Below are 43,400 nucleotides of genomic sequence, written 5' to 3'. Positions count from 1 at the left end.
CGGGGAATCGAGGGAGTCGGCGGGTTCGGGCCGTTCCGGGGGGTCTGCAGCTGACATGGGGTCAACCAGCCTCAGCTGCGCGGTGGGTGGGCCTGGCTCGGGGTAAGGCACGGTGGTCGCAACGTCCACGTCCTTCCCTTCCGGCGCGGAAGCCTGGGGGATGCGGCGGGCGGGGGTACGGAAAGTTGTGGGTACCTGCCCAGTGTGCGCCCGAACCATGGCTTCGCAGGAGCCCCCTGCGCCCATTTTCTGGGCGCGCCCGGCGCGAAGGTTCCCCGAAGCGGCCCCGGTGCCGTGTCCGGACAGGTCCACCGGGTTGCGGCGCCCGGCACGACACCCCCAGCCTTCGGCCGGGAGTGCCCCACGCCGCGTTGTCGGGCGCGCCCGAGCACATCCGGCACGAGGGCGACCCTCCGCCTTGCGATCCTCCCCCAGCCTTCGGCCGGGGATGCCCCACCACCGGACACCGCAACCCGGTGGACCCGTCCGGGCACGGCACTACAGAGCGGCCGCCCCGCGGGCGCGGAGGTTCTGGCCGTACTGCTGCAGGGTCCACAGCTCCTGCTGGACGGCCGTGGCGTCGGCGCGCGGGCCCAGGCGCTGGAGCTGGGCGCGGCACTCGGCGATGCGGCGGTCGACGGCCTGGAGGCGCAGCTTGACCAGGAACTCCCCCGCGTAGGCGGCGTCCGGCTCACGCCGGGTGCGCACGGGTTCCGCGGCCAGCTGGGCGACGAGTCCGCGCACGGTGTCGTCGGGGCAGACCTCGCGCAGGGCGTCGACCCAGACGTCCGGTGCGGTGGCGCCGAGACTGACGCCGCCCGCGGCGACGATGGCGGCGCGGACCGCCCGGTAGGGCGGGGTGGGGAACTCGTGCTCCAGGAAGGCGTCGAAGACCGGGGCCACCAGGGCGGGGAACTGGACGGCGAGCTTGAGCAGTTCGCGTTCGACGAACTGGGCGGGGTTGCGCGGGTCCAGCCGGAAGGCGGCGGGCCGTGGGGCCTGGGCGGCGGCGGGTTCGGGGGCGCGGACCGCGGGCGCGCCGGCCGCGCCCCGGTTGCGCTCGCGCTCGCGCTGCCAGCGGGCCAGCTGGCCGACGCGGCGGACGACGAACTGCTCGTCGAGGATGCCGAGCAGCCCGGCCAGCCGGACGGCGTACTCGTGCTGGATGGAGCCGTCCTTGATCCGGGCGACGATCGGCGCGGCCTGGTCCAGCGCGGCCGCGCGGCCCTCCGCCGTGTCGAGGTTGTGGCTGGCCACGGCCGCCTGCAGGGCGAACTCGAACAGCGGCACCGGGTGGGCGATGAGCTCCTGGACGGCCGCGTCGCCCTCCTTGATGCGCAGCTCGCAGGGGTCCATGCCGCCGGGGGTGATCGCGATGGAGGTGCGGGCGGCGAACTTCTGGTCGTCCTCGAAGGCGCGCAGCGCGGCCTTCTTGCCGGCCGCGTCGCCGTCGAAGGTGAACACGACCTCGCCGCTGTACTGGGAGGTGTCCATCAGCAGGCGGCGAAGGATCTTGATGTGGTCCTCGCCGAAGGCGGTGCCGCAGGTGGCCACCGCCGTGGTGACGCCTGCGAGGTGACAGGCCATCACGTCGGTGTAGCCCTCGACGACGACGGCGCGGCCGGTCTTCGCGATGTCCTTCTTGGCGAGCTCGATGCCGTAGAGGACGTTGCTCTTCTTGTAGAGCGGGGTCTCCGGGGTGTTCAGGTACTTGGGGCCGTTGTCGTCCTCGCGCAGCTTGCGCGCGCCGAAGCCGACGACCTCCCCGGTCAGGTCGCGGATGGGCCAGACCAGTCGGCCGCGGAAGCGGTCCATGGGTCCGCGGCGGCCTTCGGAGCAGATGCCGGAGACCAGCAGCTCCCGGTCGGTGTAGCCGCGGCCGCGCAGGAACCGGGTGAGGTTCTCGTAGCCGACGGGGGCGTAGCCGACGCCGAAGTGGGCGGCGGCCGCGGCGTCGAAGCCGCGGTCGGCGAGGAAGCGGCGGCCGATCTCGGCCTCGGCGCCGCCGAGCTGCTGGGTGAACCACTCCGCCGCGATCTTGTTGATCTCCAGCAGCCGGGTCCGCTCGCCCTTCTGCCGGCCGGGCTGGTAGCTGCCGCCCTCGTAGCGCAGGGTGATGCCGACGGTGGGGGCGAGCCGCTCCACGGCCTCCACGAAGGTCAGGTGCTCGATCTTCATCAGGAAGCCGAGGGTGTCGCCGTGCTCGCCGCAGCCGAAGCAGTTGTAGACGTTCTTGCTGGGGTTGATGTAGAACGACGGCGACTTCTCGTCGTGGAACGGGCACAGGCCGCGCATCTGCACACCGGCCTGCTGGAGCTGGACGTACTCGCCGACGACCTGGTCGATGCGCAGCGCGGCCTTCACCGCCTGGACGTCCTCGTCCCTGATCCTGCCCTGTCCTCCGCCGCCGCCTGCCACGCCGTGCAGTCTACGGCGGCGGTCGGGCGTCCCCGGCCGTCACAGCTCCGTGAGCGGCACCCCCGGGTCGGCGAGGCGGTCCGGGTCGACCGGGCGGCGGCTGCGGATGAGGGCCTGCAGCGGGGCGGTGACGTCCCAGATGTTGACGTTCATGGCGGCGAGCACCCGGCCGTCGTCCGCCTGCCAGAAGGCGATGAACTCGCGGCGGCCCGCGTCGCCGCGCAGCACCACCCGCGCGTAGTCGCCGGGGGCGGCGTAGCCGGAGTACTCCATGCCCAGCTCGTACTGGTCGCTGAAGAAGTAGGGCACCCGGTCGTAGACGACCTCCTGGCCGAGCATGGCGCGGGCGGCGGCGGGGCCGCCGTTGAGGGCGTTGGCCCAGTGCTCGACCCGGAACCGGCGGCCGAACAGCGGGTGTTCGGCTGACGCCACGTCACCTGCCGCGTGGATCAGCGGGTCGGAGGTGCGCAGCGAGCCGTCGACCGCGACGCCGCCGCCCTCGCCGGGGCCGGTGGCCAGCTCCAGCCCGGCGGCGGCGGCCAGGCCGGTGTTGGGTGCGGCGCCGATGCCGACGACGACCGCGTGGGCGGGGAACTCCTCCCCGTCGTCGGTGTGGGCGGCCAGCACCATGCCGTCCTGGCCCTCGAAGGAGGTGACGGAGGCGCCGAAGTGGAAGCGGACGCCGTGGTCCTGGTGCAGCTGCGCGAAGAAGCGGCCCAGTTCGGGGCCGAGTGCCACGGCCAGCGGGGTGGCCATCGGCTCGACGACGGTGACCTCCGCGCCGTAGGCCCGGGCCGCCGCGGCGACCTCCAGGCCGATCCAGCCGGCGCCGACGACGAGGAGCGTGCCGTTCTCCCGGCCCAGGGTCCGCAGGGTGGCCCGCAGCCGGTCCGCGTCGGGCAGGCGGCGCAGGTAGTGGATGCCGCCGAGCTCGGCACCGGGGACGTCGAGGGTGCGCGGGGAAGCGCCGGTGGCCAGCAGCAGCCGGCTCCAGCCGAGCACGCCGTCGTCGGCCAGGTGCACCTCGCGGGCCTGCCGGTCGATGCGGTCGACGGTGACGCCGAGGTGCAGCTCCACGTCATTGGCGGCGTACCAGGTGGGGTCGTGGACGAAGACCTTCTCGCGGGCGGAGTTCCCGGCCAGGTAGCCCTTGGAGAGCGGCGGGCGCTCGTAGGGGTGCTCGCGCTCCTCGGCCAGCAGTATCACCCGGCCGGTGAACCCTTCGGCGCGCAGCGTCTCGGCGGCCTTGGCGCCGGCCAGGCCGCCGCCCACGATCACCATGGTCTGCGGTGCGTCCGCCATCCGGGGTCCTGCCTTTCGTTCGCGGGCTGACGGGCCGTCAGCAAGCCTGCCGCAACCGGCGGTCAGCGCACCAGAGCACGGTGCCGGGCGAGTGCGGAGGAGTCGGTCAGGGTGGCGATCTGGTCGATCACCGCGCGCAGCCGTCCGGCGTCGTCCCCAGCCGCGTCGGCCTCCTCCCACAGGGCCCGGAACACCGGGTCGAGGCCGCGGGGGGCCAGACCGGCCAGGGCGGCGGCGAGCTCGGCGATGACGACGCGCTGGCGCGAGCGCAGCGCCTCCTGCTCGCCGCGCTGCATGACGTAGCGGTCGGCGACGGCCTTGAGCACGGCGCACTCCAGCCGGACCTCGCGCGGGACGACCAGGTCGGCCTTGTAGCGGGTGAGTTGGCCGATGCCGTAGCGGCGGCGGGTGGCCTGCTCGGCGGCGTTGCAGAAGCGGCCGATGAGCTGGCTGGTGGCGTCCTTGAGCCGGGCCCGGTCGCGGGCGGAGCCGTCGTAGGCATGCGGCCACCACTCCTGGGACTGCAACCGGTCCAGGGCCTCGGCGAACTCCAGCGGCTCGGCGGTGGGGGCGTAGCGGGCGGCGACGGCGTACAGGCCCTCGCGTTCGACCGGGGAGCGCAGCGCGGCCGGGTCGATGTGCCCGGCGTGCAGGCCGTCCTCGACGTCGTGGACGCTGTAGGCGACGTCGTCGGCCCAGTCCATGACCTGGGCCTCGAAGCAGCGGTGGTGCTCCGGGGCGCCCTGGCGCAGCCATCGGAAGACGGGCAGGTCGTCGGTGTAGACGCCGTACTTGTGCGGCAGTTCGGGGTGCGCGCCGCGGGTCCACGGGTACTTGGTGGCGGCGTCGAGGGTGGCCCGGGTGAGGTTGAGCCCGACGGAGCGGGTGCCGGTGAACCGCTTGGGCTCGAGCCGGGTGAGGATGCGCAGGCTCTGCGCGTTGCCCTCGAAGCCGCCGCAGGCGCGGGCGGCCTGGTCGAGGGCCTCCTCGCCGTTGTGGCCGAAAGGCGGGTGGCCGAGGTCGTGGGCCAGGCAGGCGGTCTCCACCAGATCCGGGTCGCAGCCGAAGGCGGCCCCCAACTCCCGCCCGACCTGGGCGCATTCGAGGGAGTGGGTGAGCCGGGTGCGCGGGAAGTCGTGCTCCAGCGGGGTGACCACCTGGGTGGTGCCGGCCAGTCGGCGCAGCGCCGCGGAGTGCAGCACCCGGGCGCGGTCGCGCTGGAACGCGGTACGGCCGGGCCGCTTGTCCGGCTCGGGCACCCAGCGCTCCTGTGCGGCGGGACTGTAGCCCGCGAGTGGCTGCTGATCGTCCATCAGCAGCCACCGTAACGCGCGGCGCTGACGCCGCGGCTCAGGCGCGCAGCAGTCGCCGCCACCGGGGCTGCTCGGTGACCAGGCAGAGCGCGGCGAGCACGGAGACCAGCACGGCGACCGGCGCCGGCAGCACGAACCAGGCCGCGGCGACGGCCGCACCCACCTCGGCGAGGACCATCAGGATGGTGACCCAGCCGGGGACGGCGACGACGGTCCCGCCGCCGGGCTTGTCCCCCGGCGTCTGCAGCACGGCCGGGACGCCGATCAGCACGACGTCGACGAGCACGGCGAGCACGATGGAGTGCGGCCACAGGGCGATGGGGGCACAGATCCAGCCCACCAGTTCGAGCCCGGCCCGCAGGGCGGTGGCGTACCAGGCCTCGGCGGCCTGCTGACGGCTCTCTTGTCCGGTCGCGGTCACCCGGCGAGCGTGTCAGGCTCCGAAACCGCCGTCAACTCCTTTGCCGGTTCCGGCCTTTCGGGGCCGCGGTCGGCCTCCGGACCGTCCCGGCCGGTGATGATCCTGGCGAGCAGATCCCAGGCGACCGCCGTCTCGTAGTCCATCTCCCCACAGTGGCCGCTGTCTGTTTCGGCCGGGTTGCTCCCGGGCTACTTCCCGGCGGCCTCCCGGTAGAGGGCTTGGACCGCGTCGCCGAAGTAGGCGGCGTAGGAGACGTCGTCGCTGTCGCCGCCCTCCTGGTAGCCGCCGATCACACCGACCAGCGTGCCCCGGCCGGTGTCCGGGTCGAGGCCGGTGAGCAGCGGCCCGCCGCTGGAGCCGTCGGCGAAGCCGGCGCAGTCGAACTCGGACTGGGTCGCCGAGTACGGCTTGAGGCTGTTGCGGCAGCCGATCGGCTTGTCCCCGCTGCTGGGGTAGCCGATGACGCTGACCGTGCCGGGCCGGGCGGCGTCCCCGAAGGCGGGCACCTGGGCGCCGACCACGTCCTGCAGCCGGAGATCGGGGTGGGCGGTGTTGCGGACCGTGACGAAGGCCACGTCGTAGTCCTGGTCGCTGTCGCTGCTCCAGTGCGGGTCGACGGTGACGGAGGTGGACTGCCAGTCGCCGTAGGGGTGGACGCCGTCGTGGTAGCCGGGCACGAACACCACGGAGGCGGCGTCGCTGACGCCGGACGCCGGGTCCAGCAGGCAGTGGGCGGCGGTGACGATCAGGTTGCCGCCGGGCGAGTCGACGACCGAGCCGGTGCAGTAGTGGCGGCTGAACCCGGTGTCCCCGGCGGAGAAGACGGCCCCCACGGTCGGCACACCGCCGAACTCGGCACTGCGCTCCGACGTCCGGGTGAGCACGGCGGGCAGCGTGGCCGTGGGGTGGGCGGTGGGCCTGGCCGTGGTCCGGCTCTGCGCGGTGGCCCGGCTGCCGCCGACGCCGGGCTCGACGTGGTCGAGCACGAGCGCGAAGCAGCCCACGAAGGCGACGACGCCGAGGGCACGGGAGGCCAGCCGCAGACTCCGCAACCGCATCCAGGCCCTCCTTCGTCCTACTTCTGGGCGATCATAGGCACGGGTGACCGGCTGGGCGCCGTAGCCGGTCAAGAGTTCGACAGCTTTGTCACGAAATGCGTAGGGAAGCCATAGGTAAGAGCGTTTGGCCTCCCGAGGAAAGCTAGGGTCCCTCACGTGAGTCTGACCGGAAACGCCTTCTTCATCCTGCTCGTCGTCGTCACCGTGGTGGCAGTCGTGGCAACCCTGCTGCTGTGGAACCAGGTGCGCGGCCCGCGGGCGGTCCGGCTCGTCACCCGGCTGGTTCTGATCGGCGTGTGCCAGCTGACGGCCATCGCGGTGGTCGCGACCTGGATCAACAACGCCAACGGACTCTACACGTCCTGGGCCGACCTCTTCGGTGAACAGCAGGGCGCCGGCCCGGTGGCCGCCGGGGCGGCCCAGACGGTGTTCACCCGGGGCGAGGGCGCCACCCAGGAGACGACCTTCCGCGGCCGCTGGTCGGGCGTCACCGGCCAGGCGATCGTGTGGACGCCGCCGCAGTACCAGGACCCCAAGTACGCGCACGACTCCTTCCCGGTGATGATGCTGCTCCACGGCGTCCCCGGCGGCCCGCTGAGCTGGATCCGCGGCGGCCAGGTGCTCACCGCTCTGGGTCGGATGATGACGTCGGGGGAGGTCAGCCCGGCGATCGTGGTGATCCCCTCGATCGACGCCGGCGGCCGCGACACCGACTGCAGCGACACGCCGCGGCAGAAGAACGCGACCTGGCTGATGCGGGACGTCCACGACCTGGTCACCAGCCGGTTCCGGGCGCTGAACGGCCCGCACGACTGGAGCGTCATCGGCTTCTCCACCGGCGGCCTGTGCGCGGTCAAGCTCGCCATGCAGTACCCGCAGGAGCTGGGCTCCGCGGTCGGCCTGAGCCCCGACGACTTCCACGGCGACCGAAGCGCGCTGCCCGATCCGAAACTCCGTCAGCTGAACAGCCCGCTGTGGCTGGCGAAGAAGCGGCCCCCCGTCTCGCTGTTCGTGGCGACGAGTTCGAAGGACCGTTTCAGCACGGTGCCGAACGTGAAGGACCTGGAGAAGGTCGTGCAGTGGCCGACGGTGCTCTCCACGCCGATGATCCTGAACGACGGCGGCCACAACTGGGGCACGTGGCGGGGGCTGTTCCAGGTCGTCTTCCCGTGGGCGTCGGACCACTTGGAGGCTCCGCACCCGCTGCGCCCGATCGCCAAGCCCAAGCCCGGCCCCACGAGCCTGGCCTCCTCCGGCCGCATCCGCACCCCGCTGCACCGGTAGGGGCCCGGTAGGGGCCCCTGGTCGCGCGAGGANCACCACCCGCGGAGGTTCGTCCCCATTGAACGGGTCGGACCTCCCCGGGTGGTTGGTTTCTCGCGCAGTTCCGCGCGCCCCTGGGTGCGCGGGGCCTACTGCTCGTCGTTGTGTTCGGCGAGGAACTCCTCGAACGCGGCGGCGAGTTCGTCCGCCGAGGGCAGGTCGACCGGCTCGGCCAGCAAGCTCTCCCGGTCCGCCGCGCCCGCCACGGCGTCGTACTGCTGCTCGAGGCCGGCCACCGCGGACTTCAACTCGCCGTCCCCCTCGGCGATCTGCTGGTCCACCTCCTCCTGGACCTCGCTGATCCGGGCGCGGATCTCCGCGCCCGGCAGCACCAGGCCGGTGGCGGACTGCACGGCCTCCAGCACGGCCACCGCTGACGGCGGCCACGCCGTGCGGGCCAGGTAGTGGGGCACGTGCGCCGCGAAGCCGATCGTGCCGAGGCCCGCCTCGCCCATGCGGAACTCCAGCATCGCGTCCACGCTGCCCGGCACCTGCACCCGCTCGAACCAGCGCGGGAACTTGCCGAGCAGGTCCCGCCGGTTGCCGTGGGGGGTCAGGCCGACCGGGCGGGTGTGCGGGACGCCCATCGGGATGCCGTGGAAGCCGACGGCCAGGCTGACGTCGAGGTGGTCGCAGACGTCGAGGACCGCGGCCGCGAAGCGCTCCCACTCGACGTCCGGCTCCGGACCGGACAGCAGCAGGAAGGGCGTGCCGACGGCGTCGTGCAGCAGGTAGAGGTCGAGCTCGGGCGCGTCGTAGGAGGCCCAGTGGTCGCGGTCGAACACCATCGTGGGACGCCGGGCGCGGTAGTCGACCAGGCGGTCCGCGTCGAAGCGGGCCACGAGGACGGCGTCCGGGTCGTTCAGCAGGTGCTCGACCACCTGGCCGCCGGTCTCCCCCGCGTCCATGAAGCCGTCGAGGAAATGCAGCAGCACCGGGCCGGCCGAGGCCTCGAGGAAGGCCGACTGCACCGCCTCCAGGCCCTCCGGCTCGAACGCGTACAGCGCCTGCGGATCCTGCACCATGACACCCATCTGTTCGAGCGGACACTTCTACCCAGGGAGCAGCATTCCCGAACCCGCATTCATTCCCCAAGTCCAAGGGGAAACGACGCGCACGGACCGCCGCACGCCCCCGCGACGCGCCGGTTCACCTGGGAGGTCGCCGTGAGGGCGCGCCGCAGGGTGACTTACCCTTGCCGTGCGGGTATGGTCCTCTCGCTGACCCACCGCATCGCCCCGTGACTTCATTTGGCCGCCCGCTGTCCTTCGCGCTCTCGTTCCCCTCTCGGCCATCTCCCGGACACACACTGTCCCCTCGCTCCTCGCACGCCCCATGGCGAACGCGATCCGTCGTCGTGCCCAGGCATCGGGAGCACACCCCCTGTCCCCACCGCCGAAGGACTCAAGGCGCCGTGCCCGTACCTGTCTTCCTCGTCGGCCGCACCGTGCGGCTGGAGCCGCTCTCCGAGCACCACGTCGAGGCCCTGGCCGCCGCCGCGGCCGAGGACCGGAGCAGCTACGCCTTCACTCCCGTCCCGAACGGGATCGCTGCGACGGAACGTTACGTCGCCGACGCGCTGGCCGCGCAGGCGGCGGGCAGAGCCCTGCCCTTCGCCACGGTGCGTCAGTCGGACGGCCTGGTCGTGGGGTCCACCCGCTTCTGCGAACTGGACTACTGGCAGGGCCCGGTGATCTGGCCGCCGGCCCCGCGCGGCCCGGTGGGCGACCCGCTGACCGCGGTTCCGGACGCCACCGAGATCGGCGGCACCTGGCTGTCCGCGCGGGCGCAGGGCACCGGCATCAACACCGAGGCCAAGCTGCTGATGCTGCGTCACGCCTTCGAGAACTGGCGCGTGCGCCGGGTGTCGATGCGCGCGGACGCGCGCAACACACGCTCACGCGCCGCCATCGAGCGCCTCGGCGCGGTCCTGGAGGGCGTCCACCGCGCGCACACCCGGGGCCTGGACGGGATGGTCCGCGGCACGGCCTTCTACTCGATCCTGGACGAGGAGTGGCTGGCCGTCCGCGAGCACCTGTCCGCCCGGGTCGCGGCCGGACCGGGCGTGCGTCCGCTCATCTCCGCCTGACCACCAGGGTGACCTGCCAGTGGCGTCCTGACGGGGCGTCACTGGAGAGCACCGCCGTGCCGGGCGCGGCGGCCGTGTAGAGCGCGACGGTGACGCCCACGGGCGGCGTCATGATGCCGCTGGTGGTGCCGCGCAGGACGGAGGGCGCGGAGTCGTCCGGGCGCTGCCAGCGGTCGCCGGTCGGGTGCGCGGTCAGGAAGACGTCGACGCGTCCGCCCAGCGGCAGGCAGAAGGTGCCGGAGTTCGCCTCGGTGAGGCTGCCCGCGGAGTCGGGCAGCCCGCTGGGCGGCAGCGCCGTGCAGGGGGTGACGGCGGCGGGAGCGGCGGTCGCGGAGGCGCAGCCGGCCAGCGGCAGCAGCACGGCGGCGGCGAGCAGCAGGCGCAGCGGTCGGTTCATCGTTCTCTCCTCGCGGTGTCCGGGCATGCGGGCGGCCCCGGACCGTCCCTGCGCGGGGCGGTCCGGGGCCGTCAACTGGCTTGCGCTCAGTGCTGGTTGGTCGAGCTGGTGTAGGAGACGACACAGCCGCCGGCGTTGCTGCCGAAGTTGTTGCTCCACAGCGACTGGACGGCGAAGTTGGCGCCGTTCATCGAGACGATCGCCGAGGCGCCCTGGCCGCTGGAGATCCAGGCGCACTTGTCGCCGTTCTCGGCGCCCGAGCCGTCGACCCAGCCGCTGCTCGGGTCGGGGTCGGTGACGGTCTCGGCGTACTCGTGCCCGCCGACGATGGTGACGCCCTCGGAGGCGCTGTTCACGCCGCTGCTGCCGGTCGCCACGAAGCCCGAGCCGCAGCTGGAGCCGGCGTCGGCGACGTACGGCATGTTGGTGTAGGGCAGGTCGGCGCCGGTGGACGTGGTCGTGTTGGTGTGCCAGGCGCAGTACTGGGTGCCGAAGCCGGACGGGCTGACGCCGTGCGGCGAGTCGACGATGATCTGGACGTTGGTGCCGGAGACGCCGAAGTGGGCGGCGGCGCGGACGGCTTCGGCGGCTATCTGGCTCTGCGAGGGCCGCTTGGGCGCGGTGACGCCGCTGTCCAGCCAGGTCCCGCCGACGGGGTTGCTCGCCGGGTGCCCGACGTGGGTGCCGGAGCTGCCGCACTGGGTGGTCCCGGTGGCCACGCCCTGGCAGTACTGGGTGACCGAGTTGGACCAGGTGTCGCCGCTGCCGTAGGCGTGCTGGAAGAAGGAGAGCTGGAGCGGGGCCTCACCGTTGGGGTCGTTGGTGATGGAGCTCGTGCCCCACTGGCTGCCCCAGTAGACGATGTAGACGGTGGGGGCGGTGACGACCTTCCCCCCGCCGTAGGCGAGGTTGCCGCCCGTGGCGTTGGGGGTGACGCCGGAGAAGTGGCGGTTCATGTGGTGGGGGGCCAGCTCGCCCGCGTTGGCGGGGGCGGCGGCGAGGAACCCGGCCGCGGCGATCGCGGTGGCGGCGCCGACGACGAGAGCGGAACGCAACAAGGGGGTGCCCTTCTCGATGGGGGAGTGAGTCAGGAGGGGCGTTGCGAGGTGCGCTGTGCGAATTGCTGCCGCTGGCCAGGCGGTTGACGTTCTGTCACCACTGTGTGGGGTTGCTGTGCGATCGCTGCGCGAGAATCTAGCGCCCTGACGCGTTCGGCTCAAGAGGGCAACCGCAAACAGGGGCGCGGGGAACTGCGCGGGCAACCACCAGCCGGGGGAGGTTCGGCCCGACGGACGGGCCGGGCCCCCCTGAGTGGTGGGTTTCTCGCGCAGTTCCCCGCGCCCCTGAGGGGTTGCCGACGTGCAAACGGCGGGACGGGGACGCCGTTGTCTCCGTCCCGCCGTCGCGGGGTCCGGGCGGGTACTCTGCGCCGAGCGCCGCACGGACGGGTGAGCGGGCAGCCCCTCCGCTCGACGCCCCTGACGTCCTGGTCGGGGACCAGGCGCGGAGCGGAGGGGGGCACTGACACCGGGTGAGGGATCCCGGTGAGGGTTGTCAGCGCGAATCGCTGCCCGCGGTCTCGATGGCGGCGCGGCCTGCCTCCAGGCGCGCCACCGGGATCCGGAAGGGCGAGCAGGACACGTAGTCCAGCCCGGCCTCGTGGAAGAAGTGGACCGAGTCGGGGTCGCCGCCGTGCTCGCCGCAGACGCCGAGCTTGAGGTCGGGGCGGGTGGCCCGGCCCTCCCTCACGGCGTGCTTGACGAGGGAGCCGACTCCGTCGCGGTCGATCGTCTCGAACGGGGAGACCCCGAAGATGCCCTTCTCCAGGTAGGCCGTGAAGAAGCTGGCCTCGACATCGTCGCGGCTGAAGCCCCACACGGTCTGGGTCAGGTCGTTGGTGCCGAAGCTGAAGAACTCGGCGGCCTCGGCGATCTGACCCGCCGTCACCGCCGCGCGCGGCAGCTCGATCATCGTGCCGAGCGCGATCCTCAGGTCCACGCCGGTCCGCTGCGCGACCTCGGCCAGGACCTGCTCGGCGTCGTCGCGGACGATCTCCAGCTCCTGGACGGTGCCCACCAGGGGGATCATGATCTCGGCCCGCGGGTCGCCCCCGGCCAGCTTGCGCTCGGCCGCGGCCTCCGCGATCGCCCGGACCTGCATCGAGAACAGGCCGGGGATGACCAGGCCGAGGCGGACGCCGCGCAGACCCAGCATCGGGTTCTGCTCGTGCAGCCGGTGCACCGCCTGGAGCAGGCGCAGGTCGTTCTCGTTCGGGTCCTTGCGGGCCTCGGCGAGGGCGACGCGCACCGACAGCTCGGTGATGTTGGGCAGGAACTCGTGCAGCGGCGGGTCGAGCAGACGGACCGTCACCGGCAGCCCGTCCATCGCCGTGAACAGCTCGACGAAGTCGGCCCTCTGCAGCGGCAGCAGGTGGGCCAGCGCGGACTCGCGCTCCTCGTCGGTGTCCGCCAGGATCAGGCGCTCGACGTCCCGGCGGCGCTCCTCGCCGAGGAACATGTGCTCGGTCCGGCACAGGCCGATGCCCTGGGCGCCGTACCGGCGGGCGCGGGCGGCGTCCTCGGCGTTGTCGGCGTTGGCCCGGACGCGCAGCTTGCGGCGGTGGTCGGCGTGCGACATCAGCCGGTGGACCGCCTGGACCAGCCCGCCCTCCTCGTCGGCGCCGGCGTGCAGGGTGCCCTCGAAGTACTCGACCACGGGGGACGGCACGACCGGGACCTCGCCGAGGTAGACCCGGCCGGAGGAGCCGTCGATGGAGATGACGTCGCCCTCCTCGACCACCCGGCCGTCGGCCGTGGTGAAGCGGCGGCGCTTGGTGTCGACCTCGAGCTCCTCGGCCCCGCAGACACAGGTCTTGCCCATGCCGCGGGCGACGACGGCCGCGTGGGAGGTCTTGCCGCCGCGCGAGGTGAGGATGCCCTGGGCGGCGATCATGCCGTCGAGGTCGTCCGGGTTGGTCTCGCGGCGGACCAGGATGACCTTCTCGCCGGAGCGGGACCACTTGACGGCGGTGTAGGAGTCGAAGACCGCCTTGCCGACCGCCGCGCCCGGGGAGGCGGCGATGCCCCAGCCGATCTTCTCGGCCTTGGCGCTCTCGTCGAAGCGCGGGAACATCAGCTGCGCGAGCTGACCGCCCGTCACCCGGTGCAGCGCCTCGTCCAGATCGATCAGGCCCTGGTCCACCAGCTGCACGGCGATGCGGAAGGCCGCGGCCGCGGTGCGCTTGCCGACGCGGGTCTGCAGCATCCACAGCTTGCCGCGCTCGATGGTGAACTCGATGTCGCACAGGTCCCGGTAGTGCTCCTCCAGGGTCTGCATGATCGACATCAGCTGGTCGTAGCTGGCCTTGTCCAGGTTCTCCAGCTCGGACAGCGGCACGGTGTTGCGGATGCCGGCGACGACGTCCTCGCCCTGGGCGTTGGACAGGTAGTCGCCGTAGACGCCCTGGTGGCCGGAGGCGGGGTCGCGGGTGAAGGCGACGCCGGTGCCGGAGTCCTCGCCCAGGTTGCCGAAGACCATGGAGCAGACGTTGACCGCGGTGCCCAGGTCGTTCGGGATGCGCTCCTGGCGGCGGTAGAGCCGGGCACGGTCGCCGTTCCAGGACTCGAAGACCGCGTGGATGGCGAGGTCCATCTGCTCGCGCGGGTCCTGCGGAAAGTCGCGGCCGGTCTGCTTGGCCACGATGCCCTTGAAGGTCTCGACCAGGCCGCGCAGGTCGCCGGCGTCCAGGTCCAGGTCGTTGACCGTGCCCTTGGCCCGCTTGGCCTCGTCCAGAGCCTCCTCGAAGAGCTCGCCGTCGACGCCCAGCACGGTCTTGCCGAACATCTGGATCAGTCGGCGGTAGGAGTCCCAGGCGAAGCGCTCGTTGCCGGACTGGGCGGCCAGCCCCTGCACGGACGCGTCGGACAGGCCGATGTTGAGGACCGTGTCCATCATGCCGGGCATGGAGAACTTGGCGCCCGAACGGACCGACACCAGAAGGGGGTTGTCGGCCTGGCCGAGCTTCTTGCCCATGGTCCGCTCGAGGGCGTCGAGGTGCGCACTCACCTCGTCGCGCAGGGAGGCCGGCTCGCTGCCCGTCTCCAGATAGACCTTGCACGCCTCGGTGGTGATGGTGAATCCCGGAGGGACGGGAAGCCCGAGGTTGGTCATCTCGGCAAGGTTCGCGCCCTTGCCGCCGAGGAGGTCCTTGAGGTCCTTGTTCCCCTCGGTGAAGTCGTAGACGAATTTCTGCTGCCCAGCGGGGGTAGCCACGGGTCGGTCTCCTGCCGAACGGTTGCCCTGACGCCGATGAACATACCCAGATCGAAGGCGTTTGACTGCCCCTGATAGGCCGTCGGAGGGCCTTGACCGGCCCTTGACCAGGAGATCGAAAGCACCGGAACGGGCTTCGCCTGCGAAAGTTAAATCGTCGCCCTGACGCTAGCTTGCGTTCAGGAAATGAAGCCAAGGAAACCCGCCGTCAGCAGGAACGCGACGGAACGTGGCATTCCGGCGTCACTGCGGTTGCCTTGCCTTGATCTACTGGAGGCGGGCGTGCGCGCCATCCTTCACGCCCCTTCGGAAGCCGATTCGCGCCCCTTCCCACCTGCAGTTTTGCGTCCTTCTGACGCAAAGTGACCGGCAATGTGGCCAGCGTCACGCCGACAGGAGGGGGTCGCGTCCGCTTCCGTACGTAGGCGAACTCCGCTCAGCCGCCCGAAGTGTCCAGTTCCGCGTCCGCCCCCGGCACGGCGCAGTCGTACGGGTCGTCGAGCCAGCCCTCCGGCAGCACCACCTTGTGGGCGCCGGCGGTGCGGCCGCGCGGGCCGTCGGCGCTGTCGGGCCAGGGCTGGGCGGCGTCGATGCGGGCGAGCAGTTCCTCCAGCTCGGCCAGGGAGGAGGCGGTGGCCAGGCCGCTGCGCAGTTCGGAGCCGACCGAGAAGCCCTTGGTGTACCAGGCGACGTGCTTGCGGAAGTCGACCACGCCGCGCTTCTCGTCGCCGAGCCACTCCCCCAGCAGCTGGGCGTGGCGGACCATGGTCTTCGCGACGTAGCCGAAGTCCGGCCTGGCGTAGTCGACCTGGCCCTCGAAGACGCTCACCAGCTCCTTGAACAGCCACGGCCGACCCAGGCAGCCGCGGCCGACGACCACGCCGTCGCACCCGGTCTCGCGGACCATCCGGACCGCGTCGTCCGCCGACCAGATGTCGCCGTTGCCCAGCACCGGCAGGTGGGCCGGGACGACCTCGCGCAGCCGGGCGATGGAGGACCAGTCGGCCTCACCGCTGTAGTGCTGGATGGCGGTGCGCCCGTGCAGGGCGATGGCGGCCACGCCCTCGTCCGCGCCGATCCGGCCGGCGTCGAGATAGGTGATGTGGTCGTCGTCGATGCCCTTGCGCATCTTCATGGTGACCGGCAGCCGGCCCGCGTTGCCGACGGCGGCGCGCAGGATCTCCCGGAGCAGGTTGCGCTTGTACGGCAGCGCGGAACCGCCGCCGCGCCGGGTCACCTTGGGCACCGGGCAGCCGAAGTTGAGGTCGATGTGGTCGGCCAGGTCCTCCTCGGCGATCATCTTCGCCGCGCGGCCGACGTACTCCGGGTCCACGCCGTAGAGCTGGATCGACCGCGGCTGCTCGCTCGGGTCGAAGTGGATCAGCTGCATGGTCTTGGCGTTGCGCTCGACCAGGGCCCGGGTGGTGATCATCTCGGAGACGAACAGGCCCTTGCCGCCGCTCTGCTCCCGGCACAGCGAGCGGAACGGCGCGTTGGTGATCCCGGCCATCGGCGCGAGCACCACCGGCGGCCACACCGACAGCTGCTCGCCCAGCCGCAGCGGCTGCACGGCGGGGGTGGTCACGGCGGCGGGCTCGGTCATCGGTGCGTTACCTCGGCGGGTCGGGCGTTCGGGCGGCGGACGGTTCGGACACGGGCCTCCCATTCTCCCATCCGCCGGGCCGGCCCTAGTCCGGCCGCGTCGCCAGGCGCTCGAGTTCGGCCAGCCGGGTGCGGGTCTCCTCGTCGGCGGGTGCGTAGCTGATCACGCGGGAGCCCTGGCGCGGCGCCAGCCAGAGGTTGGTGAACTCGAAGTGGAGCAGGCCGACCCGGGGGTTGAGGAAGCGCTTCTGACCCTCCGTCGCCACCGTGACGTCGTGCTGCTGCCACAGCTCGGCGAACTCGGGTGAGGCCAGCTGAAGGCGCTTCAGCTGCGCCTTCCAGACGGGCTCGGCCACGTGGTCGGCCATCGCCGCACGGAACTTGGCGACCATCGTGCGCGCCGCGTCGTTCCAGTCCGGCAGCGCGGTGCGCCAGCTCGGGTGGGTGAAGGCGAGCCACATGATGTTGCGCTCCTCGGCCGGGACCGCGTCCAGGTCGTCGACCAGCAGCCGGTAGGTGGCGTTGTAGGCGAGGATGTCGAACCTGGCGTTGAGGGCGACGGCCGGCATCGGCGAGAGCTGGTCGATCACCACGCGCACGACGGGGGTGACCGTGGGGCACTGCTGCGGCGGGGCCGGATCCACCGACCCGGCGAGGGCGAACAGGTGCGAGCGCTCGGAGGCGTCCAGCAGCAGCGCGCGGGCGATGGCGTCGAGCACCTGCACCGAGACGCTGATGTCCCGGCCCTGCTCCAGCCACGTGTACCAGGTGACGCCCACGGCGGCGAGCTGCGCCACCTCCTCCCGGCGCAGGCCCGGCGTGCGGCGGCGGCCCAGATTGGGCAGGCCGACCTGCTCGGGGGCGATCCGCTCGCGCCGGGAGCGCAGGAACGCGGCCAGTTCGCGGCGGCGGCCGTCGTCCGGGGAGCCGACGAGTTCGAGGGCGGGGCGCACGGCTGGTGCAGTACTCATGCATGCCAGGATGCACCCGGAAGCATCCTGTTGCCAGGTAGTAGCAGTACCAGGATAAACACTCACTGGTACCAGGCTGGGAACCGGCGCAGCCTGGTACCCGTGACCACGACTTCCACTCCACCGACCAAGGCGAACGTGCTGCCCCGCGTCATCCGCATCGGCACGTCGACGCCCGCCGCACCGGTCGACTCCCCCCGGCTGAGCACCCTCGGCCTCGTCACCGTCCTGCTCGGCGCGTTCCTGCCGATGCTCGACTTCTTCATCGTCAACGTCGCGCTGCCCACCATCGACCACGATCTGGCGGCGGGTCCGGCCACGCTGGAGCTCATCGTCGCGGGCTACGGCATCGCCTACGCGGTGCTGCTTGTCCTCGGCGGCCGCCTCGGCGACCTGTACGGACGCCGCCGCCTGTTCCAACTCGGGGCACTGGCCTTCGGGTTGACCTCCCTGGCCTGCGGCCTGGCACCGACCGCGCTGACCCTGGTCGCCGCGCGGGTCGCGCAGGGCGCGGCCTCGGCCCTGATGCTCCCTCAGGTCCTGGCCACCATCCAGTCCGCGACGACCGGTGAGCGCAAGGCCCGGGCGCTGAGCGTCTACGGCGCGGTCGGCGGCATCGCCGTCGTCATCGGCCAGGTACTGGGCGGCGTGCTGCTCTCGGCCGACCTGTTCGGCACCGGCTGGCGCTTCATCTTCCTGGTCAACGTGCCGGTCGCGCTGGCGGCCGTGGCACTGTCGCTGCGCTCGGTCCCGGAGACCCGCTCGGCCGACCCGGCCCCGGTGGACGGGCACGGCACGGTGCTGCTCGCGGCCGCGCTGCTGGCGCTGCTGGTCCCGCTGATGGAGGGCCGCTCGCTGGGATGGCCGTGGTGGACCTGGGCGCTGCTCGCCGTCTTCCCGCTCCTGCTCGCCCGGTTCGTGCGGGTCGAGCGCAGGCAGGAGGCGGCCGGCTCGGTGCCGCTGATCCCCTTCTCGCTGCTGCGCCTGGACAGCCTGCGCACCGGCCTGACCATGGCCGTCCCGTTCTTCACCGGCTTCGGCGGCTTCATGATGGTGATGGCCGTGGCCCTGCAGGTCGGCCTGCACGAGGGTCCGGTGACCTCGGGCCTGGCCATGGTGCCGATGGCGGCCGGGTTCTTCACGGCCTCGCTGTCCGGCCCGCGACTGCTGTCCCGCTTCGGGTCCCGTGTCATCACGGTGGGTGCGCTGCTGCAGGCCACCGGACTGGCCGTGCTCGCCGCCACCGTGTTCGCCGACTGGAACGGGCTGAGCCCGCTGGTGCTGCTGCCGGGCATGCTGGTGGCCGGCACCGGTCAGGGACTGGTGATGCCCCCGCTGATCCGGCTCGTCCTCTCCCAGGTCCCGGCGGCCCGCGCCGGCGTGGGCGGCGGCATCCTGGCCACCACCCAGCAGTCCAGCCTGGCGCTGGGCGTGGCCACCCTGGGCACGCTCTTCCTCTCCTTCTACCCGGCGTGGGGCATGCGGGACGCGCTGGCCCTGACGCTCGCCGTGCAACTCGCGCTCACCGCAGGCGTGGTGGCCCTGTCCACCCGGCTGCCGCGGACCGTGGGCTGACCCGGGCCGGTGCGCCGGAGCGGCACCGCCCAGGACCGGCCCGGCCGGGTCGGTCCTGGGCCGAGCTGTGGAGTCGCGCTCCGGCTGGGGGAAATGCAGGTGCCCGTTGTCAGTGGCGGCTGTCAGGATCGGCGGCATGGACGCGAACGGGGTGGTGCAGGACGTGCTCGACGTGCGGGACCGGGCCGCGCTCGCGGCGGCGACGGCCGCCGGGGCAAGGCCCAAGTGGCTGATGTTCTGGGGGCATCAGCCGCAGCCCGACGGGTCGGTGGGCAAGGGGGTGCTCAGCCAGTGGTGGCCCTGCCGCTTCACCGTGGACGGCGTTGACTACGCGAGCGCGGAGCACTGGATGATGGCCGGGAAGGCCCGGCTCTTCGGTGACGAGGCGTCAGTTCCCCCGATACTCGCCACCCGCACGCCCGCCGAGGCCAAGACCGCCGGGCGGCTGGTGCGGGGGTTCGACGAGGAGCGGTGGGCGGCCGAACGCTTCGAGCTCGTCGTCCGGGGCAACGTGGCCAAGTTCGGGCAGGACCCGGCCCTGCGGGCGTACCTGCTGGGCACCGGGGGCCGCGTGCTGGTGGAGGCGAGCCCGCGCGACCGGGTCTGGGGCATCGGCCTCGGCGCGGCCCACGAGGCGGCGACGGACCCGGCGCGCTGGCGGGGCGAGAACCTGCTGGGCTTCGCGCTGATGGAGGCCCGCGCGCGGCTGGCCGGCTGAGCCGGGCGGCTCAGGCGTTCGTGTGGGCGCCACCCCCGATCCGGGGTGGTACCACGCTCGTGGGGAGCCAGGGCGCTCAGCCAGGCTTGCAGGCATGACGACCAACGTGACGAAGAGCCTCACCGGCAGGCTGCCGCTGCGCCTCATCCTCGCCGGGTTCACCACCCTGCCCGGGGTGCTGACGGGCCGTTACCGGCTGCGCATCCTGCCGCTCGCGCTGATCGGGCCGCTCGCCTCGGCCCTGGTCGTCTACCTCGGCTTCGCCGGGTACCTCTACCCGCTCCGGCCCGACGCCCTCGCCGCGATGGGCGACCCACACGGCTTCGACAACAGCTGGGGCGGCCCGACGCTGGTCGGCGCCTGGGCGGTGCACGCCCTGATCGCGCTGGCCGTTCAGCTCCCCTGCTTCTGGCTGCTGCGCACCCTCAGCCGCCGCCGGAACCCCGCGCCGGTCAGCTGATCGCGCCCTCGGACACCGGCAGGTCCGTGGCCGCGGCGGCGGCCGCCGAGAGCAGGACCCGCAGGGCCTCCGCCGAGGCGGCCACCGGGAGGGAGGGCTGCTGACGGGCGGTCACCTGCTCGGGCGCGTACGGCAGGTGGACGAACCCGCCGCGCACGGTCGGGTACTCCGTGGCCAGCAGATGGGCCAGCCCGTAGGCGACGTGGTTGCAGACGAAGGTGCCCGCCGTGTGGGAGACGGAGGCGGGCAGGCCGGCAGCTCGGATGGCCGCGACGCACGCCTTGACCGGCAGGGTGGAGAAGTACGCCGCCGGACCGCCGGGGACGACCTCCCGGTCCACCGGCTGGAAGCCGGTGTTGTCGGGTATGCGCGCGTCGTCGAGGTTGATAGCGACGCGCTCCGGGGTCACATCCGGGCGGCCGCCCGCCTGCCCGGTGCAGACGACCAGGTCGGGGCCGAGCCGGGCGACGGCCTCGCGCAGGACGTCGAGTGAGACGTCGAAGGCGCAGGGCAGCAGCAGCGCGTGGACGTCCAGTCCCGGCGGCGGCGTGGCGGCGACCCGTTCCACCGCCTGCCAGGAGGGGTTGACGCTCTCGCCCCCGAAGGGCTCGAAACCGGTGAGCAGTACCCGCGTCGTCATCCCCCGGATCCTAGGCGGAGCGGGCGGCCGCGGGCGGTACGGTGTCGCCATGATCGACCTCAATGCCGACCTGGGCGAGGGCTTCGGGCGGTGGACGCTGACGGACGACGAGGCCCTGCTGTCCGTCGTCAGCAGTGCCAACGTGGCCTGCGGGTTCCATGCCGGGGACCCGGTGACGATGCGCCGGGTGTGCCGGCTCGCCGCCCAGCGGAGCGTCACCGTGGGGGCGCAGGTGTCGTACCGGGACCTGGCCGGGTTCGGGCGGCGGGCGATGGACCTGCCGCCGGAGGAGCTGGCGGCCGAAGTCGCCTACCAGATCGGCGCGTTGCGGGTCTTCGCGGAGGCGGCCGGAACCCGGGTGGCGTACGTGAAGCCGCACGGCGCGCTCTACAACCGCACCGTGCACGACGCCGAGCAGGCGCGGGCGGTGGTGACCGGCGTCCGGCTGGCGGGGGAGGCGCTGCCGGTTCTGGGCCTGCCGGGATCGCAACTGCTGGACGCCGCACGGCGGTCCGGGCTGCGCGCGGTCGCCGAGGCCTTCGCGGACCGGGCCTACACGCCGCAGGGCACACTCGTCTCCCGGCGCGAACCCGGGGCCGTGGTGCACGACCCGGACGAGGTGGTGCGGCGCAGCGTGCAGCTGGTGGTGGACGGCACGGTCACGGCCGCCGACGGCCTGACGAGGGTTCCGGTGCGGGCCGAGTCCCTGTGCCTGCACGGGGACACGCCCGGCGCCGCCGCGCTCGCGCGCCGGGTGCGCGAGGCGCTGGAGGAGGCCGGGGTGACGGTCGGGGCGTTCACCGCATGAGCCGGGAGGTCCGCCCGGTCGGGCGGGACGCGCTGCTCGTCGAGCTGCCGGACGGGCCGGCCGTGGCCGCCCTGCATGCCGAACTGAGCCGCCGCCGGGAGGCCGGGGAGCTGGGCGCGGTACGGGAGTTGGTGCCCGGCGCATGCACGCTGCTGCTGGACGGCGTGGCGGAGCCGGCCCGACTGGCGCGGCTGCTCGGCGGGCTGGACGTGCCTTCCCTGGCGGCCGCGCAGGGGCCGCGGGTGACGCTGGATGTCGTGTTCGACGGCGCGGACCTGGACGAGGTGGCCGGACTCTGGCGGCTGGACCGGCGCGGGGCGGTGCGCGTGCTGTGCGCGACGGAGTTCCGGGTCGCGTTCTGCGGATTCGCCCCCGGCTTCGGCTATCTGACGGGGCTTCCACCGCACCTGCACGTCCCGCGCCGGGCCACGCCGCGCACCCGGGTGCCCGCCGGGGCGGTGGCGCTCGCCGGGCCGTACGCGGGCGTGTATCCGCGTGAGTCGCCCGGCGGCTGGCAGCTGCTGGGCCGGGTGCCGGACCCGTCCCTCCTGTGGGACGTGACGCGCGAGCCCCCCGCGCTGCTGGCACCCGGGACCGGGATCCGCTTCCGGGAGGTGGCCGGATGACGCTGACCGTGGTCCGCGCCGGGATGCTGACGACCGTTCAGGACGCGGGACGCCCCGGCCACGCCCACCTCGGGGTACCGCTCTCGGGGGCCCTGGACGCGGCGAGCCACGCGCTCGCCAACCGGCTGCTGGGCAATCATGCCGGCGCCGCCGCGCTGGAGACCACGCTCACCGGCTGCGCGCTGCGGGCGGACCGCGACCTGACCGTCGTCGTCGGCGGCGCGCCCTGCCCGGTGCGAGTGGACGGGCGCCCGGCGGCCTGGGGGGCCCCGGTCCGGGTCCCGGCGGGCGCGGTGCTGGACGTCGGGACGGCCACCGCCGGAGTCCGCAGCTACGTCGCGGTGGACGGCGGGATCGCCGTGGCGCCGGTGCTGGGCTCCCGCTCCACCGACCTGCTGTCCGGGCTCGGCCCGCCGCCGCTGCGCGACGGGGACGTGCTGCCGCTCGGGCCCCCGGGCCCGGGGCTCCCGGCTCCCGCGCTGACGGCGGCCGCCGCGCCCTGGCCGGGGCCGCCGAGCGGGACGCTGGTGCTGCCGGTGCGCCTCGGACCGCGTGCGGACTGGTTCACCGGCACCGCGCTGCGCACCCTCACCGCCGCCGAGTACACGGTCACCGCGCACTCCAACCGCGTCGGCCTGCGCCTGGACGGTCCGCCGCTCGGCCGGTCCCGCTACGACGAACTGCCCAGCGAGGGCATGGTCCTGGGCGCGGTTCAGGTCCCGCCGGACGGCCGCCCGGTGGTCTTCCTGCGTGACCATCCGACCACCGGCGGCTATCCCGTCGCCGCCGTGGTGGACGCCCGCGCCCTGGACGCCGCGGCGCAGGCGGGTCCGGGGACGCGGGTCCGCTTCACGCCGGGCTGACGGCGCACGGGGCCTGACAGCCCGTCAGTGCCAGCTGACGTCCACCGGGCCGTTGACGGCCTTGGCGGTGATCCGGGCCGTCGCGCCCGGGGAGTCCAGGCCGTCGTCGACGCTCGCGCCGCCCACCGTGGAGGTGGCGGTGACGGCGTAGTGGCTGCCCTGCGGGACGGAGACGTCCACAGGGCCGTCCACCGCCGTGGCGCTGACGTCCTTGGGGGCGTCGGCGAAGGTCAGGTCGATCGGGCCGCTGACCGTCCGGGCCTCGACATGCGCCGCGAGCAGGCCGTAGCCGTCGATCGGGCCGGTGTCCAGACGCACCGACAGGTCGCCCGCCAGGTCCCGGGCCTCGACGGCCCCGGAGGAGACGTCCACCCGCACCGCCGCGTCGCGCGGGATCCGCAGGTCCAGGTTGACGTCGCAGCTCGCGCCGGGGACGGGGACGTCGTCGCAGTGGACGCTGAGCCGGAGCACCCCGCCCTCCAGTGTCTGCTCGACCCGCGGCTTGCGGTAGGTCCAGTGCAGGTGCTCCGTGACCCGGGCCTGCCCGGACCGGCCCGAGCGCAGGGTGACGCCCGCCGAGCCGCCGTCGATCTCGACGGCGGTGATCGCGCCGTGCCAGCTGCGCTGGTGGTCCTCGTCCTGTGCGGCGATGGCCGGGACCACGAGCAGCGCGGTGTCCGCGGCGATCACCGCGGTCATCACCGCGGCGAGCAGCAGCCAGGCGCCTCGGTGCGAACCCGCCCGAGTGGGACGCCCGTTGTCGCTCATGACTCCTCCAGGAAGCGCAGGACGGCCATCACCCGGCGGTGCTCGCCCTCGGTCGGGGCCAGGTCGAGCTTGGTGAAGATGCTGTTGATGTGCTTGGCCACCGCGCTCTCGCTGACGAACAGCGTCTGCGCGATCGCGGCGTTGCTGCGGCCCTCGGCCATCAGTCCGAGCACCTCCCGCTCACGGGGCGTCAACTGGTCCAGCGGCCCGGTCTGGCGGCGCAGCAGCAGCTGGGAGACGACCTCCGGGTCCAGCGCGGTGCCGCCGCCCGCGACCCGCTCCAGGGCGTCGAGGAAGTCGTCGACATTGCCCACCCGCTCCTTGAGCAGGTAGCCGATGCCGCGGGTGTTCCCGGTCAGCAGGTCGGCGGCGTAGCGCTCCTCGACGTACTGGGAGAGCAGCAGCAGCGCCACGTCCGGCCACTGACGGCGGATCAGCAGCGCCGCGCGCACGCCCTCGTCGGTGAAGCCGGGCGGCATCCGCACGTCGGTCACCACCACGTCGGGCCGGTGCTCCCCGACGGCCGTGAGCAGCTGCTCGGCGTCGTCGACGGCGGCCAGGACCTGGTAGCCCACGGCTTCCAGGACCTTGACCAGTCCGGCTCGCAGCAGGACCGAGTCCTCGGCGATCACAGCTCGCACGGCAGCTCCACGGTGAGTCGGGTCGGGCCCCCAACGGGGCTGGAGAGGGCGAGGGTTCCGTCCACGGAGGCGGCGCGCTGGCGCAGCCCGGCCAGTCCGGTGCCCTTGGCCGGGTCGGCGCCGCCGACGCCGTCGTCGGTGACGGTGATCCGCAGCAGCTCGCCGGTGCGCCGGACGACGACCTCGGCGCGCGAGGCGCGGGCGTGCTTGGCGATGTTGGCGAGCGCCTCGGAGACGACGAAGTAGGCGACCGCCTCGACCGTCGGGGCGGCCCGCCGGTCCAGCTCCACCTGGAGCGAGACGGGGATCGGCGCACGGGCGGCGACGCCGGACAGGGCGGCGTCCAGACCCCGGTCGTCGAGCACCACCGGGTGCAGTCCCCGGACCAGGTCCCGCAGTTCGGCGATGGCGGCCTGCGCCTCGGCGTGCGCCTCGGCCATGGCGGCCTCGGCGTGGGCCGCCTTCTCGTCCGGGGACAGGCTCCGCATGGCGCGACGGGCCAGGCCCAGGTTCATGGAGAGGGAGACGAGCCGCTGCTGGGCGCCGTCGTGCAGGTCGCGCTCGATCCGGCGCCGCTCCGCGTCGGCCGCGTCGACGACCTCGGCACGGCTCTCCGCCAGCGTCTCGACCCGCTCGGCCAGGGCCCGGACCCGGTCCGGGCCGAGCAGCGTCTGCGCGGCGAGCCGGTCGGCGTGCACCAGCAGTCCGGCGAGGGCTCCGGCGGCCCAGACGCCGAGGATCGAGGCCGAGGCCACGATGACGTAGCCCTTGCCGGCGCCCCAACTGTGGTCCCCCGGCGCGTACCTCAGCCATCCCGGCGCGCTCAGGGCGAGCAGCGCGGCCGGCCAGGTGGCCAGCACGGCGACCGCGCCGAGCGCGATCGCCGGCGCGCACAGCCCGTGGTAGGCCAGCCGGCGCAGCCAGGCGGCCCGGTCCGGGCGCAGGTCGGCGGGTATCGCCACGCCGAGCAGGCTCTCGAACCGGCTGCGCTGCAGCGCGGTCAGCGTCGGCACGAAGAACGGTGCCAGCAGGAAGGGCAGCGCGAGCGCGGTGCCGGCGGCCAGGAAGGCCCCGTCCCGCCAGGTCCTCGGGTGCAGGGGCCCGAGGACGACGCGCAGCGCCGTGGAGGTCGACATGCGCAGCAGCCTAGGGGGCCGGGCCGCTGACCTGCCATGAACCGTGCTGCCGGCCCGGGGGTGGTGCTGGCTCCACCCCGGTTCGGGCAACGGCTTTACCGACACGAACGGTCCGCGCCAGGAGAGTTGATCGCATCGGGAGAGATGCGAAGGGGGTGGCTCCCATGGAGCCCTGGCTGGACGGTCCGTGGTCGGTGCGGCTGGCCCGCGGGACGCGGGGACGGTCGGCGCTCGAGGTCTACAACCGCGGCCTGCTGGTCGACGTCCTGGTGGACGCGCAGTTGGCCCGCCGGGTGCTGCGCGGAGCGCGGCGCGGCGAGGGCACGGCGCTGGCCTGGGGGCTGCGCACCCCGGACGGCGGCCTCCCGGCCGTCCGCTTCGGGGAGTTGACGGTCCGTCCGCGACCGGTGGGCGAGGCCTTCTGGGTCGCCCAGGCCCCGCTGGACGGCAGCTGGGTCAGCGCGGACGCGGAACGGGTGCGGGTGCGGGCGGGGTGGTCGCGGTGAACGGGCGTGCCCTGTACGCGGGTCTGGGCCTGGCCCTGCTCCCGTGGATGTGCCTGCTGGCGGCGAGCGGCGAGTGGAACTGGGTGGCCCTGGACGCGGCGGAGGCCGCCGGACTGGTCACGACCGGTCTCGCCGCCGGGGCGCTCGCCCGGTCCGCCGCGCTGGCCACGGCGGGCCTGCTGCTCCTGGACGCCGCGCTGGACACGGCGACGGCGACCGGCCCCGGTCTCACTCAGGCGTGGCTGATGGCCCTGTTGATCGAGCTCCCGCTCGCGGTCTCCTGCCTGCTGACCGCGGCGCGGGCCAACGCCCGCCCAGCGCGCCCGGTAACCGGGCGGCTGGGCGTGCGGCTGGCCGCCTGACGGTTCAGCAGCCGATCAGCCGGGACGCGAGGTAGCCCTCGATCTGGTCCAGGGAGACCCGCTCCTGCGCCATGGTGTCGCGCTCGCGCACGGTCACGGCGTTGTCGTCCAGGGTGTCGAAGTCGACGGTCACGCAGTACGGCGTGCCGATCTCGTCCTGGCGGCGGTAGCGGCGGCCGATGGCGCCGGCGTCGTCGAACTCGACGTTCCAGTGCTTGCGCAGGGCGTCGGCCAGGCCGCGGGCCTTCGGGGACAGGTCGGCGTTGCGCGACAGCGGCAGCACGGCGACCTTGACCGGGGCCAGGCGCGGGTCGAGGCGCATGACGACGCGCTTCTCCATCACGCCCTTGGCGTTGGGGGCCTCGTCCTCGCGGTAGGCGTCGAGCAGGAAGGCCAGCATGGCGCGGTTCAGACCGGCGGCCGGCTCGATGACGTAGGGGTACCAGCGCTCGCCGGACTCCTGGTCGAAGTACTTGAGGTCGACGCCGGAGGCCTCGCTGTGCTGGGTGAGGTCGTAGTCCGTGCGGTTGGCCACGCCCTCGAGCTCGCTGAACTCGGTGCCGCCGAAGTTGAAGCGGTACTCGATGTCCACGGTGCGCTTGGCGTAGTGGGAGAGCTTCTCCTTCGGGTGCTCGAAGAAGCGCATGTTCTCCTCGCGCATGCCGAGGCCGGTGTACCAGTTCCAGCGCTCCTGCAGCCAGTACTCGTGCCACTTCTCGTCGTCGCCCGGCTTGACGAAGAACTCCATCTCCATCTGCTCGAACTCGCGGGTGCGGAAGATGAAGTTGCCCGGCGTGATCTCGTTGCGGAAGCTCTTGCCGGTCTGGGCGATGCCGAACGGCGGCTTCTTGCGCGAAGTGGTCTGCACGGCGGCGAAGTTGATGAAGATGCCCTGCGCGGTCTCCGGGCGCAGGTAGGCCAGGCCGGAGGCGTCCTCGGTGACGCCGAGGTGGGTCTTGAGCATGCCGGAGAACTGCTTGGGCTCGGTGAACTGGCCCTTGGTGCCGCAGTTCGGGCAGTTGATGTCGGCCAGGCCGTTGGCCGGCAGCCGGCCGTGCTTGGCCTCGTAGGCCTCCTCCAGGTGGTCCGCGCGGAACCGCTTGTGGCAGGAGGTGCACTCGGTGAGCGGGTCGTTGAAGGTGGCGACGTGGCCGGACGCCTCCCAGACCTCGCGGGCCAGGATCACGGACGAGTCGAGACCGACGACGTCCTCCCGGCCGGTGACCATCGCACGCCACCACTGGCGCTTGATGTTCTCCTTGAGCTCCACGCCCAGCGGACCGTAGTCCCAGGCGGCGCGCTGTCCGCCGTAGATCTCGCTACAGGGGTAGACGAAGCCACGGCGCTTGCTCAGGCTGACGATGGTGTCGATCTTGTCGGCGGCCACAGTGCTCTCTTCAGGTACGACGGATCTACAACGGAAACCGAATACCTCAGGCTACCGGGCCGCGCCGGGCCCGTTCCAAATCGGTTTCCCCGGACGCCCCCGGCCGGGCTGGCACAATGGCAGGCACGTCCCCCACCAGCCGTCCGACGAGCCGTCAGGAGTTCCGGTGACCGCCGCCAAGCCGTCCTCCCCCGCCCGGTCGACCCGCCAGCGCACCGCGGTGGCCGCCGTACTGGCCGAGGTCGACGACTTCCGCAGCGCCCAGGAGCTGCACGACCTGCTCAAGCACCGCGGCGACTCGGTCGGGCTGACCACCGTCTACCGCACGCTGCAGTCCCTGGCCGACGCCGGCGAGATCGACGTGCTGCGCACCGACGACGGCGAGGCCGTCTACCGCCGCTGCTCCAGCGGCCACCACCACCACCTGGTCTGCCGCAACTGCGGCCGGACGGTGGAGGTGGAGGGCCCGGCGGTGGAGCGCTGGGCCGACACCGTGGCCGCCGAGAACGGCTTCGTGGACGTGGCGCACACCCTGGAGATCTTCGGCACCTGCACGCAGTGCGCGGCGGAGGCGGAGTCCGGTCAGGACTGAGCGGGCTGCACCTGCGCGGGCACGTCGTTGGCGTTGGCCACCTCGTTGGGGACGGCGCCGCCGTAACGGCGGTCGCGCATGGCGAACTCCTCGCAGGCCCGCCACAGGTCGCGCCGGTCGAAGTCCGGCCAGAGCACGTCCTGGAACACCATCTCCGCGTAAGCCGACTGCCAGAGCAGGAAGTTGGAGGTGCGCTGCTCGCCGCTGGGCCGGATGAACAGGTCCACGTCGGGCATGTCGCGGTGGTAGAGGTACCGGGCGAAGGTCTTCTCGTTGACCTTCTTCGGGTCCAGCCGCCCGGCCGCGACGTCCTCGGCGAGCGCGGCGGCGGCGTCGGCGATCTCGGCCCGGCCGCCGTAGTTGACGCACATGTAGAGGGTCATGGCGTCGTTGTCCTTGGTCATCTCCTCGGCGACCTGGAGCTCCTGGACCACGCTCTTCCACAGCCGCGGCATGCGGCCGGCCCAGCGGATCCGGATGCCCATCGCGTTCATCTCGTCGCGGCGGCGGTGGATGACGTCGCGGTTGAAGTTCATCAGGAAGCGCACCTCGTCGGGCGAGCGCTTCCAGTTCTCGGTGGAAAAGGCGTACAGGGAGAGGTTCCTGACGCCCAGTTCGAGGCAGCCCTTGAGGACGTCGAGCACGACGGCCTCGCCGACCTTGTGCCCCTCCGTGCGCGGCAGCCCGCGCTCCTTGGCCCAGCGACCGTTGCCGTCCATGACGATGGCGACGTGCTCGGGGACCAGCTCCCCGGGGATCTTGGGCGGCTGCGCACCGCTGGGGTGGGGACTCGGCGGAAGGTACTCACGCCGCTTGCCGCCGCCGAAGATCGATCGCCTTGCCGTCGCCATCGCCGCTACTTCTCCACGTATCGCAGTGAACGGAGCCCGCGCTCCAGGTGCCACTGGACGTAGGCTGCGACCAGCCCACTGCCCTCGCGGGCGTGGCGCGGTTCGCAGGCGTCCGCGGTCTCCCAGTCGCCGGACAGCAGCGCGCCCAGCAGCTCCAGTGTCTCAGGGGAGGGTACGACACTCCCCGGCACCCGGCAGTCGCCGCAGAGGGCGCCGCCGGTCTGCACCGAGAAGAACCGGTTGGGTCCGGGCAGCCCGCAGCGGACGCAGTCGTCGAAGGAGGGCGCGTAGCCGTTGACGGCGAGGGAGCGCAGCAGGAACGCGTCGAGGACCAGGTGCGGTTCGTGTCCGCCCGAGGCGAGGGTGCGCAGCGCGCCGACGAGGAGCAGGTACTGCTGGGTGGCGGTCTCGCCCTCGTTCTCGGTGAAGCGCTCGGCGGTCTCCAGCATGGCCGTCCCGGCGGTGTAGCGGCCGTAGTCGCTGACGATCCGTCCGCCGTAGGGGGCGATGGTCTCCACCTGGGTGCAGAGCGCGAGGTGGCGTCCGACGAGTTCGGTGCCGCGGGTGAAGAACTGGACGTCCACGTGGGAGAAGGGTTCGAGCCGGGCCCCGAACTTCGACTTCGTCTTGCGCACCCCCCGGGCGACGGCGCGCACGCGGCCGTGCTGCCGCGTCAGCAGGGTGATGATCCGGTCGGCCTCCCCCAGCTTCTGGGTGCGCAGCACCACGCCATCGTCCCGGATCAGAGTCATGCACCCCATTGTCCATGCACCGCCCCAGGGGCCGAAGGCCCGTCAGGGGCGCAAGGCCCGTCAGGGGCGCAAGGCCCGTCAGGGGCGCGAGGCCCGTCAGGGGCGCGAGGCCCGTCAGGGGCGCGAGAAGTGCGCGATGAGCACACCACCCGCGGAGGTCCGGCGCCGTGTGCGGGACGGACCTCCCCGNCGAGGCCCGTCAGGGGCGCGAGGCCCGTCAGGGGCGCGAGAAGTGCGCGATGAGCACACCACCCGCGGAGGTCCGGCGCCGTGTGCGGGACGGACCTCCCCGGGTGGTGGGTCACTCGCGCAGTTCCTCGCGCCCCTTGGGAGGTGCGTGGTGGGCGAGGGCGCGCCCGTCAGGGGCGCGAGGCCGCCGACATGTGCGGCTCCGCCGCGTGGGCGCGGCCGGCACACCACCCGCGGAGGTCCGGCGCCGTGTGCGGGACGGACCTCCCCGGGTGGTGGGTCACTCGCGCAGTTCCTCGCGCCCCTTGGGGGGTGCGTGGTGGGCGAGGGCGGACTTGACGTGCCGTCGGGGGACGTCGAGCTTCTTCAGGACGTGGGCGACGTGCTGCTCGACGGTCCGCGGGGACAGGAACAGCGCTTCCGCGATGTCGCGGTTGGTCGCGCCCCGCGCGAGCAGTTCCGCCACCTGGAGTTCGCGGGGCGAGAGCTCGCTGCCGTAACTGCGACGCCCTCGGGACGCCGGGGCGCGCAGGCCCAGCTCGCGCAGCGTCCGCTGGCAGCGGGCCGCGTCCGCCGTGGCGCCGAGGTGTTCGAAGGTGCGGACCGCCTGGCCCAGGGGCTCCGCGGACTCCTCCGGCCGGCTTCCGGCCAGCGCCCGGCCCTGGCGCTCGGCCGCGCGGGCGCTCTCGTAGGGGCGGCCGATCGCGTCCCAGTCGCACCGGGCGTGGGCGAACTGCTCGGCGGCCCCCGCCGGGTCGGCCGCCTCCAGCAACAGGCCCCGGGCGCAGTGGAGTTCGGCCGTCGCGCCGGGGGCGTCCCGGCCCTTGAGCTGCTGTTCGGCCTCGTCGGCGAGCTGCTCGGCGGCGTCCCGATCGGCGCAGGCGAGGGCGGACTCGACGGCGACCGGCAGCAGGCCGGTGGCACGGGGCCAGGCGCGGGCGCCGCGCAGGTCCGTGACGGCGGCGAGGGCGGCGCCCCAGGCCGCCGCCGGGGCGTCCTGGGCCAGGCGGAGGGCCGCGGTCTCGGCCGCCGCGCGGCAGCTGACGGTCACCTGGGTGCCGCGGGCGCCGAAGTCGGCGGCCTCCTGCAGCCACTCCAAGGCCCGGGCCTGGCGGCCACGGGCGATCGCCAGGCGGGCGCCGGCCAGGGCGCGCTCCTCGCGGGCCATGCCGATGTCGGGGTACTCGTCGATCAGCAGCGCGAAGTCCCGTTCCAGCTCCGCCCAGTGGCCGGCCAGTCCGTCCAGGCGCAGCAGCGCGATGCGGCTGTAGCACTCCAGGTGCGGGATGCCGGCGTCCCTGGCGAGCGCCTGAGCCTCCGTCAGCAGGGCTCTGCCGCGCCGGTCGTGGCCGGTCTCGACGGCCAGTTCGCCGACGTTGTAGAGGGCCCGGGCGGTCTGCCGGAGGACCTCCGGGTCATCCGCGCGGCGCGGCAGGTCGTCGAGGAACGGCCAGACGTCCGGGTCCGCCTCCCGGGCGAGCAGGCTGAGCCGAGTGGCGCGGACGGTGGCGCGCATGGCCTCGTAGGGCCCGTCGCGGACGGTCTCCTCGGCGCGCTCCAGCCAGGTCCAGGCCTGGTCGGCGCTGTCGCCGCGCTCGTTCATGGCGAGCGCGACCATGCCCCGGGCGGCGCGCTCGGGGCAGTGGCGCAGTTCCCTGACGGCGCGTTCGATCTCCCCGTGCCCGGTGCGGTCGGAGCCGTGGTTGACCATCAGCAGGCCCAGGCTGAGCCGGATGTCGCCGCGGGTGGTCGCCGGCAGGTGCGGGTCCGCCAGGATCCGGCGCAGTGCGGCGGCGTTGCCGGCCAGGTCGACGCCGTTGACGGCGATGCGGGCCAGGGTGAGCGCGGCCCGGGAGCGCGGTTCGGGCTGGAGCTCGGGCGTGTCCAGGATCTGGTGCAGCAGCGCGGCGGCGGTGCCGTGGTCCCCGAGCTCGACGGCCTGGTCGGCGGCGGCCTGGGCCTGAGGCAGCCAGGCGTCCCGGTTGCCGAGGGCGAGCGTGTGGTGGGCGATCTGCACCAGCGGCGGCGGCTGTTGGGCCTGCAGCGCCTCCAGGGCGCGGTGGTGCAGCCGCCTGCGCTGCGGCCCGGGCAGGTACTGGTAGGCGGCCTGCTGGGCGAGCACGTGCCGGTAGACGTACCGGTGGCCGGCGGTCTCCTGGAGCAGGGCCGCGCCCAGCGCCTCGGTCAGTCCTTCCGCGCCCCCGTCGGCCGTGAGTCCGGCGACCTGGCTGATCAGCGGTTCGGGGGCGGGGACGGCCAGGACGGCGGCGGCCGCGGCGACGGCCGCTCCCCGCTCCGAGAGCGCGGCCAGCCGCTCGGTGACGGCCTCGCGCAGGCTGCCGGGGATCTCGGCGTGCTCCAGCCGGGTGGCGAGGTCGGCCTGTCCGGAGGGGTGGTGGCTGTGCTCGGTGACGGTCAGCAGGTCCTCCTCCGCGATCAGCGGGAGCCCCTCGCTGCGCTGGTAGAGGACGCCCACCAGGGCGGAGCCGGCGTCCTCGCCTAGGGCGTCGCGGGCCAGCTCGCGCACGTCCTGCTCGGACAGCGGCTCGAGGTGGATCCGCACGCCGGCCGCTCCGGGCGAGCGCCGGTAGGCGCTGCCCAGCGGCGGCGCCCCGGCGGGCATGTCGTCGGCGCGGTAGGTGACGACGAGGGCGAGCTGCTGCGGCAGGTCCCGGTTGAGCAGCAGGATCAGCTCGCGGGTGGCCTCGTCGGCCCAGTGCAGGTCCTCGATGACCACCACGGCCGGGCCCAGGGCGGTGAGGAACGAGCGCACGGCGAGGACGAGTTGCTGGCGGGCCGAGCCGGGGTCGTCGGGGCGCGGCAGCCGGGGCGGGAGCCGGTCGGCCAGGTCGGGGAGGAGCGGGACCAGGGCTCCGGCGCTGGGGGCGATGGCGTCGGCCGGGGGAAGCAGCGGGCCGGCCTTGCGCAGCGCGTCGACGACCGGGCCGAAGGGGAAGGGCTCCCGCAGCGGGTGGCAGAAGCCGGTCAGCACGGGCGGTCCGGGCAGGCCCGCGGTGGCCTCGCGGACCAGCCGCGACTTGCCGATCCCGGCCTCGCCCTCGACCAGCACCACGGCCGGCGGGTGCTCGATCGCCGCGCGCAGCAGGGCGAGTTCGCGTCGGCGGCCCACGAACCGGAAGCCGCCGCCGACCGGCACGGCCTGAGGAAGGGGGTCGAGGCCCACGGAATCACCTGCCTTGCTGACGGCTCCCGGACGGCGGCAGTCAGCCGCATCCGCCCGGTGCCGGTCAGGCTAGGCCGGTGCGTCGGCGGGGGCAAGCGCCGCGCGTCAGATCCGCGCAGGTCAGCGGTCGGGACCGGTCAGCGGTCCGGCAGGACGACGAGCTCGGCGACGGCCAGGGTGCCGCCGGGGGTGCGCCAGAGGGTCCAGTCCGCGGCGAAGGCGCGGACCAGCGGCAGGCCGCGGCCTCCGCAGGCCTGGTCCGGCTCGCCCGCCGGGCTCGCCACCCGCCAGCGGCCGGTGTCGCGCACCTCGACGGTCACCGTGAAGCCGTCGGTGCTGAGCAGCAGGGCGACGTCCGGGCTGCCGCTGTGGCGCACCGCGTTGGCGGCCAGCTCGGTGACGACCAGGGCCAGTGGGTCCTGGACGCCGTCCGGCAGTCCCCAGCGCGCGGCCGTGGCCCGGGCGAACCGGCGCAGCCGTGGGACGGAGGCCGGTACCGCGGGCAGGCAGCAGGCGGCGGGACCGGGGCCCGGGCGGGGACGGCCGGGCGGGGCTTCCGCTGCGGCGCTCCGGACGGACTCGCTGGCGATCATGGCGGCTCCTGTGGGGTGGTGGCCCGACTCCACCACTCCACCCCCGGAGCCGACCCACCGTCATCCGGGATACGCAGAACTACGGATACGCAAAGAAAGCGGACGCGGAACCGCGCGCGGCGCCGTCACTGGTGCGGGGTGTGCTCCGCGGCGAGCAGCAGCGCCTGCGTGCGGGCCTCGGCGAGGCCGAGGACGCGGCCGACGGCCGCGAGCGCCTCCCGCTCCCGAGGCCGGTAGGGGCCGTCGGCCAGGGCGATCCACGCGCCCTGCAGCAGCAGCCGCTCCAGGCCCGGGGCGAGCAGATGGGGCGTCAACGGCTCCAGCGCCGTGTGGAGTTCGACCGCCAGCGCGGAGCCGCAGCCGTACACGTCGTCCAGCGGGGAGTCGTCGGTCAGCTGGGCCAGCATCTCCAGCAGCCGGGCCTCGTCCAGCTCCTCGTGGCCCGCCTCACGCAGCGTGGTCAGCGCGACCCGCCGCGCGGTCGGGGCGGCTGAGCCGCCGGCGGCGAGCAGGGCGAGGGCGACCGCCCAGTGCGCGTTCCGCAGCATCGCCAACAGGGCGGTGCAGGTAGGGCGTTCGAGGGCGTCGAGCCCGTAGCGTTCGTGGCAGGTCGCGCACTGCAAGCTGCTGCCCGCGTCGCCGAGCGGCAGCAGCGGGACGCCGAGCAGGCGTAGCCAGCGGCGGCCGGTCTGGCGTCGGTAGTTGCGGTCGCCGCCGCAGCCCGGGCAGAAGAACTCGCCCCGGACCTGGGTGCTCCAGCGGACGCCCACGAGGGAAAGCGCGACGGAAACTGCCACGGCACCACACTCCCTGCTGCCTGCCCGACCGCGGTGTCGGGGGACCCTCATGCTGCCATCTGAGTGACGACATGTCAGCACTGTGTGCGCGTCTGCGGGCAAGTTTTTGTGGCGTAGAGCACATTCGCCCCTGGCTTTCGGCCAGGGGCGAACGTGAGTGGTCAGATCGGGTCAGTCGCGCTGCGCCCGGTTGACGGCGGAGACGACGGCCTTGATCGAGGCGCGGACGATCGAGGTGTCGATGCCGATGCCCCAGACGACCTTGCCGTCCACCGCGCACTCCACGTAGGAGGCGGCCTGGGCGCCGGAGCCCTGGCTCATGGTGTGCTCGGCGTAGTCCAGCACCCGCACGTCCACGTCGATCCCGCCCAGGGCGGCGACGAACGCGTCCAGCGGGCCGTTGCCGGTGGCGGTCAGCACGGTGTCGGCGCCGTCCACGGTGGCGTCCACGGTGATGGTGTCCCGGCCGTCCGCGGTGCTGGAGGACTGGTGCGAGCGCAGCTGGATGCGGCCCCACGGGGTGGCCGGGGTGGGCAGGTACTCGTCCTCGAAGACGGACCAGATCTGAGCCGGCGTCACCTCGCCGCCCTCGGCGTCGGTCTTGGCCTGGATGATCTTGGAGAACTCGATCTGCATCCGGCGCGGCAGGTCCAGCTTGTGGTCCTGCTTCAGCACGTAGGAGATGCCGCCCTTGCCGGACTGGCTGTTGACCCGGATGACCGCCTCGTAGGAGCGGCCCACGTCCTTCGGGTCGATCGGCAGGTAGGGCATGTCCCAGGTGTAGGCGGAGACCGGGACGCCGGCCTCGGCCGCGTCGACCTCCAGCTGGTCGAAGCCCTTCTTGATGGCGTCCTGGTGGGAGCCGGAGAAGGAGGTGAACACCAGGTCGCCGACGTAGGGGTGACGCTCCGCCAGCTGCATCTGGTTGCAGTACTCCCAGGTGCGGCGGATCTCGTCGATGTCAGAGAAGTCGATCTGCGGGTCCACGCCCTGCGAGAACAGGTTCAGCCCGACGTTGACCAGGTCCAGGTTGCCGGTGCGCTCGCCCTGCCCGAACAGGCAGCCCTCGACGCGGTCGGCGCCGGCCATGATGGCCAGCTCGGCGGAGGCCACGCCGGTGCCGCGGTCGTTGTGCGGGTGCGAGGACAGGCAGACGAACTCACGGCGGGACAGGTTCCGCGACATCCACTCGATCTTGTCGGCGTAGACGTTCGGGGTGGACCGCTCGACGGTGGTCGGCAGGTTCAGGATGATCTCGCGGCCGGCGGCGGGCTGCCAGACGTCCATGACCGCCTCGCAGACCTCCAGCGCGTAGTCCAGCTCGGTGTCGATGAAGATCTCGGGCGAGTACTCGTAGCCGAAGACGGTGTCGTCGCCCAGGATCTTCTCGGCGTACTCCATCACCAGGCGGGTGCCGTCCACGGCGATGTTCTTCACGTCCTCCTTGGACGCCTTGAAGACGACCCGGCGGAACATCGGCGAAGTGGCGTTGTACAGGTGGACGGTGGCCCGGTGGGCGCCGCGCAGCGACTCGACGGTGCGGGCGATCAGGTCCTCGCGGGCCTGGGTCAGGACGGAGATGGTCACGTCCTCGGGGATCGCGTCGTCCTCGATGATCGAGCGGACGAAGTCGAAGTCGGTGGCGCCGGAGGCCGGGAAGCCGACCTCGATCTCCTTGTAGCCCAGACGTACCAGCAGGTCGAACATGGCCCGCTTGCGTACCGGGGACATCGGGTCGATCAGCGCCTGGTTGCCGTCGCGCAGATCGGTGGAGAGCCAGCGCGGGGCCTTCGTGATCACCTTGGACGGCCAGGTGCGGTCCGGCAGGTCCACGGTGGGGAAGGGGCGGTAGCGCTCGAACGGCATCCCGCTGGGCCGCTGCGCGACGGTGTCGGCGGTGACCGGGGTGGGGCGCTCGTGGAACATGGGCTGGGCGGGCTCGTTGGCCATGATGTCTTTCCTGCTTCCCTGGCTGCGTTGATCCGGGACTTCCGTGACGGCCGACGCTGGTGTGGAGCGTCTCTGAGCGCACAGCGCGAGTCCCCGCGGCGAGGGAGTCGGCCTTATCGCAGGCCCTCGCCGCGGCAGCTAAGAAGAAGCAGCCCGTAACGCATGGTGCTGCCACCCTAGCCGAGAGCGGCGGGCCGACGCAGCAAGCACCCCGGTTTCGTCCGCCCACTGAGACGAACGCCTCTCCTTCACGTGGCGCACATGATTCGGAGACCGAACCGGAAGCTGGGAGGACTGTCCCGGCGGCCACTCCGCGTTGCAGACTGACCACTATGCGCATACAGGTCACCCGCACCGGGGGTCTCGCGGCACCGCTCTGCGTCCTGCTCGACACGGAGGGCCGGCCTGACGCCCCCCACATCCACGCGGTGGTCCGGGAGGCCCTGGGCGCGTGCGGCTCCGCCCAGGTCCCCTTTCCGCGCCCGGACGCGTTCCACTACGAGATCCGGGTCGACGAGCGGCCGGTGGGCCACTGCGCGGAGCCGAACCTGACCGGCAGTCAGCGGGAGCTGGTGGCCCTGGTCCTGGGCCAGGTGGGGGCGTTCTGACCGGCGCCTCCGTTCAGCTGAGCGGCACCGGGATCGACGCCGCCAGGCGGCAGTCCGCGAGGGAGCGTCCCGCCTCGACGCGGTAGCCGCCCGGGCGCGGGGTCCAGCCGGAACCGTCCGTCCAGGTCTCGAAGGACCGGCGCTCCAGGCGGATGCGGGCCTCGACGGCCTCGCCGGGGTCCGCCGTCACCACGGCGAAGCCGGCCAGCCGGCGGACCGGACGGTCGTCGCCCGGCTCCTCCGGCGCCAGGTAGACCTGGACGACCTCCCGCCCGGCGCGCGCCCCGGTGTTGCGCACCCGGACGGCCACCTCGACGACGGTGTCGTACGGGCCCACGGCCGGGACCGGCTGGGCGAGTTCCAGGGACTCGTACTCCCAGTCGGTGTAGCCGAGGCCGTGTCCGAAGCCGTACGCGGGCTGGACCGTGCCGCGCCGCTCCCAGGCGGCGTAGCCGGTGAACACGCCCTCGTCGTAGGGGAGTCGGCCGTTCACCGGCTCGACCGCCCAGACCGGCGCGTCCGCCTCCGCGGCGGGCCAGGTCGTCGGCAGGCGGCCGCCGGGCTCGGCCGCGCCGGTGAGCACGTCGGCCAGGGCCGCGCCGCCCTCCTGGCCGGGGAACCAGGTGAGCAGCACCGCCGCCGCCCCGGTCCCGCCAGGGCAGCAGCACCGGGGCGCCGGCGTTGACGACGACGACCGTCCGCGGGTTGACCTCGGTCACCCGGGTCACCAGCTCGTCCTGACGGCCCGGCAGGGCCAGTCCGCCACGGTCCACGCCCTCGCTCTCCACCTCCTCGGTGGTGGCCACGACGACCACGGCCACGTCGGCCGCGGCGGCTGCCGCGACGGCCTCCTCGATCAGCTCGTCGGCGGTGCCGACCGGCTCACCGTGCGCCAGGGTGAAGGAGACCAGGCCGAACCCGGCCAACTCCCCTGCCCCGGCCGTTGTGTGGCGCAGCGTCAGCTCGACCGGCTCCAGCGAGTCCAGCTCCAGCTCGAAGACCCGCTCCGGCGGATTGAGGAAGGCCCCGGCCGGGTCGGTGCCCTCCAGCGGCACCACCCCGTCGAAGAGGACCTCGCCCCGCGCCTCCAGGCGGAACTCCCCCGCCCCGCGGATCCCGAGGCGGTGGATCCCGGCGCGCGCGGGCTGGAGCGTGCCGGTGAGTTCGACGGCGCCGAGGTGCGCGAAGGAGACGCCGTCGGGCAGTTCCCCGATCCAGCGGGCGGCTCCGTCGGGCAGTTCGACCGTCGCCAGGCGGGTGTCGCCGTGGTCCAGCAGCCGCGCGGTGACCGGGAAGGCGGCCGGGGCGAGGTGGGTGCGCGGGTCGGCGCCGAGGGCGTGGACCAGCGCGGTGCCGGGCGGGAGCGCGGCCCGCAGGCCCTCCAGCGGGGTGGTCATCCGGGCCGGGAAGACCTGCGCGGATCCACCGCCGCCGATCCGGGGTTCGGAGGCGGCCGCGCCGATCAACGCGACCGAACCGACGTGCGGGGACAGCGGCAGCACTCCGTCGTTCTTCAGCAAGGTCGCGCCCCGGACCGCGATCTCCCGGGCCAGGGCCGCGCCGTCGATCCCGGCGGGCAGCTGCGCCGGGGCGACGGCGGGCGGGGCGTCGGCGAGCAGGCCCACCCGGGCGGCCAGCCGCAGCACGCGGCGGGCCAGTGCGTCGATCGTCTCCTCGGGGACGTCCCCCCGGCGGACTGCCGACACCAGGTGCTCGCCGTAGACGGTCACCGGCCCCGGCATGGCCACGTCCAGACCGCCGAGCGCGTCCGCGACCGTGTCCCGCGCGGCGGTCCAGTCGGAGACGAGCACGCCGTCGAACCCCCACTCCCCGCGCAGCACCCGGTTGTTGAGCCCGTCGTGCGCGCACATCGACACGCCGTTGACCTGGTTGTAGGCCGCCATGAGGCCCCACGGCCGCGCCTTGCGGACGATGGCCTCGAAGGGGGCCAGGTACAGCTCGCGCAGGGTGCGCTCGTCGGCGACGACGTCGACGGTGTAGCGGTCGGTCTCCGAGTCGTTGGCCACCCAGTGCTTGGGCGTGGTGGCGACGCCGCCGTCCTGCACGCCCGCGACGTAGGCCGCGCCGATCTCCCCGGTGAGCAGCGGGTCCTCCGAGTAGGCCTCGAAGTGGCGGCCGCCGCGCGGACTGCGGTGCAGGTTGACGGTGGGCGCGAGGACGACGTGGGCGCCCTTGCGGCGCGCCTCCTGGGCGAGCAACCGCCCGGTGCGCCGGGCCAGTTCGGTGTCCCAGGCAGCCGCCAGGGCGGTGGGCGAGGGGAGGGCCACGGAGGGGTCGTCGGCGGTCCAGCGCTCACCGCGGACGCCGGCCGGGCCGTCCGACATGACCAGGCGGCCCAGGCCGATGTCCTCGTTGGCGGGCAGCGACCACATGTCGGCCCCGGAGAGCAGGGCGACCTTGGCGGCCAGGTCGAGCTTGCCGAGCGCGGCCTCGACGGCGGCCTCGCGGCGGGCGTCGTCGGGGGTGGCGGGCTGGCCGGTGGCGGGGTGGCTCATGCGACGGCTCCTCCTCGGGTCCGGGCGTCGAGGGTGCTGCGGAGCCCTCGATCGTCCCGGTGGATGGTGTGCCCGGCGCGGACCTCCGTACGCCCCCGAGGGACCGTCAGCAGACGGGGCGTCAGAAGCCCAGCTTGCGCAGCTGCTTGGGGTCGCGCTGCCAGTCCTTGGCGACCTTGACGTGCAGGTCCAGGTAGACGGGCGTGCCCAGCAGCGCCTCGATCTGCTGGCGGGCCGCCGTGCCCACGGCCTTCAGCCGCGCCCCCTTCGCGCCGATGACGATGGCCTTCTGGCTCTGCCGCTCGATGTAGACGTTGGCGTGGATGTCCAGCAGCGGCCGGTCCTCCGGGCGCCCCTCGCGCGGCAGCATCTCCTCCACCACCACGGCCAGCGAGTGCGGAAGTTCGTCGCGGACGCCCTCCAGCGCCGCCTCGCGGATCAGCTCCGCGACCATCACCTGCTCGGGCTCGTCCGTCAGGTCCCCGTCCGGGTACAGCATCGGGCCCTCGGGCAGCAGCGGCACGAGCAGGTCGACCAGCAGCTCGACCTGCTTGCCGGAGACCGCCGAGACCGGCACGATCTCCGCCCACTCGATCCCCAGCTCGGCGCCCATCTGGGCCACGGCGAGCAGCTGCTCGGCGAGCCGCTTGGAGTCCACCAGGTCCGTCTTGGTGATGACGGCGACCTTGGGCGTGCGCTTGATGCCCGCGATCTCCTTGGCGATGAACCGGTCGCCGGGTCCGATCTTCTGGTCGGCGGGCAGGCAGAAGCCGATCACGTCGACCTCGGCCCAGGTCGTGCGCACGACGTCGTTGAGCCGCTCGCCGAGCAGGGTGCGCGGCTTGTGCAGGCCGGGGGTGTCCACGAGCACGAGCTGCGCGTCCGGGCGGTGCACGATGCCGCGCACCGTGTGCCGGGTGGTCTGCGGACGGTCCGAGGTGATCGCCACCTTGGTGCCCACCAGCGCGTTCGTCAGCGTCGACTTGCCCGCGTTGGGCCGCCCGACGAAGCAGGCGAAGCCCGACCGGTACGGCTGGGCCCCGTCCGGGGCGGAGTCGGCGGCGGTCCTGCGGTGCTGCTGGGGGCGTGCGCTCATGCGCCCCATTCTCCCCTACGAACGAAGCCCGGGACGACAGGGCGGACGGCCCGCCGGGGGGCGTGGGGCGTGCCTTCCGGATCAGGTCGGATCAGCGGGCGTCGTCGAGGTGCGTGCGTCGGCGGCGCCCGCCCGGCCTGGTCCGAAGGACACGCCCGACCTCACGTGACGTCACTTGCCGCGCTTGAAGAGCGACTTCACTCCGCCGATGAGGGTGAACAGCGCGACGATGATGGCCGCCGTGAGCCATCCCGGGTTGCCGGTGTCCTGCCAGTGGCCCATGCCCATCAGGACGAAGATCACCCCGGCGATGAACGCGATACCCCCCACGCCAGCCCCTCCCCGGACCCGTCCGCGCAGCACGATGCCCCGACCCTAACCGGATCGGGGCAACGGCGGAACGCGAGTTCGGGTCAGCCGACCGGGACGACCGTCCGAAGATCGCCGTTGCGGGCGGCGAGCAGGACGTGCGTCCCCTGCTGGGACAGGTCGCGGACGGCGGCCAGGTCGGCGTCGGCCACCTGCTCGGCGTCGGAGACCAGCGCCGCCGCCTCCAGCGCCTTCGCGCCGCTGGCGACGGCCATGGCCACGGCCACCTGCACGGCGCTCAACCGCAGGGAGGGCAGGGCCACGGTCGCGGCGACGTAGGTGCGGCCGGTCTCGTCGCGGACCGCCGCGCCCTCGGGCACGCCGTTGCGGGCGCGGGCGGAGCGCGCCAGCGTGATGATCTTGGCGTCCTCGGGGTCCAGGGCGGCGGGCTGCACGTCGTCGGTCATGGCTCAGAGCATAGGGGTGCGCCCCGGACCGACGCGGAGCCCACCCGGTCGGATCCGGGTCGGATCGTGATCAGATCCGGGTCAGCACCACGACCGGGATCTCCCGGGGTGCGGCCGAGGTGGCGTACCCGGCGAACCCCGGGGCGTCGTGCACCTGCGCCTGCCACAGCCGCCGACGCTCCTCGCCCTCCGCGAAGCGGGCCAGCACCGGGAAGCGCGCGGTGCCGTACTCCACCTCCGCCTCCGGCTTCGCCCGCAGGTTGTGCACCCAGGCCGGATCCGTCGTGCGGCCGCCGTTGCTGCCGAAGACGACCAGGTCCTCGCCCTCCCGGCGGCAGGCCAGCGGGTTGGTGCGCGGCTCCCCCGACCGCGCGCCGGTCGTCGTGAGCAGCAGCAGCGGCGTGCCGGCGAAGGCACCGCCGACCCGGCCGCCGTTCTCCCGGAACTCCTGGATGACCTGCTCGTTCCAGGCCCGCCGTTCCTCCTGCGTGGGCATCGGTTCCCCTTCCGGTTCCGCGTGGGCTCCCTGGCCCGGCCCAGTCTTGCGCGCGCCGGGCGGCGGCCCGGCGGACGCCACGCCGTCCCGGGTGGCCCCACCTGTGTCGGATTCCCCACCGGGGACGTCCTGAACACCGGGCATGAGCACCGCCCTGGGCTCTGTCCGGGGGCTGCGTTAGCGTTCCCGCATGACTTCGGATCAGCGCATCGGCGTGATGTTCGACCGGGCCTGGGCGCCCGAGCAACTGCCAGGGTTCGCACGGGAGATGGAGCGCATCGGCGTCGACGAACTGTGGGTCGTCGAGGACTTGGGCTGGAACGCGGGCGTCTCGGCGGCCGCCGCCGCGCTGGGCGCGACGGAGCGGCTGCGCGTCGGCATCGGCATCACCCCCGCGCCGCTGCGCAACGCCGCGCTGCTGGCGATGGAACTCGCCACGCTGGAGCGGATCTTCCCGGGCCGGCTGGTGGCCGGGGTGGGGCACGGCGTGCAGGGGTGGATGGAGTCGGTCGGGGCCCGGGCGAGGTCGCCGCTGTCGTTGCTGGAGGAGACCGTCACGGCGGTCCGCGCCCTGCTGCGCGGCGAGCGGGTGGAGCTGGTGGGGCGGGAGGTCCGGATCGACGGCCTGGAACTCGTGCACCCGCCGGCGGAGGCGCCCCCGGTGGTCGCCGGGGTGGTGCAGCCGAAGTCGCTGGCGCTGGCCGGCCGGGTCGCCGACGGCACCATCGTCGCGGAGGGGCACGGCCCCGACGACCTCGCCCGCGCCTGGGAGTTCATCGCGCGCAAGCCGGAGGAGCACCTGCTGACGGTCTTCACCTTCCTGTGCCTGGCCGAGAGCGCGGACGCGGCGCGGCGGGCCGCGGGCCCGACCCTGACGGGCCAGGCCGCGTGGCTCGGCCGGGACCCCGCCGACGTCTACTCCGCGTTCGGCCCCGCCCCGGAGGCGGCGTCGCGCGTCCGCGCGCTGTGGCGGGCGGGCGCCCGCAGCGTGGTGCTCCGCCCCGTGGGCCCGGAGCCGGTGACCCAAGTCGCCCAGATCCTGCCCCACTTGATGTAACGTCCTCGCCCCGGTCACTGCCCCGGCATGGGCGAGGGCCGGCCCGGCGGACGGTCCATCCGCACGGCGCCGCTGGGAGGCCCAGATGCGTGGCCCCGCCTCCCGCGCCCCACATCCGGGGGCACCTCCCAGCCACCGCACAGGCCCACACGCGGCAGGCACCGTCCGCAGACCGGGCCACCCCCGAAGGCTTGGCCACCACCGAAGGCCAGGGGCAGCCGGGGCCGGGGGCAGCCGGGCCGCGCTGTGCGGGGCCGGGCCGGGCCGGGTGGCACCCGCCGCCCGCG

General features: G+C 73.5%; 40 protein-coding genes and 1 pseudogene. 13 read left to right on the top strand and 28 right to left on the bottom strand.

Annotated features, from left to right (window positions below):
* Window positions 1-498: 498 nt before the first annotated feature.
* From dnaG to ACFP3V_RS24255, 6 genes are all read right to left on the bottom strand, one after another.
* Window positions 499-2,418 carry a DNA primase gene (dnaG, locus tag ACFP3V_RS24280; protein WP_380587293.1) on the bottom strand — a complete coding sequence of 640 codons (1,920 nt, stop codon included), beginning with the start codon at window positions 2,416-2,418 and terminating at the stop codon, window positions 499-501.
* 39 nt (window positions 2,419-2,457) lie between these two features.
* Complete coding sequence (locus tag ACFP3V_RS24275) at window positions 2,458-3,720, bottom strand: NAD(P)/FAD-dependent oxidoreductase (protein ID WP_380587291.1); 1,263 nt, start codon at window positions 3,718-3,720, stop codon at window positions 2,458-2,460.
* A 62-nt stretch (window positions 3,721-3,782) separates the two neighbouring features.
* The gene (locus tag ACFP3V_RS24270; protein WP_380587288.1) at window positions 3,783-5,033 is read right to left on the bottom strand and encodes a deoxyguanosinetriphosphate triphosphohydrolase; all 1,251 of its coding nucleotides are present in this window, start codon (window positions 5,031-5,033) and stop codon (window positions 3,783-3,785) included.
* Between the two features lie 37 nt (window positions 5,034-5,070).
* Complete coding sequence (locus ACFP3V_RS24265; RefSeq protein WP_380587285.1) at window positions 5,071-5,454, bottom strand: hypothetical protein; 384 nt, start codon at window positions 5,452-5,454, stop codon at window positions 5,071-5,073.
* The gene (locus ACFP3V_RS24260; RefSeq protein WP_380587282.1) at window positions 5,451-5,597 is read right to left on the bottom strand and encodes a hypothetical protein; all 147 of its coding nucleotides are present in this window, start codon (window positions 5,595-5,597) and stop codon (window positions 5,451-5,453) included. Before ACFP3V_RS24260 ends, ACFP3V_RS24265 begins: the two co-directional genes overlap by 4 nt.
* Window positions 5,598-5,642: 45 nt before the next feature.
* The gene (locus ACFP3V_RS24255; RefSeq protein ID WP_380587279.1) at window positions 5,643-6,512 is read right to left on the bottom strand and encodes a trypsin-like serine peptidase; all 870 of its coding nucleotides are present in this window, start codon (window positions 6,510-6,512) and stop codon (window positions 5,643-5,645) included.
* Between the two features lie 156 nt (window positions 6,513-6,668).
* On the opposite strand from ACFP3V_RS24255, the gene ACFP3V_RS24250 reads away from it, so the two are divergent.
* Complete coding sequence (locus tag ACFP3V_RS24250; protein WP_380587277.1) at window positions 6,669-7,796, top strand: alpha/beta hydrolase; 1,128 nt, start codon at window positions 6,669-6,671, stop codon at window positions 7,794-7,796.
* 128 nt (window positions 7,797-7,924) lie between these two features.
* Here the strand turns inward: ACFP3V_RS24250 and ACFP3V_RS24245 are convergent, their stop codons facing one another.
* Window positions 7,925-8,869 (bottom strand): PAC2 family protein, encoded by a 945-nt coding sequence (locus tag ACFP3V_RS24245; RefSeq protein WP_380587274.1) that lies wholly within the window; start codon window positions 8,867-8,869, stop codon window positions 7,925-7,927.
* A gap of 380 nt (window positions 8,870-9,249) precedes the next feature.
* On the opposite strand from ACFP3V_RS24245, the gene ACFP3V_RS24240 reads away from it, so the two are divergent.
* Complete coding sequence (locus ACFP3V_RS24240; RefSeq protein WP_380587271.1) at window positions 9,250-9,924, top strand: GNAT family N-acetyltransferase; 675 nt, start codon at window positions 9,250-9,252, stop codon at window positions 9,922-9,924.
* On the opposite strand, the gene ACFP3V_RS24235 is transcribed toward ACFP3V_RS24240, so the two are convergent.
* The 5 genes from ACFP3V_RS24235 to ACFP3V_RS24215 all read right to left on the bottom strand — a co-directional run bounded on the left by ACFP3V_RS24235 (window position 9,911) and on the right by ACFP3V_RS24215 (window position 17,166).
* Complete coding sequence (locus ACFP3V_RS24235) at window positions 9,911-10,321, bottom strand: hypothetical protein (RefSeq protein WP_380587268.1); 411 nt, start codon at window positions 10,319-10,321, stop codon at window positions 9,911-9,913. The genes ACFP3V_RS24240 and ACFP3V_RS24235 overlap by 14 nt on opposite strands.
* A gap of 86 nt (window positions 10,322-10,407) precedes the next feature.
* Entirely contained in the window at window positions 10,408-11,379 is a 972-nt protein-coding gene (locus tag ACFP3V_RS24230; protein ID WP_380587265.1) for a hypothetical protein, read from the bottom strand.
* Between the two features lie 496 nt (window positions 11,380-11,875).
* Entirely contained in the window at window positions 11,876-14,593 is a 2,718-nt protein-coding gene (ppdK, locus tag ACFP3V_RS24225; RefSeq protein WP_380587262.1) for a pyruvate, phosphate dikinase, read from the bottom strand.
* Between the two features lie 436 nt (window positions 14,594-15,029).
* A complete protein-coding gene (gene dusB, locus ACFP3V_RS24220; RefSeq protein WP_380587259.1) occupies window positions 15,030-16,196 on the bottom strand; it encodes a tRNA dihydrouridine synthase DusB in 1,167 nt (388 codons plus the stop codon).
* 85 nt (window positions 16,197-16,281) lie between these two features.
* A complete protein-coding gene (locus ACFP3V_RS24215; RefSeq protein ID WP_380587256.1) occupies window positions 16,282-17,166 on the bottom strand; it encodes a helix-turn-helix transcriptional regulator in 885 nt (294 codons plus the stop codon).
* Between the two features lie 102 nt (window positions 17,167-17,268).
* Here ACFP3V_RS24215 and ACFP3V_RS24210 point away from each other — a divergent pair, with 102 nt between their 5' ends.
* From ACFP3V_RS24210 to ACFP3V_RS24200, 3 genes are all read left to right on the top strand, one after another.
* Window positions 17,269-18,741 carry an MFS transporter gene (locus tag ACFP3V_RS24210; RefSeq protein ID WP_380587253.1) on the top strand — a complete coding sequence of 491 codons (1,473 nt, stop codon included), beginning with the start codon at window positions 17,269-17,271 and terminating at the stop codon, window positions 18,739-18,741.
* 136 nt (window positions 18,742-18,877) lie between these two features.
* Complete coding sequence (locus ACFP3V_RS24205) at window positions 18,878-19,459, top strand: NADAR family protein (protein ID WP_380587250.1); 582 nt, start codon at window positions 18,878-18,880, stop codon at window positions 19,457-19,459.
* Window positions 19,460-19,553: 94 nt separating this feature from the next.
* On the top strand, window positions 19,554-19,919 hold the full coding sequence (locus ACFP3V_RS24200) for a hypothetical protein (protein ID WP_380587247.1): 366 nt from the start codon (window positions 19,554-19,556) through the stop codon (window positions 19,917-19,919).
* Here the strand turns inward: ACFP3V_RS24200 and pcp are convergent.
* Window positions 19,912-20,559 carry a pyroglutamyl-peptidase I gene (gene pcp, locus ACFP3V_RS24195; RefSeq protein WP_380587244.1) on the bottom strand — a complete coding sequence of 216 codons (648 nt, stop codon included), beginning with the start codon at window positions 20,557-20,559 and terminating at the stop codon, window positions 19,912-19,914. The two genes, ACFP3V_RS24200 and pcp, sit on opposite strands and share 8 nt — an antisense overlap.
* Before the next feature lie 49 nt (window positions 20,560-20,608).
* On the opposite strand from pcp, the gene ACFP3V_RS24190 reads away from it, so the two are divergent.
* From ACFP3V_RS24190 to ACFP3V_RS24180, 3 genes are read left to right on the top strand one after another with little or no spacing between them, the layout of a single operon-like run.
* Complete coding sequence (locus ACFP3V_RS24190; protein ID WP_380587242.1) at window positions 20,609-21,367, top strand: LamB/YcsF family protein; 759 nt, start codon at window positions 20,609-20,611, stop codon at window positions 21,365-21,367.
* Window positions 21,364-21,993 (top strand): 5-oxoprolinase subunit B family protein, encoded by a 630-nt coding sequence (locus tag ACFP3V_RS24185; RefSeq protein ID WP_380587239.1) that lies wholly within the window; start codon window positions 21,364-21,366, stop codon window positions 21,991-21,993. The genes ACFP3V_RS24190 and ACFP3V_RS24185 overlap by 4 nt, the downstream gene beginning before the upstream one ends.
* Window positions 21,990-22,856 carry a 5-oxoprolinase subunit C family protein gene (locus ACFP3V_RS24180; RefSeq protein WP_380587236.1) on the top strand — a complete coding sequence of 289 codons (867 nt, stop codon included), beginning with the start codon at window positions 21,990-21,992 and terminating at the stop codon, window positions 22,854-22,856. The genes ACFP3V_RS24185 and ACFP3V_RS24180 overlap by 4 nt, the downstream gene beginning before the upstream one ends.
* A 24-nt stretch (window positions 22,857-22,880) precedes the next feature.
* Here ACFP3V_RS24180 and ACFP3V_RS24175 read toward each other — a convergent pair whose 3' ends face one another.
* Genes ACFP3V_RS24175 through ACFP3V_RS24165 form a run of 3 tightly spaced genes read right to left on the bottom strand, consistent with a single transcriptional unit; the run spans window position 22,881 to window position 25,401 of the window.
* Entirely contained in the window at window positions 22,881-23,624 is a 744-nt protein-coding gene (locus tag ACFP3V_RS24175) for a DUF4097 family beta strand repeat-containing protein (protein WP_380587233.1), read from the bottom strand.
* Window positions 23,621-24,265, bottom strand: a complete 645-nt coding sequence (locus ACFP3V_RS24170; protein WP_380587230.1) for a response regulator transcription factor — start codon at window positions 24,263-24,265, stop codon at window positions 23,621-23,623. The genes ACFP3V_RS24175 and ACFP3V_RS24170 overlap by 4 nt, the downstream gene beginning before the upstream one ends.
* Complete coding sequence (locus ACFP3V_RS24165) at window positions 24,253-25,401, bottom strand: sensor histidine kinase (protein WP_380587227.1); 1,149 nt, start codon at window positions 25,399-25,401, stop codon at window positions 24,253-24,255. The genes ACFP3V_RS24170 and ACFP3V_RS24165 overlap by 13 nt, the downstream gene beginning before the upstream one ends.
* Window positions 25,402-25,565: 164 nt before the next feature.
* Between ACFP3V_RS24165 and ACFP3V_RS24160 the strand changes: the two genes are divergently transcribed.
* Together ACFP3V_RS24160 and ACFP3V_RS24155 are read left to right on the top strand one after the other, a co-directional pair.
* Window positions 25,566-25,907 carry a hypothetical protein gene (locus ACFP3V_RS24160; protein WP_380587223.1) on the top strand — a complete coding sequence of 114 codons (342 nt, stop codon included), beginning with the start codon at window positions 25,566-25,568 and terminating at the stop codon, window positions 25,905-25,907.
* A complete protein-coding gene (locus ACFP3V_RS24155) occupies window positions 25,904-26,269 on the top strand; it encodes a hypothetical protein (RefSeq protein ID WP_380587220.1) in 366 nt (121 codons plus the stop codon). The genes ACFP3V_RS24160 and ACFP3V_RS24155 overlap by 4 nt, the downstream gene beginning before the upstream one ends.
* A gap of 4 nt (window positions 26,270-26,273) precedes the next feature.
* On the opposite strand, the gene ACFP3V_RS24150 is transcribed toward ACFP3V_RS24155, so the two are convergent.
* The gene (locus tag ACFP3V_RS24150) at window positions 26,274-27,656 is read right to left on the bottom strand and encodes a glycine--tRNA ligase (protein ID WP_380587217.1); all 1,383 of its coding nucleotides are present in this window, start codon (window positions 27,654-27,656) and stop codon (window positions 26,274-26,276) included.
* Window positions 27,657-27,822: 166 nt separating this feature from the next.
* Here ACFP3V_RS24150 and ACFP3V_RS24145 point away from each other — a divergent pair, with 166 nt between their 5' ends.
* On the top strand, window positions 27,823-28,248 hold the full coding sequence (locus ACFP3V_RS24145) for a Fur family transcriptional regulator (protein WP_380587215.1): 426 nt from the start codon (window positions 27,823-27,825) through the stop codon (window positions 28,246-28,248).
* On the opposite strand, the gene ACFP3V_RS24140 is transcribed toward ACFP3V_RS24145, so the two are convergent.
* From ACFP3V_RS24140 to leuA, 6 genes are all read right to left on the bottom strand, one after another.
* Window positions 28,239-29,099: an isoprenyl transferase gene (locus ACFP3V_RS24140; protein ID WP_380587207.1), complete on the bottom strand. Its 861-nt coding sequence runs from the start codon at window positions 29,097-29,099 to the stop codon at window positions 28,239-28,241. The genes ACFP3V_RS24145 and ACFP3V_RS24140 overlap by 10 nt on opposite strands.
* 5 nt (window positions 29,100-29,104) lie before the next feature.
* Window positions 29,105-29,851 (bottom strand): DNA repair protein RecO, encoded by a 747-nt coding sequence (gene recO / locus ACFP3V_RS24135; RefSeq protein ID WP_380587204.1) that lies wholly within the window; start codon window positions 29,849-29,851, stop codon window positions 29,105-29,107.
* A 469-nt stretch (window positions 29,852-30,320) separates the two neighbouring features.
* Complete coding sequence (locus ACFP3V_RS24130) at window positions 30,321-33,224, bottom strand: ATP-binding protein (RefSeq protein ID WP_380587201.1); 2,904 nt, start codon at window positions 33,222-33,224, stop codon at window positions 30,321-30,323.
* 137 nt (window positions 33,225-33,361) lie between these two features.
* Entirely contained in the window at window positions 33,362-33,817 is a 456-nt protein-coding gene (locus ACFP3V_RS24125) for an ATP-binding protein (protein WP_380587198.1), read from the bottom strand.
* A 125-nt stretch (window positions 33,818-33,942) separates the two neighbouring features.
* On the bottom strand, window positions 33,943-34,614 hold the full coding sequence (locus tag ACFP3V_RS24120; RefSeq protein ID WP_380587195.1) for a TerB family tellurite resistance protein: 672 nt from the start codon (window positions 34,612-34,614) through the stop codon (window positions 33,943-33,945).
* A gap of 171 nt (window positions 34,615-34,785) precedes the next feature.
* Window positions 34,786-36,564 (bottom strand): 2-isopropylmalate synthase, encoded by a 1,779-nt coding sequence (leuA, locus tag ACFP3V_RS24115; RefSeq protein WP_380587192.1) that lies wholly within the window; start codon window positions 36,562-36,564, stop codon window positions 34,786-34,788.
* A 332-nt stretch (window positions 36,565-36,896) separates the two neighbouring features.
* On the opposite strand from leuA, the gene ACFP3V_RS24110 reads away from it, so the two are divergent.
* Complete coding sequence (locus ACFP3V_RS24110) at window positions 36,897-37,172, top strand: protealysin inhibitor emfourin (protein WP_380587189.1); 276 nt, start codon at window positions 36,897-36,899, stop codon at window positions 37,170-37,172.
* A 13-nt stretch (window positions 37,173-37,185) separates the two neighbouring features.
* Here ACFP3V_RS24110 and ACFP3V_RS24105 read toward each other — a convergent pair.
* The 5 genes and pseudogenes from ACFP3V_RS24105 to ACFP3V_RS24085 form a co-directional block, all read right to left on the bottom strand.
* A pseudogene (locus ACFP3V_RS24105) lies at window positions 37,186-39,688 on the bottom strand (beta-glucosidase).
* A 121-nt stretch (window positions 39,689-39,809) separates the two neighbouring features.
* A complete protein-coding gene (gene era / locus ACFP3V_RS24100) occupies window positions 39,810-40,793 on the bottom strand; it encodes a GTPase Era (protein ID WP_380587186.1) in 984 nt (327 codons plus the stop codon).
* 162 nt (window positions 40,794-40,955) lie between these two features.
* Window positions 40,956-41,114, bottom strand: coding sequence for a hypothetical protein (locus tag ACFP3V_RS24095; RefSeq protein WP_380587183.1), 159 nt, complete (start codon window positions 41,112-41,114; stop codon window positions 40,956-40,958).
* Window positions 41,115-41,197: 83 nt separating this feature from the next.
* Entirely contained in the window at window positions 41,198-41,560 is a 363-nt protein-coding gene (locus tag ACFP3V_RS24090; RefSeq protein ID WP_380587180.1) for a cytidine deaminase, read from the bottom strand.
* Between the two features lie 70 nt (window positions 41,561-41,630).
* A complete protein-coding gene (locus ACFP3V_RS24085; RefSeq protein ID WP_380587177.1) occupies window positions 41,631-42,056 on the bottom strand; it encodes a nitroreductase/quinone reductase family protein in 426 nt (141 codons plus the stop codon).
* A 190-nt stretch (window positions 42,057-42,246) separates the two neighbouring features.
* On the opposite strand from ACFP3V_RS24085, the gene ACFP3V_RS24080 reads away from it, so the two are divergent.
* Entirely contained in the window at window positions 42,247-43,113 is an 867-nt protein-coding gene (locus ACFP3V_RS24080; protein WP_380587174.1) for an LLM class flavin-dependent oxidoreductase, read from the top strand.
* Window positions 43,114-43,400 lie beyond the last annotated feature (287 nt).

Source organism: Streptacidiphilus monticola (assembly GCF_042658505.1).
Lineage (GTDB): Bacteria > Actinomycetota > Actinomycetes > Streptomycetales > Streptomycetaceae > Streptacidiphilus > Streptacidiphilus monticola.
This window is presented reverse-complemented; position numbering and strand designations above follow the sequence as displayed.

Bases quoted from the DNA above. Each gene is read 5' to 3' on its own strand.
- ACFP3V_RS24275 (WP_380587291.1), bottom strand. From the start codon at position 3,720: ATGGCGGACGCACCGCAGACCATGGTGATCGTGGGCGGCGGCCTGGCC.
- ACFP3V_RS24270 (WP_380587288.1), bottom strand. From the start codon at position 5,033: ATGGACGATCAGCAGCCACTCGCGGGCTACAGTCCCGCCGCACAGGAG.
- ACFP3V_RS24260 (WP_380587282.1), bottom strand. From the start codon at position 5,597: ATGGACTACGAGACGGCGGTCGCCTGGGATCTGCTCGCCAGGATCATC.
- ACFP3V_RS24255 (WP_380587279.1), bottom strand. From the start codon at position 6,512: ATGCGGTTGCGGAGTCTGCGGCTGGCCTCCCGTGCCCTCGGCGTCGTC.
- ACFP3V_RS24245 (WP_380587274.1), bottom strand. From the start codon at position 8,869: ATGGGTGTCATGGTGCAGGATCCGCAGGCGCTGTACGCGTTCGAGCCG.
- ACFP3V_RS24235 (WP_380587268.1), bottom strand. From the start codon at position 10,321: ATGAACCGACCGCTGCGCCTGCTGCTCGCCGCCGCCGTGCTGCTGCCG.
- dusB (WP_380587259.1), bottom strand. From the start codon at position 16,196: ATGACCGAGCCCGCCGCCGTGACCACCCCCGCCGTGCAGCCGCTGCGG.
- ACFP3V_RS24215 (WP_380587256.1), bottom strand. From the start codon at position 17,166: ATGAGTACTGCACCAGCCGTGCGCCCCGCCCTCGAACTCGTCGGCTCC.
- ACFP3V_RS24205 (WP_380587250.1), top strand. From the start codon at position 18,878: ATGGACGCGAACGGGGTGGTGCAGGACGTGCTCGACGTGCGGGACCGG.
- ACFP3V_RS24200 (WP_380587247.1), top strand. From the start codon at position 19,554: ATGACGACCAACGTGACGAAGAGCCTCACCGGCAGGCTGCCGCTGCGC.
- pcp (WP_380587244.1), bottom strand. From the start codon at position 20,559: ATGACGACGCGGGTACTGCTCACCGGTTTCGAGCCCTTCGGGGGCGAG.
- ACFP3V_RS24190 (WP_380587242.1), top strand. From the start codon at position 20,609: ATGATCGACCTCAATGCCGACCTGGGCGAGGGCTTCGGGCGGTGGACG.
- ACFP3V_RS24185 (WP_380587239.1), top strand. From the start codon at position 21,364: ATGAGCCGGGAGGTCCGCCCGGTCGGGCGGGACGCGCTGCTCGTCGAG.
- ACFP3V_RS24180 (WP_380587236.1), top strand. From the start codon at position 21,990: ATGACGCTGACCGTGGTCCGCGCCGGGATGCTGACGACCGTTCAGGAC.
- ACFP3V_RS24175 (WP_380587233.1), bottom strand. From the start codon at position 23,624: ATGAGCGACAACGGGCGTCCCACTCGGGCGGGTTCGCACCGAGGCGCC.
- ACFP3V_RS24165 (WP_380587227.1), bottom strand. From the start codon at position 25,401: ATGTCGACCTCCACGGCGCTGCGCGTCGTCCTCGGGCCCCTGCACCCG.
- ACFP3V_RS24160 (WP_380587223.1), top strand. From the start codon at position 25,566: ATGGAGCCCTGGCTGGACGGTCCGTGGTCGGTGCGGCTGGCCCGCGGG.
- ACFP3V_RS24140 (WP_380587207.1), bottom strand. From the start codon at position 29,099: ATGGCGACGGCAAGGCGATCGATCTTCGGCGGCGGCAAGCGGCGTGAG.
- recO (WP_380587204.1), bottom strand. From the start codon at position 29,851: ATGACTCTGATCCGGGACGATGGCGTGGTGCTGCGCACCCAGAAGCTG.
- ACFP3V_RS24125 (WP_380587198.1), bottom strand. From the start codon at position 33,817: ATGATCGCCAGCGAGTCCGTCCGGAGCGCCGCAGCGGAAGCCCCGCCC.
- leuA (WP_380587192.1), bottom strand. From the start codon at position 36,564: ATGGCCAACGAGCCCGCCCAGCCCATGTTCCACGAGCGCCCCACCCCG.
- ACFP3V_RS24110 (WP_380587189.1), top strand. From the start codon at position 36,897: ATGCGCATACAGGTCACCCGCACCGGGGGTCTCGCGGCACCGCTCTGC.
- era (WP_380587186.1), bottom strand. From the start codon at position 40,793: ATGGGGCGCATGAGCGCACGCCCCCAGCAGCACCGCAGGACCGCCGCC.
- ACFP3V_RS24090 (WP_380587180.1), bottom strand. From the start codon at position 41,560: ATGACCGACGACGTGCAGCCCGCCGCCCTGGACCCCGAGGACGCCAAG.
- ACFP3V_RS24085 (WP_380587177.1), bottom strand. From the start codon at position 42,056: ATGCCCACGCAGGAGGAACGGCGGGCCTGGAACGAGCAGGTCATCCAG.
- ACFP3V_RS24080 (WP_380587174.1), top strand. From the start codon at position 42,247: ATGACTTCGGATCAGCGCATCGGCGTGATGTTCGACCGGGCCTGGGCG.